Origin of the sequence: Streptomyces sp. NPDC058872 (assembly GCF_042743065.1) — a bacterium.
In the GTDB taxonomy this organism is placed as follows: Bacteria; Actinomycetota; Actinomycetes; order Streptomycetales; family Streptomycetaceae; genus Streptomyces.
The window spans coordinates 1-56,898 of record NZ_JBHYMK010000007.1; the positions used below are offsets into that span (position 1 = coordinate 1).

General features: G+C 71.6%; 53 protein-coding genes (1 of these 53 only partly in view). 22 read left to right on the forward strand and 31 right to left on the reverse strand.

All coding sequences use genetic code 11. From position 1 onward, the window contains the following. Window positions 1-337 precede the first annotated feature (337 nt). The 5 genes from ACFW22_RS06000 to ACFW22_RS06020 all read right to left on the reverse strand — a co-directional run bounded on the left by ACFW22_RS06000 (window position 338) and on the right by ACFW22_RS06020 (window position 5,642). Window positions 338-1,126, reverse strand: a complete 789-nt coding sequence (locus ACFW22_RS06000; RefSeq protein WP_386399531.1) for an ABC transporter ATP-binding protein — start codon at window positions 1,124-1,126, stop codon at window positions 338-340. Next, window positions 1,119-2,114 (reverse strand): ABC transporter ATP-binding protein, encoded by a 996-nt coding sequence (locus ACFW22_RS06005; protein WP_386399535.1) that lies wholly within the window; start codon window positions 2,112-2,114, stop codon window positions 1,119-1,121. Before ACFW22_RS06005 ends, ACFW22_RS06000 begins: the two co-directional genes overlap by 8 nt. Beyond that, window positions 2,111-2,968, reverse strand: coding sequence for an ABC transporter permease (locus ACFW22_RS06010; protein ID WP_386399538.1), 858 nt, complete (start codon window positions 2,966-2,968; stop codon window positions 2,111-2,113). Before ACFW22_RS06010 ends, ACFW22_RS06005 begins: the two co-directional genes overlap by 4 nt. Further along, the gene (locus tag ACFW22_RS06015) at window positions 2,965-3,912 is read right to left on the reverse strand and encodes an ABC transporter permease (protein ID WP_386399541.1); all 948 of its coding nucleotides are present in this window, start codon (window positions 3,910-3,912) and stop codon (window positions 2,965-2,967) included. Before ACFW22_RS06015 ends, ACFW22_RS06010 begins: the two co-directional genes overlap by 4 nt. 116 nt (window positions 3,913-4,028) lie before the next feature. Next, the gene (locus ACFW22_RS06020; RefSeq protein WP_386399545.1) at window positions 4,029-5,642 is read right to left on the reverse strand and encodes a CocE/NonD family hydrolase; all 1,614 of its coding nucleotides are present in this window, start codon (window positions 5,640-5,642) and stop codon (window positions 4,029-4,031) included. Window positions 5,643-5,803: 161 nt separating this feature from the next. Here ACFW22_RS06020 and ACFW22_RS06025 point away from each other — a divergent pair, with 161 nt between their 5' ends. Together ACFW22_RS06025 and ACFW22_RS06030 are read left to right on the forward strand one after the other, a co-directional pair. Then, window positions 5,804-6,394 carry a TetR/AcrR family transcriptional regulator gene (locus tag ACFW22_RS06025; RefSeq protein ID WP_386399549.1) on the forward strand — a complete coding sequence of 197 codons (591 nt, stop codon included), beginning with the start codon at window positions 5,804-5,806 and terminating at the stop codon, window positions 6,392-6,394. A gap of 406 nt (window positions 6,395-6,800) precedes the next feature. Further along, entirely contained in the window at window positions 6,801-8,267 is a 1,467-nt protein-coding gene (locus ACFW22_RS06030; protein ID WP_386399554.1) for an amidase, read from the forward strand. 379 nt (window positions 8,268-8,646) lie between these two features. Here the strand turns inward: ACFW22_RS06030 and ACFW22_RS06035 are convergent, their stop codons facing one another. Next, on the reverse strand, window positions 8,647-9,054 hold the full coding sequence (locus ACFW22_RS06035) for a transposase family protein (protein ID WP_386399559.1): 408 nt from the start codon (window positions 9,052-9,054) through the stop codon (window positions 8,647-8,649). Further along, a complete protein-coding gene (locus tag ACFW22_RS06040) occupies window positions 9,036-9,380 on the reverse strand; it encodes a transposase family protein (RefSeq protein WP_386399562.1) in 345 nt (114 codons plus the stop codon). The genes ACFW22_RS06035 and ACFW22_RS06040 overlap by 19 nt, the downstream gene beginning before the upstream one ends. Window positions 9,381-9,611: 231 nt before the next feature. On the opposite strand from ACFW22_RS06040, the gene ACFW22_RS06045 reads away from it, so the two are divergent. After that, window positions 9,612-10,328: a hypothetical protein gene (locus tag ACFW22_RS06045; RefSeq protein ID WP_386399565.1), complete on the forward strand. Its 717-nt coding sequence runs from the start codon at window positions 9,612-9,614 to the stop codon at window positions 10,326-10,328. Between the two features lie 530 nt (window positions 10,329-10,858). Here ACFW22_RS06045 and ACFW22_RS06050 read toward each other — a convergent pair. From ACFW22_RS06050 to ACFW22_RS06060, 3 genes are all read right to left on the reverse strand, one after another. Further along, a complete protein-coding gene (locus ACFW22_RS06050) occupies window positions 10,859-12,025 on the reverse strand; it encodes a low temperature requirement protein A (protein ID WP_386399568.1) in 1,167 nt (388 codons plus the stop codon). 123 nt (window positions 12,026-12,148) lie between these two features. After that, window positions 12,149-12,385, reverse strand: a complete 237-nt coding sequence (locus tag ACFW22_RS06055; RefSeq protein ID WP_386399571.1) for a hypothetical protein — start codon at window positions 12,383-12,385, stop codon at window positions 12,149-12,151. 115 nt (window positions 12,386-12,500) lie between these two features. Beyond that, window positions 12,501-12,902, reverse strand: a complete 402-nt coding sequence (locus tag ACFW22_RS06060) for an alpha/beta hydrolase (protein WP_386399574.1) — start codon at window positions 12,900-12,902, stop codon at window positions 12,501-12,503. Between ACFW22_RS06060 and ACFW22_RS06065 the strand changes: the two genes are divergently transcribed. Further along, a complete protein-coding gene (locus ACFW22_RS06065) occupies window positions 12,855-13,607 on the forward strand; it encodes a helix-turn-helix domain-containing protein (RefSeq protein ID WP_386399962.1) in 753 nt (250 codons plus the stop codon). The genes ACFW22_RS06060 and ACFW22_RS06065 overlap by 48 nt on opposite strands. Before the next feature lie 882 nt (window positions 13,608-14,489). After that, complete coding sequence (locus ACFW22_RS06070; RefSeq protein WP_386399576.1) at window positions 14,490-15,305, forward strand: DUF6008 family protein; 816 nt, start codon at window positions 14,490-14,492, stop codon at window positions 15,303-15,305. A gap of 589 nt (window positions 15,306-15,894) precedes the next feature. Here ACFW22_RS06070 and ACFW22_RS06075 read toward each other — a convergent pair. Then, window positions 15,895-16,656 (reverse strand): hypothetical protein, encoded by a 762-nt coding sequence (locus ACFW22_RS06075; protein ID WP_386399578.1) that lies wholly within the window; start codon window positions 16,654-16,656, stop codon window positions 15,895-15,897. An 865-nt stretch (window positions 16,657-17,521) separates the two neighbouring features. On the opposite strand from ACFW22_RS06075, the gene ACFW22_RS06080 reads away from it, so the two are divergent. Next, on the forward strand, window positions 17,522-17,872 hold the full coding sequence (locus tag ACFW22_RS06080; RefSeq protein WP_386399581.1) for a carboxymuconolactone decarboxylase family protein: 351 nt from the start codon (window positions 17,522-17,524) through the stop codon (window positions 17,870-17,872). Window positions 17,873-18,009: 137 nt separating this feature from the next. Next, window positions 18,010-19,251, forward strand: coding sequence for a PP2C family protein-serine/threonine phosphatase (locus ACFW22_RS06085; RefSeq protein WP_386399584.1), 1,242 nt, complete (start codon window positions 18,010-18,012; stop codon window positions 19,249-19,251). 175 nt (window positions 19,252-19,426) lie between these two features. Here the strand turns inward: ACFW22_RS06085 and ACFW22_RS06090 are convergent, their stop codons facing one another. The 9 genes from ACFW22_RS06090 to ACFW22_RS06130 all read right to left on the reverse strand — a co-directional run bounded on the left by ACFW22_RS06090 (window position 19,427) and on the right by ACFW22_RS06130 (window position 26,685). Beyond that, a complete protein-coding gene (locus ACFW22_RS06090) occupies window positions 19,427-20,815 on the reverse strand; it encodes a Ni/Fe hydrogenase subunit alpha (RefSeq protein ID WP_386399588.1) in 1,389 nt (462 codons plus the stop codon). Further along, on the reverse strand, window positions 20,812-21,669 hold the full coding sequence (locus tag ACFW22_RS06095) for an oxidoreductase (RefSeq protein WP_386399591.1): 858 nt from the start codon (window positions 21,667-21,669) through the stop codon (window positions 20,812-20,814). Before ACFW22_RS06095 ends, ACFW22_RS06090 begins: the two co-directional genes overlap by 4 nt. Before the next feature lie 5 nt (window positions 21,670-21,674). After that, on the reverse strand, window positions 21,675-22,484 hold the full coding sequence (locus ACFW22_RS06100) for an FAD/NAD(P)-binding protein (RefSeq protein ID WP_386399594.1): 810 nt from the start codon (window positions 22,482-22,484) through the stop codon (window positions 21,675-21,677). Further along, entirely contained in the window at window positions 22,481-22,927 is a 447-nt protein-coding gene (locus ACFW22_RS06105) for a cyclic nucleotide-binding domain-containing protein (protein ID WP_386399965.1), read from the reverse strand. The genes ACFW22_RS06100 and ACFW22_RS06105 overlap by 4 nt, the downstream gene beginning before the upstream one ends. 5 nt (window positions 22,928-22,932) lie before the next feature. After that, on the reverse strand, window positions 22,933-24,108 hold the full coding sequence (locus tag ACFW22_RS06110; protein WP_386399597.1) for a 4Fe-4S dicluster domain-containing protein: 1,176 nt from the start codon (window positions 24,106-24,108) through the stop codon (window positions 22,933-22,935). After that, the gene (locus ACFW22_RS06115) at window positions 24,105-24,509 is read right to left on the reverse strand and encodes an acylphosphatase (RefSeq protein WP_386399600.1); all 405 of its coding nucleotides are present in this window, start codon (window positions 24,507-24,509) and stop codon (window positions 24,105-24,107) included. The genes ACFW22_RS06110 and ACFW22_RS06115 overlap by 4 nt, the downstream gene beginning before the upstream one ends. Then, window positions 24,506-25,012, reverse strand: a complete 507-nt coding sequence (locus ACFW22_RS06120) for a hydrogenase maturation protease (protein ID WP_386399603.1) — start codon at window positions 25,010-25,012, stop codon at window positions 24,506-24,508. The genes ACFW22_RS06115 and ACFW22_RS06120 overlap by 4 nt, the downstream gene beginning before the upstream one ends. A 475-nt stretch (window positions 25,013-25,487) precedes the next feature. After that, window positions 25,488-26,120 (reverse strand): hypothetical protein, encoded by a 633-nt coding sequence (locus ACFW22_RS06125; RefSeq protein ID WP_386399607.1) that lies wholly within the window; start codon window positions 26,118-26,120, stop codon window positions 25,488-25,490. Window positions 26,121-26,220: 100 nt separating this feature from the next. Beyond that, complete coding sequence (locus ACFW22_RS06130) at window positions 26,221-26,685, reverse strand: Hsp20/alpha crystallin family protein (RefSeq protein ID WP_386399610.1); 465 nt, start codon at window positions 26,683-26,685, stop codon at window positions 26,221-26,223. A 306-nt stretch (window positions 26,686-26,991) separates the two neighbouring features. On the opposite strand from ACFW22_RS06130, the gene ACFW22_RS06135 reads away from it, so the two are divergent. The 5 genes from ACFW22_RS06135 (at window position 26,992) to ACFW22_RS06155 (ending at window position 31,657) form a co-directional block, all read left to right on the forward strand. After that, entirely contained in the window at window positions 26,992-27,858 is an 867-nt protein-coding gene (locus tag ACFW22_RS06135; protein WP_386399613.1) for a universal stress protein, read from the forward strand. Window positions 27,859-27,961: 103 nt separating this feature from the next. After that, a complete protein-coding gene (locus tag ACFW22_RS06140) occupies window positions 27,962-29,434 on the forward strand; it encodes an AAA family ATPase (protein ID WP_386399968.1) in 1,473 nt (490 codons plus the stop codon). 122 nt (window positions 29,435-29,556) lie between these two features. After that, window positions 29,557-29,751, forward strand: coding sequence for a hypothetical protein (locus tag ACFW22_RS06145; protein WP_386399616.1), 195 nt, complete (start codon window positions 29,557-29,559; stop codon window positions 29,749-29,751). Between the two features lie 10 nt (window positions 29,752-29,761). Next, window positions 29,762-30,220: a cyclic nucleotide-binding/CBS domain-containing protein gene (locus tag ACFW22_RS06150; protein ID WP_386399618.1), complete on the forward strand. Its 459-nt coding sequence runs from the start codon at window positions 29,762-29,764 to the stop codon at window positions 30,218-30,220. Window positions 30,221-30,607: 387 nt separating this feature from the next. After that, complete coding sequence (locus tag ACFW22_RS06155; protein WP_386399621.1) at window positions 30,608-31,657, forward strand: 1-phosphofructokinase family hexose kinase; 1,050 nt, start codon at window positions 30,608-30,610, stop codon at window positions 31,655-31,657. 349 nt (window positions 31,658-32,006) lie between these two features. Here ACFW22_RS06155 and ACFW22_RS06160 read toward each other — a convergent pair whose 3' ends face one another. From ACFW22_RS06160 to eccCa, 11 genes are all read right to left on the reverse strand, one after another. Beyond that, window positions 32,007-32,372: a hypothetical protein gene (locus ACFW22_RS06160; RefSeq protein ID WP_386399625.1), complete on the reverse strand. Its 366-nt coding sequence runs from the start codon at window positions 32,370-32,372 to the stop codon at window positions 32,007-32,009. Next, window positions 32,369-32,632, reverse strand: coding sequence for a hypothetical protein (locus tag ACFW22_RS06165; RefSeq protein ID WP_386399628.1), 264 nt, complete (start codon window positions 32,630-32,632; stop codon window positions 32,369-32,371). Before ACFW22_RS06165 ends, ACFW22_RS06160 begins: the two co-directional genes overlap by 4 nt. Window positions 32,633-32,749: 117 nt before the next feature. Then, a complete protein-coding gene (locus tag ACFW22_RS06170; protein ID WP_386399630.1) occupies window positions 32,750-32,974 on the reverse strand; it encodes a hypothetical protein in 225 nt (74 codons plus the stop codon). Between the two features lie 554 nt (window positions 32,975-33,528). Continuing rightward, window positions 33,529-34,134 (reverse strand): GPP34 family phosphoprotein, encoded by a 606-nt coding sequence (locus ACFW22_RS06175; protein WP_386399633.1) that lies wholly within the window; start codon window positions 34,132-34,134, stop codon window positions 33,529-33,531. A 1,378-nt stretch (window positions 34,135-35,512) separates the two neighbouring features. Continuing rightward, on the reverse strand, window positions 35,513-35,926 hold the full coding sequence (locus tag ACFW22_RS06180) for a hypothetical protein (protein WP_386399636.1): 414 nt from the start codon (window positions 35,924-35,926) through the stop codon (window positions 35,513-35,515). Window positions 35,927-36,022: 96 nt separating this feature from the next. Next, a complete protein-coding gene (locus ACFW22_RS06185; protein WP_386399639.1) occupies window positions 36,023-36,409 on the reverse strand; it encodes a hypothetical protein in 387 nt (128 codons plus the stop codon). A gap of 739 nt (window positions 36,410-37,148) precedes the next feature. Further along, window positions 37,149-37,520 (reverse strand): hypothetical protein, encoded by a 372-nt coding sequence (locus ACFW22_RS06190; protein ID WP_386399641.1) that lies wholly within the window; start codon window positions 37,518-37,520, stop codon window positions 37,149-37,151. A gap of 766 nt (window positions 37,521-38,286) precedes the next feature. Beyond that, window positions 38,287-38,880: a hypothetical protein gene (locus ACFW22_RS06195; protein WP_386399644.1), complete on the reverse strand. Its 594-nt coding sequence runs from the start codon at window positions 38,878-38,880 to the stop codon at window positions 38,287-38,289. A gap of 76 nt (window positions 38,881-38,956) precedes the next feature. After that, window positions 38,957-39,094 carry a hypothetical protein gene (locus tag ACFW22_RS06200; RefSeq protein WP_386399647.1) on the reverse strand — a complete coding sequence of 46 codons (138 nt, stop codon included), beginning with the start codon at window positions 39,092-39,094 and terminating at the stop codon, window positions 38,957-38,959. Window positions 39,095-39,235: 141 nt separating this feature from the next. Continuing rightward, window positions 39,236-41,554: a hypothetical protein gene (locus ACFW22_RS06205; RefSeq protein ID WP_386399650.1), complete on the reverse strand. Its 2,319-nt coding sequence runs from the start codon at window positions 41,552-41,554 to the stop codon at window positions 39,236-39,238. Beyond that, window positions 41,551-45,606, reverse strand: coding sequence for a type VII secretion protein EccCa (eccCa, locus tag ACFW22_RS06210; RefSeq protein WP_386399653.1), 4,056 nt, complete (start codon window positions 45,604-45,606; stop codon window positions 41,551-41,553). The genes ACFW22_RS06205 and eccCa overlap by 4 nt, the downstream gene beginning before the upstream one ends. Before the next feature lie 309 nt (window positions 45,607-45,915). Here eccCa and ACFW22_RS06215 point away from each other — a divergent pair, with 309 nt between their 5' ends. The 10 genes from ACFW22_RS06215 to ACFW22_RS06260 all read left to right on the forward strand — a co-directional run. Continuing rightward, entirely contained in the window at window positions 45,916-46,326 is a 411-nt protein-coding gene (locus ACFW22_RS06215) for a hypothetical protein (RefSeq protein WP_386399656.1), read from the forward strand. 135 nt (window positions 46,327-46,461) lie between these two features. After that, entirely contained in the window at window positions 46,462-47,841 is a 1,380-nt protein-coding gene (gene eccD, locus ACFW22_RS06220; RefSeq protein ID WP_386399659.1) for a type VII secretion integral membrane protein EccD, read from the forward strand. Window positions 47,842-47,898: 57 nt separating this feature from the next. Continuing rightward, window positions 47,899-49,440 (forward strand): type VII secretion protein EccB, encoded by a 1,542-nt coding sequence (eccB, locus tag ACFW22_RS06225; RefSeq protein ID WP_386399662.1) that lies wholly within the window; start codon window positions 47,899-47,901, stop codon window positions 49,438-49,440. Between the two features lie 121 nt (window positions 49,441-49,561). Continuing rightward, a complete protein-coding gene (locus tag ACFW22_RS06230) occupies window positions 49,562-49,900 on the forward strand; it encodes a hypothetical protein (RefSeq protein WP_386399667.1) in 339 nt (112 codons plus the stop codon). A 78-nt stretch (window positions 49,901-49,978) separates the two neighbouring features. Then, window positions 49,979-50,266, forward strand: coding sequence for a WXG100 family type VII secretion target (locus ACFW22_RS06235; RefSeq protein ID WP_386399670.1), 288 nt, complete (start codon window positions 49,979-49,981; stop codon window positions 50,264-50,266). 163 nt (window positions 50,267-50,429) lie between these two features. Then, on the forward strand, window positions 50,430-50,849 hold the full coding sequence (locus tag ACFW22_RS06240) for a hypothetical protein (protein ID WP_386399672.1): 420 nt from the start codon (window positions 50,430-50,432) through the stop codon (window positions 50,847-50,849). A 40-nt stretch (window positions 50,850-50,889) separates the two neighbouring features. Next, entirely contained in the window at window positions 50,890-53,190 is a 2,301-nt protein-coding gene (locus ACFW22_RS06245) for a hypothetical protein (RefSeq protein ID WP_386399674.1), read from the forward strand. A gap of 69 nt (window positions 53,191-53,259) precedes the next feature. Continuing rightward, entirely contained in the window at window positions 53,260-53,820 is a 561-nt protein-coding gene (locus ACFW22_RS06250) for a YbaB/EbfC family nucleoid-associated protein (protein ID WP_386399678.1), read from the forward strand. Beyond that, the gene (locus ACFW22_RS06255; RefSeq protein ID WP_386399682.1) at window positions 53,813-54,121 is read left to right on the forward strand and encodes a hypothetical protein; all 309 of its coding nucleotides are present in this window, start codon (window positions 53,813-53,815) and stop codon (window positions 54,119-54,121) included. Before ACFW22_RS06250 ends, ACFW22_RS06255 begins: the two co-directional genes overlap by 8 nt. An 82-nt stretch (window positions 54,122-54,203) precedes the next feature. Beyond that, window positions 54,204-56,898 carry the 5' portion of a hypothetical protein gene (locus tag ACFW22_RS06260; protein ID WP_386399685.1) on the forward strand. The gene runs 14,684 nt beyond the window's last position, so 2,695 of the gene's 17,379 nt are visible here — the first part of the coding sequence; its start codon is at window positions 54,204-54,206; its stop codon lies off the right edge, out of view.

Genomic DNA, 56,898 nt, shown 5'->3' on the forward strand with positions numbered 1-56,898 from the left:
GGCCTTCTCCAGCGCCGCGGTCGTGGACACCACGACCGGGCCGGCGGTCGCCGCGTCCGCGCCGTCGTGCACGGAGGCCAGATAGGTGCCCGCACCCCCGGCAGCCAGGGCGACGGCCAGTCCGGCCGGAAGCGCGCGGGTCCTGCGGTGGCGTCCTGTGGTCGTACGCACGTCGTGTAGCCCTTCGTGGTTCCTTGGCCGAGAGGTACGGCCTGTCCTGGCCTCCCCGTACTCCGTCGCCGAAGAAGAAGAAGAAGAAGACGGCTGTCCCGTTCCCTCGCCGGGACAACCGTCTTCGTTCGGTGGTTCGCCTGGTGTGCGGGGTGGCTTGAGGCCGTCAGTCGGTGGCTCTGTCCGCCCTTCTGCGCGGTTTCCAACCCGGCTTCGGGATGGAGGCGATGAGGCACTGGGTGTAGGAATCCTGGGAATCTCCGAGGACGGTGGTGACGGGTCCGTGCTCGACGACCCTTCCCTCCCGCATCACCAGGACGTCGTCGCTGATGTGCCGGACCGCGCCGAGGTCGTGTGTGATGAACAGCAGGGCGGTGCCGGTGTCCTTTCGGATGCGGGCGAGCAGGGCAAGGATCTGTGCCTGGATGGACACGTCCAGGGCCGCGATGGCCTCGTCCAGGATCAGTACCCTGGGTTCGGCGGCCAGGGCGCGGGCGATGGCGACGCGCTGTCGTTGCCCGCCGGACAGCGCCTTCGGCAGGGAGCGTGCCTGCCGGTCGTCCAGGCCGACCATGTCCAGCAGTTCGGCCACGCGGTCGCGGAGCCGATCTGCGGGCAGGTGCTGGTGCAGCACGACCGCCTCGGCGACGGCGTCACCGATCCGCTGGCGCCGGTCGAGGGACGCATAGGGGTCCTGGAAGACCATCTGGATCTGTCTGCCGCGGGCACGGCGTTCGCGTGACGACAGGCGGCCGGGTTTGCGCTCGTCGCCTGCGACGACGACGTGGCCGCCGCTGGGCGTCTCCAGACCGGCGATCATGCGGGCGGTGGTCGTCTTGCCCGATCCCGACTCCCCGACCACGGCCAAGGACCCCTGCTCCGGGAGTGAGAACGTCACGTCGTCCACGGCGACGAAGTCACCGAACTCCTTGCGGAGGTTGCGTACCTCAAGCATGGCGGGCGGGCTCCTCGGGAGTGAACGTGTGGGGGAAGTGGCAGGCCGCCGAGGCGTCCCCGACGGAGCTCGGTTGTGGCCGGTCACTTCGGCACAGGTCCTGGACATGGGAACATCGGTCGCTGAAGGCGCATCCGTCGGGTGCTTCGAAGCCGGGCAGGGGCCTTCCGGGGATCGAGCGAAGCTCCGCGCCGGAGTCGGAGACCGAAGGCCGCGACGCGAGGAGGGCACGTGTATAGGGATGGGCCGCCCGCCCGCGCAGGCGGTCGGCGGGCAGTTCTTCCACGGTCGTGCCCGCGTACATCACCACGACCCGGTCGCACACGGCGGCTGCGAGCTCCAGGTCATGCGTAATGAACAGCATGGCGAGTCCACGGGCTTCGCGGGCTTCTCCGATGATGGCCATCACCTCCTCCTGGGTGGTCACGTCGAGGGCGGTGGTCGGCTCGTCCGCGAGAAGCAGACGTGGTTCGGCGGCCAGCGCCGCGGCGATCATGACTCGCTGGAGCAAGCCCCCCGACAGTTCGTGGGGCCGCTGACGCATGCGCCGCTCGGCGTCGGCGATCCCGACCTCCTGGAGGATGCCCGTGACCTTCCTGACCGCCTCGGCAGTCCGGACACCACGTGTGGTGGTCAGTCCTTCGATCAGGAAGTCGCCGATGCTGCGGGCGGGGTTGATGTGAGCGCGAGGGTCCTGGAACACCATGGCGACTTCGGACGCGCGGAACGCTCGCAGGCGTTCGGGCTTCATCCGCGGGACCGACTCGCCGGCGAACAGCACCTCTCCGTGGATGTGGGCGTTCCGGGGCAGCAACCCCATGACGGAGCGGGCGGTCAGGGACTTGCCGGATCCGGATTCGCCGACCAGGGCGACGGCCGTGCCTTCGGGGATGGTGACGTCGGCGCGGTGGACGACGGTGCGCGGCGTTCCGTCGAGGGGCAGGTCGACGCCGAGGGCGTTGATCTGGAGCAGGGGCGGTGTGCTCATGCGTTCTCTCCGAGCAGACGTCGAGACAGTCCCGTCCCCAGCAGGTTGAACGCGACGACCACGATGAGGATGGCGATGCCCGCGTAGAGCGACTGCTCCGGCTGGCCGGCGAGGATGGAGGGGGCGCCGTTGGACACCATCAGCCCCCACTCCGGGTCCGGCGGCTGGCTGCCGAGCCCGAGGAAGGAGATCGCGGCCACGTCGAGCAGGGCGTATCCGAAACCGATGGTGGCCTGCACGAGGACGAGCGGCAGCAGGTTCGGCAGCAGGTGCCGCAGCCAGACGCGGGCGGTGGGCGCGCCGAGGAGCTGGAGCGCCGACACGTACGGAAGGTTGCGTTCCTTGATCGCTGCCGATCGTACGACGCGGGTGATCAGGGGAAGGTAGGCGATCGACAGGGCGACGATCGGCGCGGTGAGCCCGGCGCCGAAGACCGCGGCGACGAGGACGGCCATGATGAGTCCCGGGAAGCCGAAGACGATGTCGAGGGCTCCGGAGACGAACCGGTCGGCCCATCCTCCGAACCAGGCTGCGGTCAGTGCGAGGAAGGTGCCGAGTGTGGTGCACACGGCGATGACGACGGCGGGGGCGGCGAGGCTGGCGCGGGTTCCGGCGATCAGCCGGGACAACAGGTCGCGTCCGGTGTCGTCCGTCCCGAGCAGGTGGGCGGCGGACGGTCCGGCGTTCACGTTCAGGGGGTCGACGGCGTTCGGATCGTGCGGAGCGAGCAGCGGCCCGAACACGGCGAGCAGGACGAACAGGGCGACGACGCACCCCGCGCCGAGCGTCAGGGGGTCGCGCGGGCGTCCGCTCCGTCCCTTCGGCGCGGTGCGGGTGGACAGGGCGGTGGTCATCGGACCCCCTTCTGCGCGCTACGGGGGTCGAGGGCGGCGCTGACCAGGTCGACGGTGGTGTTGAGAATGACGAAGACGACCACGAAGATCAGTGACACGGCCTGGACGACGGCCATGTCCTGCTTGGAGGCGGCCTCGATCATGAGTGCCCCGAGCCCTCCGGTGCCGAATGCCTGCTCGGCGACGGCCGCGGTGGCGATGAGTCCGGCGATGCCGACACCGGAGACGGCGAACACGGGGCCGGAGGCATTGTGCAGCACGTGCCGCCTGATCACCGTGCGCTCGGGGACGCCTCGGCTGCGGGCGGTCTCCACGTGCTCGGAGCGCATCTCCGCGCGGACGGCGGTCCGGGTCACCTGGGCGACGTAGCCGATCCAGGTCAGCGCAAGCGCGACGGCCGGAAGCGTCAGATGCGTCAGCGTGCCGGTGAAGCCCTCGCCGGAACCGTAGACGGGGAACCACGGGAGCTGGACGGCGAAGAGCCAGATGAGCAGGACCGCCATGACGAAGGTCGGTACCGCCATCGCGCCTGCCGTCAGGGTCGTCACCAGGGTTTCCGTACGCCCTCCGCGAAGGGCTGCGACGGTGCCGACCAGGATGCCGACGGCGAGGACAAGGACGGCGGCGTAGGCGACGAGGGCGAAAGTGTCACCGGCGCGAGCACCGATGAGTCCGGCGACGGAGTCGCGGTAGACGAGGGACGTGCCGAAGTCGCCCTGCAGGCAGTTGCTCAGCCAGTGCCAGTAGCCCTGGATGAACGGGTCGTCCAGGTGATATTCGCGATGGATCTGTGCCAGCACGGCGGGGTCGGGATTGCGGCTGCCGCCGACGAGCAGCGTGGCGGGGTCCCCGGGAGTGAGGAACATCGCGCCGTAGATGGCCAGGCTGGAGACGAGCACGGTCAGGACGAGCATGCCGAGGCGGGTGGCGACGAAGCGGCTCATTTCGTGCCGCCCCCTTCACCGCGCCGTTCGACGGCCGGGGGGCGCACTGCCGGGTGGGTCGGCAGCGTGCTGGGGAGGTGTCGCAGAGGGAGCATGAGCCCTCCAGGGTGCGGGGGCTATTCGCCGCTTTCGGGCAGGACGGTCAGACACAGGCGGGAGGGGTGGACGGAGCCGGTGTAGAGCTTCTGCAGGCTCGTCTTGGGGGTTGTCGTCAGCCACGGGCTCTCCGTGGAGCCGGAGTTGGGCAGGTGGTTGGGGAAGTCACTGCCAGCGATCATCAGTGCGAGGCGGTGTCCCGGACGCACCCGGTAACCGGTGTGTCCCAGAGCGATCTCCACCGCGCCCGGCCCGTCGGCCTGGGCGCAGCCGCGCACGATCAGGCGCGCCGTGCCGTCCGGAGCCAGGTCGAGGAGACGGACGAACACATCGAACGTGGGCGCCGTGCTCTCCGCGTGCAGCACCGCACGGACGGGGCCGGCGAGGTCGAGGGGACGGTCAGAGGCGGGACCGGTGAACACGAGGACGTCGTCCCGGTCGAGCGTGCGGCGCTCGTCGACGTGATCGCGCAGCTGGAGGAAGGTGTCGGCGGCGGCGGACGGCACAAGGTCGTCCGGGTCGTACCGCCACTCCGCCGTTTCGAGGGCGTCGGCGGGGCGCGGGGCCAGCTTCCCACCGGGAGTCGCACCGTTCGCCGTGGCCGGCTCCGCCAAGTACAGCTCGACGGCTACGGCTTCCGGCAGCGGCCACACGGCAGAGGTGCGCCAGCCCACGTGGCCGAGTTTCCAGCGCACCCGGGGCAACGAGTCGGGCTGCGCGGTGCCCTTCAGGAAGACGTCGAAGAACTCGATGGCGGGGCCGGTGTAGAAGTCCAGCATGCGTTCGAGGGCAGTGGGGTCGGCCAGGTGATCGGTCTCGGACGTGGCCGGAGCGTCTTCCAGGAAGTAGTTCTCGTGGTCGATCGTGTCGGCGATCAGGTACTGGACGGCCGCCCAGCCGGGGCGCGCAGCCAGCTCCGTGTAGTCGCGCATGTGGGCGATGCCGAGGTTGTCGAACCAACCGACGCAGTGCAACACAGGCACGGGGCGGGCGTCGTAGGGGTGCGGACCGTTGTACGGGGCGAGGGGGATGCCGCCGACGATGAGGTCGAAGCCGGCCGAGCGCTTCCCGATCGCGGTGAACGCCTCCTCGTAGGCGGCGGCGATCGGACGCCTGGTGAGATCGACGTCGAACTCGTAGGTGTCGTTGTCCACCCACACCTGCGCCTGGTAGGTGGCCCCCTCCAGCCACAGGGGCTGCCGGCCCGAACCGGAGTCGTAGGTGGCGATGCCGGGGGCGTTCGAGGTGGAGGTCACCCGGGGCACGATGGCGCGCAGCGCGGGGTGCTGACTGGAGACCGCGGACCACTGGGTGAACCCGTAGTAGGAGTCGCCGAACATGCCCACGGTCCCGTCGGACCAGGACTGGCGGGTGATCCACTCGAGGGTGTCGTCACCATCGTCGACCTCCCCGGTCCACCCCAGCGTCCGGCCCCCCGAGCGGAACTTGCCCCGAACGTCCTGGACCACCACGACGTAACCGCAGGCCGTGAACCTCTCCGCGATCTTGTCGAAGAAGACGTACCGGCTGTTCTTGTCGTAGGGGACACGGGCCAGCACGGTCGGCGCGGGTTGTCCCCGGACGGCACCGTACACATCGGTGGCCAGGAGCACCCCGTCGCGCATGCGCACCATGTGCTGCTGCGCATGCGGAGGAACGGGTTCTGGTGTGACGCGCTGAACGTCAGGGCTCACAGAAGCCTCCACGAAGGGAAATGTTCGAAAAAACATTGTGATATAACAGCGTTGCATTTACGCGTGTTCGACGTCAACCCCCTCTGCGTTAGGTTGCTGCCATGCCGATCGATGTCGACGAAGTCCAGCGCCGCCGGGCGATCGCCCAGGCGACCCTTGCCGTCGCGGCGCGCGACGGAGCACGCGCCATCACCATCCGCGCCGTGGCCAAGGAGTTGGGCGGATCCACAGCCATGGTCACGAACTACGTGCCCACCCGCACAGCCCTGATCATCAACGCCGTACGCGCCGCCGAATCCCGCTGGCGAACGGACCTGGAAGCACACCTGGAGGACTTGAGCGGGGCGGACCGATTGCGCGCCACGGTGGAATGGCACCTCAGCACCGATCCCGAGGACCGACTGCTGCGCACCCTCTGGGTCGAGATGCTTTCGTCAGCACACAGCGACCCCAACGGAATCGACCGCCGCGAACCGCTCGAAGCGCGCCAGGAGTTCCTCGAAGCGTCCATCACGGCAGGGGTGCCCGACGCCGGCCTCGCCGCGGACGTCCTGTCCCTGCTGACCCGCGGCTACTACGTCTCCACCCTGGAGGAGCCGACCTACTGGACGGCAGAGAGGGCCGCTCACGTCGCCAGAGCCGTGGTGGACGCCCTCATCGACACCGGAGAAGCACCCCCGGTCAAGGCTTAACCGGCAAACCGTTCAGCACCCCTCACGGCGGGCGGCTTCGTGCACCACGCGACGGGGCCGGGTTGCCATCGGGGAAACCGGCCCGCGCCGCGAGCACGACGCCCAACGGCGGCGACCATCCCCCTCACGACCCGACCCCCCTCGCGCGAGGCGCGCCACAATGGGGTCGCGCCGCCCCACGGGCGACTCCGAGGTCGCCTCACCCCACGACGCGCCGGTCAGGGGTTGACATCGCAAGCGACGGAAGCGCACTCTGACGCCGTGATAAAACACCGTTTCACAACGGTGCGGCGCACGGCGCCATCGCCGGTCGGGCTCAGCCCACCGACGCCGTCCGCCTCCTCCCCCTTCTCGTACCGCCCGCGCCGCGCAGCCGGTGAGCAGGCCCCTTCCGAAGAGGTGTTCCTTGGGTAAGCACGAACCGTCCGCAGCCCTGTGGCAGCGTTCCGCCACCGACCTGGCCGAGGCCATTCGGACCCGCGAGGTCTCCTCCGAGGAGCTCGTACGGTCCTGCCTGGACCGCATCGCCGAGACCAACCCCCGACTGAACGCATTGGTGGACGTCCGCCCGGAGGAGGCGCTCGCCGCAGCCCGGCGTGCCGACGCCGCGGTGGCCGCGGGCGACGAGCTGGGACCGCTGCACGGGATCCCCGTGTCCATCAAGATCAATACCGATCAGAAGGGATACGCCACGAGCAACGGAGTGGCCGCCCTGGCGGACAAGGAAGCGACCGACGACGCGGCGTGCGTCACCGCGCTGCGCGAAGCAGGCGCCGTTCCGGTCGGCCGTTCCAACTCGCCGGGCTTCTCGTTCCGCTGGTTCTCCACCAACGAGCTGTACGGCCGGACGCTCAACCCCTGGGACGCGGACCGCACGCCCGGTGGCTCCAGCGGTGGATCGGCCAGCAGCCTGGCCGCAGGCATGACGCCGATCGCCCAGGGCAACGACATCGGCGGCTCCATCCGCTTCCCCGCGGCCTGCTGCGGTGTCGTCGGTGTGCGACCCACGGTGGGCCGCGTCTCCGACTACGGGCCGCCGGCCTTCGCCGACACCCCCGGCGGACCGGTGGAACTGGATTTCCCGCCCACCGTTCACTACTGCGCCGTACAAGGCCCGCTGGCACGCACCGTGGCCGACGCCCGCCTGGCACTGCACGCGATGAGCACGCCCGACGTGCGGATGCCGCAGGGCGTCCCCGCGTTCCCCACCCCGACGCGGCCCGCCGGCCAGATCGCCGTCACCGTGGTCCGCGGCAACGCCGACGTCAAGAACCACCCGGCCGTCGACCGGGCCCTGGACGCGGCGGCGGCCCGCTTGATGGACGCCGGCTACGTCGTCGAGGAAGTCAATCAGCTGTCCCTGCTCACCGAAGCCTCACGGCTGTGGGCGCTGCTGATCACCGAGGACATCCGCCTCATCCTGCCGGTCGTACAGCAGTTGGGCGACGAGGCGATCCGCACCGCGCTGGAAGGCCACTTCGGGTACGCCGCCGAAGTGTGGGGCGAGCGCCCCTCCCTGGAGACCTACATCAACGGCTGGGCGCGACGCGCCACCCTGATCACCCGACTGCAGGAACTCCTCAGCAGGCAGCGGCTGCTGCTCACACCGGCCTGCGCCGAGCTCCCCTTCGAACAGGACGCGGACCAGGCGGGGCCCGGACGCACCCGCGAGCTCTTCTCCGCCATGTGGCCGATGACCGCGGTCCCGGTCCTCGGTTTCCCCGCCGTCACCCTGCCGGTCTCGCTGGAGGACGGCCTGCCGGTGGGAGTGCAGCTCATCGGCGGCCGGTTCGAGGAGGACCTCATCCTCGACGCAGCCCAGGCCATCGAGGATCGTACGACGGCGATCCGGACATGGGACCGGGAAGCCTGACACCAGCGGAAGTCGACACGCCCCGGGGGCCGACACGATGCCGCACTCGCGTGCCGACGCGCCGTCGGCCCACGGCGGCTGCCCCGCCGAAGCCCCGGCTGGGCAGCGGGGTGCGAGTGGGCCCGGGCGCCCTCCGGCCGGGCAAGGGCACCCCGACCGTCCCGTTGAGGGAGGAAGCGAATCCCGACAACGACATGACGACGCCATCCGCAGGCAGGGCGGAAACGAAGACTCGGCAATGCCGGAAGTCAGGAATCGTACAGCTCGTCGACGGGCGCGAAACCATCCGCCACCCAGGCCGGCTCGGCGCGGGCTCGGGCGACGAGGCCGTCGTAGGCGCACACCTTGCAGCGCACCGTGCGCTCAGCCTCGCGCTCGGTCAGTTCGGACAGCCGCGCCGCCAGGGTGGGGCGTCCTTCTCCGGCTTGAGCGGTGGGGCTTGGACCTGGTCGGGGGACTGCTTGGCCAGACCACGGTAGCCCGCGTCGACCTTCGCCCTCACCTGGGGGTACTGCTTGAACAGGTGGCCGATGCCCTCGGTCTTGAGCGCAGTTTGATCATGCATCCTGCCGGGCCGGATGGCCCCGGTCCACAGGGTGCGGCCCTTGCCATCGCTGATCACGGTGGTCTTCTTGGTGTTCTGCTTCATCTTGCCGGAGGCGAATGCCCGGCGACCGGACTTGTTCGCCCGGGGCCGACGCACCCTCACCTCGATGCGGTCGATGCGCAGTTCCACGTCCTGGGACGCCGCGTAGGCAAAGACGTCACTCAGGGTGCGAAGGCGCACGTGGGGTTGGCCGGAGGCGACGAAGCCGCGGGCCGCGAGCAGGGGCGGATCTCGTGCACGGCGCGAGTGATCGTGGAGCGGTCCACGCCGTAGAGCATGGCAAGGGCGGCGTGTGGGAGCTGGAAGCGCAGGACGACCGGGGTGGCGATCACCCGGTCAGCGAAGACCAGCTGGTGGTCCGGGCCCGCGCCGGCGACGCGCTGCCGTTCACGGCATCGGCGTTCGTGCAGGCGAAACTCCTCGCAGGTGATCCGAGGGTCGGAGAGCTCGGCGACCAGCTTGCCCGGTCGGCGGCGCGGGATGCCGGTGCAAATAGCATGACTCAAGGCCGCGCGGGCCCATCTTGACGTCACGATCACGATCGTTCCGCACGGCCGTTCGCACGTTCACGGCGGGGTACCAGCCATCGCGCACGTAAGCTCGGGCACCGGGAGGCCATCGTGCACGCACTGGAAGTCTTCGCAGGGGCACTGCGAGGGGACGAAGCGAGCCTGGGCATTCTACGGCGGGACGCTCAAGTACTTTGTGTGGCAGATGAGTTGTCGACCGTTCTGCATGTGGGTTCGGGAAGTGACGGCGGACAGGAAGCGGTCCTGGCCGTCGTCGGCTCGGCGGGCGGCGGCACCCTGTCCCTGGTGACGCTGCCGCGCTCGTTCCTGGTGGAGCACATCCGCCATGACGCGACGCACTTGACGCTCCGCGCCCATGACGGCCGCACCGTGCGTGCCACTCCCGGTCAGCTCACAGTGCACGTACGGCTCCTGCCGCCGGAACACAACCCTTTGTACGAGACCCAGTCGACGGAGGCGTTCCTCGCGACCCGGCTGCTGCCGGAGAGCAGCTGGCCCCCCGACCGGACTCCGCCGGTACGGGACGCCGTGCTCGGCACGATCGCCTTCGACGGGAAAGTCGCGAGCTACGAGACTGACGTCGTGTTCGGCGACGGGAGCGTGTGGGTGTCGTTCGACGGCTGCGGTGCCGCGCGGACGGCCGAACTGGTGCCGCACGTCAGGGGGCTCGTGGAGTCGTTCGCCGCGATCGAGGAGAGCGGCAGGGAGTTCCTGTGGGCGTCGGGGGCGGACGGCACCGAGTCCGCCGAGGAGAAGGACCGGCTCCTGGACGCGCTGGAGCCGCAGAGCCTGGTGGTCTACCGGTCGGGCGACTTCGAGGTGCACTACGACGACACGTCCGGCACCTTCTGCATGGAGGGCTACTGGCCGGTGGTGCAGTACCGGGCCGACCGGACACCGGTGTCGATGTTCGTGGATGCGTGAGGCACCACCCACGATCCACGCCCGTCGGCCGCGGATCGTTCGCGAGCCTGAGGCCTCGGCAGGGTGATCACCTGCCAGCCAATCCGCCAGGCCAGCACGTCCCCACCTCACTCGTGCACTGCGTCGTAGGCCTGCCGCTGCCGGAGGCGCTCACCCCCCGACGCGGGGTCGGCGAAGTCTAAGCAGTCCACTTTCAGGTACGCCGGGTCGCGCTGACGCTGCGGCGCCAGCGGTGGCCCCTTCCACCCACGGAAAGTCGGCGAGGCCGGCGCCGGTGACGTGGCACCCCTTTGCCGCCCCTCTTGCCCCAGGGCACCTCGACCGAGGCGAACAGCACCTCGCGCTCCATCCGGCGAGAGCCGTCCATGCCGGTGGGCGCGGGCTTCACGCCTTCGCTACATCTTCCCGATCTTCATTGCCCGTGCCCGCTCTCCGGTGTTCTCCGGGCGGATGCGCTCGGCCGGGAAGTGCCAGTTGGCCGGGGGCGCCATGCCGACCGTGCGGTATTCCGGGATCCGCGGTCGCGTTCTTCAGTGTGTGGGCGCGGTCTCCGGTGAGGTGGTCAGGCGTCGGTGGGCGCGGGTGAGGATGACTACGGTGGTGATGAGGATGACGTCGAGGAGGGCGAGGGAGGCGAGTGGGGGCAGCCAGATGGCGGCCACACCGGTGACGGCGAGGGCGGCGGCGGCGAGGAGGCGTTCTTTCCAGGCACCGCCGGCGGTGGTGCCGAAGAACCAGGCGGTGGTGGAGAGGTAGAGGGCGGGGCCGCCGAAGAGGAGGAGGGCGAGGGTGCTGGAGCCGTGGCCGGTGGGGTGGGCGATGACGAGTTCGCTGCCGACCGCGAGGGCGACCAGGGCCGCCAGGACGAGGTAGGCGCTGTTGACTCCGAGTCGGACGGAGCGCACGGGGTCGGTGGAGGTGGTGACGGCGGTGGTGATGGCGTCTTCGCCGCCGCCGAAGTAGGCGGCCCACAGGCACACCAGGGCCGTGAAGACACCGGCGGTGGCGAGCACGCTGGGGACGTCGACGGGGGCTTCGGTCATCGCACGGCCGGCGGTGAGGACGGTCTCGCCGAGCAGGATGATGAAGAACAGCCGGAGGCGTTCGAGCATGTGCTTGGCGTCGAAGGCGAGCTCGCGGCCGCTGAGGGTACGTCCTGGGAGCGGGTGGGCGAGCCAGGTGCCGGTGAGGTCGATCAGAGCGGCGGCGGCCCACCACCACAGGCGGGGGCCGGAGCCGACCGCGGCGCCAACGATCCACAGGGGGGCGGAGAGCACCATCCAGACCAGGGTGCGGCGGAAGTGCTCGCGCAGGGCGTCGGTGCGGCCGGCCAAGGCCGTGACCGCGCCCGCGAAGAAGAGGATCGCGAGGAACGGGATGACGAATGCCCAGGCCCGGTCGTCGAAGGCGCCGGGGATCGCGGCGTTCATGAACAGGCCGAGGCCCATGACGATGATGATCATCCACCGGGTGACGTTGCGGTGGACGTCGAGGAGGGTGGCCTCGTAGCTGGTGTAGGCCCAGGTGCCGAACACGGCAACGAGCAACACGGCGGTCTCCGCCGCGCCGCGCCAGGTGAGGTGTTCCAGGAGGTGGTGGGAGAGCTGGGAGACCGCAAAGACGAAGACCAGGTCGTAGAACAGCTCCAGCGGGGAGACCTCCCGTCGCAGTCTCAGCGACTTGGGCACGCTGCTCATGATCGGAAGCCTCCTGGGTGTGGGCGGCAGGTGGGGCGCTGCCCGGGGCGGGGACGGGTAGGGGCCGTGTGGCGGCGACCGGACATCAATGCCCGGCCGCCGCCCGCCCGTAACGCGGGGGGATCAGTACTGGTCGGCGGGCTTGGGCGCCAGGTGCTCGGTGTAGAACGGGACGGCCTCGGCGATCGCCTGGTCGACGTACTTGGGGACGTCGTAGAAGTCCATGTGCGTCCCGCCCTCGACGACCCGGAGCTTCTTGGTGGTACGGGCGCGGCCGTGGAGCTCGGTGGACATCCACAGCGATCCTGCTTCGCTGCCGGCGACGACGAGGAGGGGCTGGGTCAGGAGGTCTTCGACCATGTGGAAGGCGTCGAAGGTGAAGATCCGCGGGACGCTCTTGGTGAAGAGGAACTTGTTCTTGGCGTTGGGGTGCTGAGCACGGGGGGTGAGGTAGTACTCGCTTGCCTCGGCCAGGTCACGGGGGGGTGTTCTCGTCCGGCTCGGCCGGGACGTAGGGGAGGTGGGTGGGTTCGGCGCCCTGGGAGGCCTCGGCGGTGCGCTGTTGGGCGACGGCCTTGAGGGTGGGGACGGCGGCGGCGTCGGAGTCGGTGCCGTACCAGCCTCGGCGGAAGTTGGTGCCGATGTTGACGGCGCTGACGGTGGTGAGGGCCTTGATGCGGTAGTCGGTCATGGCGGCGTTGACGCTGTATCCGGCGCCGGCGCAGATGCCGAGGGTGCCGGTGCGCTCGGGGTCGACGAAGTCGAGGGTCTGCATGAAGTCGACGGCGGCGCGGACGTCGTCGACGCGGGCGTAGGGGTCCTCCAGGTGGTGCGGCTCGCCGCCATCAGCACCGACTACTACACCCGCATCGAGCAAGGCCGCATGCAGGCGTCCCTGCCCGTCTTGGAGACCATCGCCCGCGCCCTGCGCCTGAACGACGACCAGCGCGCCTACCTCTTCGAGGTCGCCGGCCGCACACCGGGCGGGCGGCCCGCGCCCTCGGGCCGGGAAGTCACCGAGCACTGCCGCCGACTCCTCGACCAGCTCACCGAGTCCCCCGCCATGGTCCTGTCCGACACCATGGACGTCCTGGCCTGGAATCGGCTCGCCGTCGCCCTCCTCACCGACTTCGGCCAGGTCCCCGAAGCGGACCGGAACTACGTATGGCTGCTCTTCAACGACCCTGTCTTGCGGGAGCTCTACGGTGGCTGGACCGCCGGAGCCCAGGCCTGCGTGGCCTACCTCCGCATGCACACCGCACGCCGCCCGGACGACCCCCGCCTGAAGCGCCTCCTGGCCCGGATGACACACCACGCCGACTTCCAGCACTGGTGGGGAACGCGGGAGGTCGCCGTCCAGGGCACCGGCAACAAGTCCTTCCACCACCTCGTCGCCGGAACCCTCACCCTCGACTGGGACACCCTCACCAGCTCGACCGCCCCCGACCAGCACGTCGTCGTCTGGACCGCCCAGCCCGGCAGCCCCTCCCAGAAGGGACTACGGATCCTGGCCACCACCCCTGCACGACAAACGGCCCCGGGGCCCGCGCTCAACGGCGGCTCCCGCGAAGGCCTCGCGTAGCGGTGCCAGGCCCGACCTGTAGGCGAAGTGCCAGCCGGAGCGGCAGGAGGGCAGGGCAGAGCCCCCTCCGCCTTCCCGGCCCTTCCTTCAGCCCGCTGTTCTCCGCAAGGCAGGACGAAGACCGGAACGAACGCTCCGGGCCTTGCGGGGCAGGGGGAGGCCACGACGGTCACCGGGCAGTCCTCGGCGAGCCCGACGAGGGCATCCCGCTCGGCCCCATCCGCGGCAAGGTCCCCGCGCAGCTTCGTGCCGGTCCGGGTCGCGGCGTAGGCGCAGTGGGGGGAGGCGTCCGAGGGCAACCAGTCGGCCGGGTCCTTGTCCGCCTTGCTGCGGTAGGAGGCCGCGGTGACCGCAATCAGGGTGCCGGGGCTGTCCTGGTCGTTCGCGTACGCCTCCTGCCGCCCCGGACTCCAGGCCGTCCGCTCGGAGTCGTAGACCTCGGCGGGCGGCACCAAGTCGTCGACGTCGAGACGGGCCGCGCCGGTCACCACGATGTTGTCGTACGTGCCGACCTTGGATCCACCCGTGAGCACGCATCCGACCGCGACCCGGGGCGCCTCGACGGCTTCGGCGAAGATGACCTCCTTGCGGACGTTGCACCCGTCGGTCGCGTCCAGGCCCTTGTTCCAGTGCCGGCAGAGGGTTCTGCCGTGGCCCTAGCCTGTTGCGGGCCAATCTTCGGCTGCCTTCGCGGCTGCCTCGAACGCGGCGAACGACTCCCGCTCGGCATCGAACAGGGGGGCGCAGAGGGGACTTCGAGCGAATCGAGCGGTTCCTGACTCGGCATTTCAAGAGAAGCGGACGCGGAACGGGGCTCCCTACGCTGGCGGCGGTCCGGTGTGGGCCACTCCGTGGTGGAGAGGATTACGAGGAGGAGCACGGGTGAACCACGAATCAGGCATGCTCCAGATGCCCGGAATGGGACTGAATGTGTCGGCGGTCGACACCGCGGGTGCCGCTCTCTTCATCGCTTGGGCCCTCGCGATGTGGATCGCCGTCGCCGTACTGGCCTACGCGAACCGGGGGCCAGTGAAGCCGTGGCTGTACAAGACCGCGGTCGGGCTCATCGGCCTCGGGGTGATCGGGCAGTTCGGGCACTTCCAGGAGCACGTGGCACAGGCTGGCTACTGGATAGCCCACCCGAACTCGCCCGCCTGGATGACTCCGTGGGCCAACGGCCTCGCGCGGGGCATGGGTCAGGTGGACATGACCAAGCCCTCGCTCGGCATGGAGATCCTGCACCTGACGGGCAACTTCATCTTCCTCGCCGGACTGGTCGGCATCGTGCAGATCACCCGTAGGGTGAGCGGTCCTCTCGTGTCGCGCAAGTGGGCCAGAATGGGCGTGTGGATGCAGGGTCTCCACGGTCTGGAGCACGTGGTGTTGACGGTGTCCGTCGCGCTGGGCGCGAGCCGTGCGATCGGCCTGTCGACCTGGTTCGGCGCCATCGAGCCAGGTCCGGCCCTGGTCACGTACCGCGTCTGGTGGCACTTCGTCGCCAACCTCGTCGGCACCGCCATCCTGGCCGTTTCCGTCTATCACCTCTGGAAGGAAAGGCGCGCGGTCAAGGAAGCGTACGCGCTGCCCGGGACCGGGGCGGAGACCGGGGCCGGGGCCGATGGTGGCGCCGCGGCTTCGCCGCGCCCGTCCGGGGAGGACGCTCCTCCCCGCGAAAACCAACTCATGGACCGTTCATAGGGCGGAGGGGAGGCCCGTGGCGGCTGTCCATGGGGACGGCACCACCGCGCGTCGCTCCGCCCCTCCCGGTACGGGCACGCCCATGAGCCCGTACCGCTGCCGGAGCGTCGCACGGAGGTGTCCTGTACGGGACGCGAGCCCCGCGGACCGTCGCCGCTGCGCCGCCTCACCCGCCCCGCTCTCCTCTCTGCGGCGACCTCTCCGTGCTCGGCCCAGATGGCCCGCGAACCCCTCCGCCGCGTCGGGTGTCAGAGTGCACAGGACAACCACAGCCGTGATGATGACGTCGCACGACTCGGCCTCGTCGTCGAGATGGTCGGGCCCGCCGTGTGGGGGAACACCAGGTCCTGTCCGAGGTTGAGCAGACCACCGTTCAGCAGGCCGTTCACGCCGGTTCTTCCACCGCCGACGACGCCAGCCCCATCGTGCGCGGATAGTCCGGCGGCCCACACCTCCGCTACGCGCCCGACGCGTGCGCCCCGTGAGTTTCTGGTCAATGACTGGAAGTGACCAGGCAGGCGTCCGCCCCTTGCGGTGGCGGGGGTTGAGGGAAGCATCTGCCCGCACCCTTCGCGGACCTCCCGTGCGGTCAGTGTTCGCTGGTGGCGATGTAGGTGCCGTGCCAGGTGTGGTCCCATACGGCGCCGGTGGAGGCGTTGACGGACAGCATGCCGGTGATCTTCCCGGAGCGCAGGGTGTGCAGGGTGTAGTAGCCGGGGAACACGTCGGCCTCGCCGACGGTCAGGCCGGTCTCACGGTCGTTCAGCCACTGCTGGGCGCGGTTGCGGGCCTGGTCGGGGGAGATCCGGACCTGCTCCTTGCCCTGGTCGCGGTGGTGCATGCCGTAATCGGTGTTCCACATCATCGCCGGGCCGTACTCGATCCCGGTGTCACCGTCGGTCGGGTCGACGAGGATCTCGGTGGCCAATGCCCCGGACGGGGTCATCAGCTCGGCATAGAAGTTCTTCGAGAACTGCATGACCTCCCCGACGCGCAGCCCGAGCCGACCGGCGAAGGCGTCGGCCCGTGCCCGGGCCTGGTCCAGAGTCGTCACCGGGGTGCCGTCACCGCGCTGCCAGTACGGCCCGCCCATCATGCCGGGACCCCACGCACAGTCATCGTGGCCCCTCATGCCCGGCATCATGCCGGGCATCCACGCGTCCCAGTCGTCCCAGTCGTCGCCCGACGTGCCCGACCGCCAGCAGTCACCGCCGGAGGAGCTCGGCGCGGCGGCCGAATGCGGGGAGGCACCGCTGGAGGTGACGGCATCCGCCGCACATCCGCCGGCCAGCGTGCCGGCCAGTGCGAGGGCGGCCAGCGCGGCGGCGGTCCGCCTGCTCCTGCCGGGCATGGTCATCACCTTCCCGAGCCGTTCCCGTCACGACCGCACGGCCCCACGGCCCCACGGCCCCACGGCCGAGGATTCCGGCGAGTCCAGCCTCGCTCGGGTACGGGAAGCGTCCCAGAGGCCGTCCGGCCCTTTCTGAATCCGACCGGCCCCTCTCGTCGAGCACCAGCCTTCAGGGCCTTCTGCGCACCGGCTCCGGGGTCGGTGCGCCGGAAAGCCGTGCCGACGCTTCCGCACGGGCGGTAGGCCCGGAGCAGTGAGCTCAAAGCCGCTGGTGAGGGGGTGCTCGTGGGAACGTCAACGATCACGTGTGCCGGGCGGTACCCCTGGATCAGGGCCTGGAGTGCGAGAGTGGCAGCGGCTCGCTGGGTGACGTCGAAGTCGTGGTGAAGTCTGCTGCGGAGGGTGCCGGCGTCCGTGCGACGGTTTGTGACCATCAAGTCCTCCGATCTGCGTCATTCGTGCTTCCCGCCCGGTCACGCCGGGTGCGGCGGGTCGGACCAGCGGATCGGTCCGCCCCTGGAGCGATACTCCCCGTGCACGCGGGAACACCTGGAGAGGTACCTCGGGCCTCGCCCCACACCCGTCCCCGTGCGGAGGTGCGCAGACCGCACCGAGGTACGGCAGCGGTCCTCCGGCCCGGCCGCACCTGCATCCGCCAAGCGTGACCGGCGCGTGGTCGGTAGCGTTCGGACCATGGGGTGTCCCACCAGCGGAGACGCGCGGGCCCCATCGGCCTGTGGTCGGGACCGCCCGGCCGCATCCCGCCCCGGGCGGGGACGGCGGCGATGCGTTCTGCTCGGAGGAGCGGCATGCGGCGCACCCCGTCTCGCCCCACGCCGACGGCAGCACGGGAGAGGAGACGGACATGAGCTACGGAGAGCACGTCCGGGAGGAGCTTCGGGAGCCCAGCCGTGAACTGCGGCGTGCCCTTCCCCGGGTGTACGAGGGCTACAAGCAACTCCACGAAGCCGCGCTCGCCCCCGGTGCCCTGGACGTCAGGACCAAGGAGCTCATCGCGCTGGCCATCGCCGTCAGCAAGGAGTGCGACGGCTGCATCGCAGCCCATGCCCACGGGGCCGCCCGGCAGGGCGCGAGCCAGGAGGAGGTCGCCGAGGCCATCGGCGTCGCGATCCTCCTGAACGGCGGCCCGGCCACGGTCTACGGCCCGCGCGCCTTCGCCGCGTTCCGCGAGTTCCACGCGAAGGCGAACCGCTGACCCCCTCCGCCGCGCACGTCGGCCCGGCTTCGCGGAATGGTGCCGGACGCCATGCGGAAAAGGGAAAGGGAAGTGGCGCGACCAGGTGATGAGCCAGTGAGACCATGACATGGCGGGGCGGGCAGAAGGGGTCGGTCATGGCGGACCTGGACTACGCGGCACTGTTCGCGGCGACACCGAGCCCGTATCTGGTGCTGGGCTCGGACCTGGTGATCGCGGAGGTGAACCGGGCCTATCTGGAGGCAACCGGTCGGACCCGGGAGGAGCTGCTGGGGCGGTACCTCTTCGACGCCTTCCCGGACAACCCGGCCGATCCCGATGCCGACGGAGTCCGCAACCTGAACGCCTCCCTTCACCGTGTCCTCCTCTCGCGCGAGCCGGACACGATGGCTCTGCAGAAGTACGACATCCCCGTCACCAACCGGCCCGGCACCTTCGAGGAGCGCTGGTGGTCGCCGATCAACACCCCGATCCTCGCGCTGGACGGCAGCGTGGAGTGGATCATCCACCGGGTCGAGGACGTGACCGCCTTCGTCCGGTCGCGGGGCTCCGGCCATCGGACCTCGCCCACCCGGCAGCTGACCGAGCGGGAGGCCCTGGAGGCCGAGCTGTACGCGCGGGCCCGCGAGCTGCAGCGCCTCAACGAGGAGCTGCGCCAGTCCCACGCACGCGAGCGTGAGATCGCCGTCACCCTGCAGGAGGCCATGCTGCAGGTACCCGACCTGGCCCGCCACGACGACGTCGCGGTGCGCTATCTGCCGGCCATCGGGTCCCTGAACGTGGGCGGGGACTGGTACGACATGGTGGATCTGCCGGACGGCCGCTTCGCGGTCGCAGTGGGTGACGTCGTCGGCCACGGCCTGGAGGCCGCCGCCGTCATGGGCATGCTGCGCAGTGCGCTGAGCGCGGCCATCCGTGCCCTGGAGCGGCCCGCCCAGGCACTGGAGGTCCTGGGCCTGTACGCCCGCTCGGTCGAGGGGGCGCTGAACACGACCGCCGCAAAGGCGATGGTGGACCCCCGCAGCCGTCTGATCATCTACAGCAACGCGGGGCACCCTCCCCCGGCCCTGGCGCACGCGGACGGCAGCTGCGAGCTGCTGGACCAGGCCGTCGACCCGCCCCTGGGCGCCCGGCCCCAGCATGTTCCCCGCCCCCAGGCAGTACGGCCCTATCTCCCCGGCGACACCCTCGTGCTCTACACCGACGGGCTGATCGAACGCCGCGGCGAGGACATCGACGTGGGCCTGACCCGCCTGGCCGAGTCCCTGGGACGGTACAGCTCCCACAGCCCGCAGCGCCTGGCCGACGCCCTGTTGGCCGACCTCGGCGTGGCAAGCGGCGCACGGGACGACATCGCCCTGGTCGTCGTCCGGCTGTGAACCGCCGAGGGGCACGAGGGACGGTCACGAGCGAGGCGTCGAGACCATCGGGAAGCGTGCCACGGGCCGCTTCACCGCGCGGCCGGCCCGGTCGCACGTCTCGTCACCGGGTGCCGGTGGAGGCGACCTGCCGAGTGCTCGAGCCGGCCCGCCCGCCCTCCTGCCGGTGGACGGATCAACGGTCCCGGTGGCGTTCGACCGTGAGGTCGAGGAAGTGGGCGGAGCAGGAGATGCACGGGTCGTGGTTGCGGATGGCGCGTTCGCAGAGCAGGCGCAGCTCGTCGTCGTCGAGGCCGTCGAGCCCGGTGTGGGTGTCGAGGCGGTCCTGCACGACGGAACGGAGGTGGTCTTCGATCGCGTCCTGGTTCTGGGCGGTGGGCGGGATGAGGGAGGCGCTGGTGATGGTGCCGTCGGCGGTCAGGCCGTAGCGGTGGTAGAGCAGGCCTCGCGGGGCTTCGGTGACGCCTCGGCCGATCCCGGCGCGGGGTGGCACGGGCACGGCCGGGGCGGGTGGCGGCTCGTAGGCGTCGATCAGGCGCAGCGCCTCGTCCAGTGCGTAGACCACCTCCACGGCGCGCACGAGGATGCTGCGGAAGGGGTTGCGGCAGACGACGCCCGCGCGGGGGTCGCCCAGCCCGGCGGTGTGCGCCGCCTGGAGGGCGAGGGGAGACAACCAGCGCCCGCTGACGGCGTACCGGGCCAAGCAGCCGGTCAGGTGCAGATGACCGTCGAGGGAGGAGTACAGAGCGGTGGAGTGCGGAAGCCGTCGTTCGACGACGTGGTGTTCGAAGTCGCGGAGGAGGAAGGTCCGGGTGGGCAAGGCGCGGGTGCTGTCCGGGGCGAGGCCTGCGGAGCCCGGGGCGGTCATGACCGTGGGTGTCCCGCCGTCGATGGCGTAGCGGCCGGGCTCGGCCAGCGCCAACAGCTGCGCGTCGCAGCCGGCGTCGGGGAAGTCGAAACCGGCCACCCACTCCACGGTGCGCAGGGCGTCCTCCCGTGCCCGGCGCAGGCGCTCGGCCAGCGGCGCGAGGTCGGCCCGGGCAGGGGTGCGGTGGAAGCCACCGAGGCGGACGTTGATCGGGTGGATGGCGCGCCCACCGAGCAGTTCGACGATGGAGTTGCCCGCCTGCTTGATCCGGAGGCCGCGCTCGACGTCGGCGCGGTGGCGGCGGGCCATGGTGATGGCATCGGGGTAGCCGAGGAAGTCGGGGGCGTGGAGGAGGTAGATGTGCAGCGTCTGGCTCTCGATCCACTCCCCGCAGTACAGCAGCCGACGCAACCCGGCGAGCGGTCCGGTGACCGTCACCCCGCAGGCGTCCTCCACGGCTTTGCATGCGCTCATCTGGTAGGCCACCGGGCAGATGCCGCACACACGGGCGGTGATGTCCGGCGGTTCGGTATGGGCACGACCGCGCAGGAACGCCTCGAAGAAACGCGGGGGTTCATAGATCTGCAGCCGCGCGGCGGTGATGCGTCCTTGGTCCACGCGGAGGTGGAGCGCGCCCTCGCCCTCGACGCGGGAGAGCCCGCCGACATGGACGACTCTGGAGCCTCGGTGCGTCACCGCTCCTCCTGGGGCCGCTCGGCGGCGTCCCGGCCGGTGTGTTCCAACGCGGTGGAAGCTTCGGCGAACTCGGGCGCTGCGGCGTTGAAGGTCCGCAGCACCCGCACCACATCGGTGTCCGTCATGCCGTCCCGGCGCAGCAGCGGGATGAAGGCGGGGAGGTTGGTGGAACCGGAGGGGCCGAAGCAGCCGTAGCAGCCGCGCCCGTAGGACGGGCACAGGGCGCCGCACCCGTCGTGGGTGACCGGCCCCAGACACGGTACGCCTTTCGCGACGGTCAGACAGACCGTGCCGCGACGCTTGCAGGAGAAGCACACGGAGTGGTCGGGGATGTCGGGACGGCGGCCGGTCAGGAAGGCGGTGATGACCTCCAGCAGCTGGCCGCGGTCGATGGGGCAGCCGCGCAGTTCGAAGTCGACCGGCACGTTGAGGGAGATGGCGGTGGACTCGTCGAGGGTGTCGATGTAGTCGGGGCTGGCGTAGACGGTCGCACGGAACTCGGCGACGTCGGCGAAGTTCCGCAGCGCCTGGATCCCCCCGGCGGTCGCACAGGCGCCGATGGTGACCAGGTGGCGGGAGACGGCCCTGATGTGCTGGATGCGTGCGGCGTCCGCCGGGGTGGTGACGGAGCCTTCGACCAGGGAGAGGTCGTACGGTCCCGGGCCGGCGCTGCTGGTGGCTTCCGGGAAGTAGGAGATCTCCAGCTGCTCGGAGAGCGGCAGCAGCTCGTCCTCACAGTCCAGGAGGGTCAGCTGGCAGCCGTCGCAGGAGGCGAACTTCCATACGGCCAGGGTCGGTCCGCGGTCGGCCCGGCGCTGGGTTCGGGGGTGGGGGTCGCGGTTGTCGGTGGTCACGGCTCTCACAGCTCCCGGACGGCGAGAAGGGGTTCGGCCTGGTCCCAGGTGGTGGTGGGGCCGTCCCGGCACAGCAGCAGCGGGCCGAGCTGGCACTGGCCGCAGTGTCCGGTGCCGCAGCGCATGGTGCGTTCCAGGGAGAGGAAGGTGTGCGCGGCGGGAACGCCGCGATGGGCGAGGTCCCGGGCGGTGACGCGCATCATCACCTCAGGGCCGCACAGATAGGCGGTGGTGCGCTCGGGGTGGAACGGCACGCGGTCCAGGAGCGTGGTGACGACCCCCACCTCCCCGGTCCAGTGCTCGTCCGGGCGGTCCACGGTGACGGCCACCCGGGCGTGCTCGCTCCAGAGCTGGTACTGGTGGCGGTAGATCAGGTCGGCGGGGGTGCGGGCGCCGATGAGGAGCGTGATGCCGGTGTGGCGGCGCCGGTCGGCGAGTGCCGCCTGCAGCAGTGGGCGCAGCGGGGCCAGTCCGAGGCCGCCCGCGATCAGCAGCAGGTCCCGTCCGTGGGCCGCTGCCAGGTCCCAGGGGATTCCGAACGGGCCGCGCACTCCGACCTGTTGTCCGGGCCGCAGGTCGTGCAGTGCCCGGGTGACCGGCCCGACGGCCCGGACGGTGTGCGTCAGGCCGGCCCCGGAGTGAGGCATGCCGGCCAGGGAGAGGGGGACCTCGCCGCGGGGGAAGGCGTAGACCATTGCGAACTGGCCGGGGAGGAAAGGCGGCAGCGCCGCCTCGATCGGCCTCAGGACGAGGGTCGCGGTGTCCGCCGTCTCCTGTTCGCGGTGCAGCACCTCGTGGATCCGCGGAAGGGTCACCGCCCACCTCCGTGGGGCGGTCCGTAGAGGTCGAGGAGCCGGACCCGGGTCGCCTTCAGACGCTGTCCCGTCACCGCGGCGACGGCGCGCGCCATGGCGTATCCGAAGCCGGTGTCCTGCTCGCAGGCGGCGCGCACGGCGGCCGCGTCGAACTCCTCTGCGGTCACGGAGGTGAGGGTGCGGGCGCCCAGGTGCCAGCGGTAGGGCTCGAAGAGCCAGGACCACCCCAGCAGGTCGCCCGGACCGAGCGTCTCGATGACGGGCACGGGAAGGCCGGGGGCCTGGATGTCGAGCGCCACCGAGCCTTGGGACAGGATCCAGAAGCGGTCCGCGTCTTCGCCCTCGTCGAAGACCCTGTGCCCGGGCGGGAACGACACGGGTCGGGCCAGGGCGTGGAGCCGCTCGCGTTGACCGGGGGTCAGGCCCGCCGTGAAGCCGGTCATGGTCGTCACGGATGCCCTTCCCCCTCTGACGTCTCCTCCCCGTCGGCCTCGACCTGCGGGCCCGCGGCGCGCTCGGCGTGCAGGGCGTGGGCCTCCTCGGTGATGTCGATGCCGACCGGGCACCACACGATGCACCGGCCGCAGCCCACACAGCCGGACGTGTCGAACTGGTCGTGCCAGGTGCCGATCTTGTGGGTGAGCCACTGCCGATAGCGGCTCCGCCCGCTCTGCCGGACGGACCCGCCGTGCAGATGGGTGAAGTCCAGGTCGTAGCACACGTCCCAGCGCCGCCAGCGCTCGGCGTGGTCGCCGGTGAGGTCGGTGACGTCCTCGGTGGTGGTGCAGTAGCACGTCGGGCAGACCATGGTGCAATTGCCGCAGGTCAGGCATCGGGCCGCGACGTCGTTCCAGCGCTCGGCCTCGCGCGTGTCGCGCATCAGGTCGTGCAGGTCCACTTCGGGCATGGTCCGCCCCATGCGCCCGGCGGCCCGGCTGACCGCGTCCCGGGCCGCGTCGGCCGTGGACGTGTCGGCGGGCAGGCGGGGCAGCTCCGCGAGCACCTCGGCGCCCGCCTCGCTGCCGGCGCGCGCCCAGAAGCGGTGCCCGCGCTCGTCGTGCACCTCCGTCAGCGCCAGGTCGTACGAGCCGTGCGCGGCCGGGCCGGTGCCCATGGAGACGCAGAAGCAGGTGGCGCCCGGCTCGACGCACTCGACCACGACCAGGAACGCTCCGGTGCGGCGGCGCCGGTAGACGTCATCGGTGTGCGGACCGCCCATCAGCACGCGGTCCTGAGTGGCGATGGCGGCCAGGTCGCAGGGGCGCACGCCCAGGAATGCGTAGGCCGGCGGCCGGTCCGCCTCCTCGGTCACCGTCACCGTGCCGTCCGGGCCGCGCTCGGCGCTCCACTGCCGCACTCGCTCCGGATGGAGGTAGTGCTTCCACGACTGCGGGCCAGCGCTGTGGGAGAAGGCCATCCGGTCGGCGCGGCGCCGCAGCCGGTAGCTGCCGGCCTCCAGCTCCACACCCCACCCGTAGGGCAGTTCGCGGGCGGAGGTGAGCTCGGACAGCACGATGGCGTCGTCGCGTACCGTGGGGCCCACGACGGTGCGCCCGCGCCGGATGAGCGCGGCCACCAGCCCTTCCAGACCTTCGGTGTCGATGACTGCGGCGTCAACCGTCATGGCAGGAGCTCCTCCGACTCGTCCTCCACGCCGCCCCTCGCGTCCAGCACCGCGAGGGTGCGTTGCGCCTCGACCTCGTGGACCTGCCGGATGTCCATCACGCGTCCCGGGATGCCGGGACACACGCCGCGGCCTCCTTTCCCCCTCGTCCCTGCGCGAGCCGGGCGGGCCATCGTGAGCGTGTCGACGATGGCCAGGGGCGGGACACAGTCCCGGCAGCGGGTCAGGAACGTCTCCGGTGCGTCCCGGGGCCCGGCCACCGCGATCACATGACCGTCGGCGTTGCAGACCCGGCCGTCCCGACCGAGCGCGTGGGCCGTGCAGTGGACGGAGGACCGGAAGCCCCCGCCCCGGACGGTGCGGGAGACCTCGACGCGCCACGCCCGCCTCGCCCCGCTCATGTCGACAGTCCCTTCAGGGCTCCGCGGTGGCGAAGGATCTCTCGCCGTACACGGTTGGCCACCGACGCGACAGCGGCCTGGACCGGCGCGGAGAGGCCACGGCCGACCGAGGCGTCCTCGCCTTCGACCGCGAAGACGACCAGCCGCTGGGGCAGCCACCCCAGGACGCGGGCCAGTTCCACGGCCTCGCCCAGGCCCATGCCGTGGGAACTGGCCGCTGCCGACGCGGCCAGTTCCCCTTGCTTCACCTCCAGCCGGTGCACCCGGCCGGGGCACCCGGGATGGGCGTGCGCGGCGTCGACGACGATGCCGAGCGCCGCCCCCTGCCACATCCCGATCAGCCGCCCCGGGTCACCGTCGGAGAAGGCGAGTTCCACTCCGGTCAGATCGGGTGCCCTGGGGTCCGGCTCGGCGAGGCGGTCCACCACGACCCACCCCACACCGTCGTCGCGGCGGAACTCGTTGCCCACGCCGATGACCACCGTCCGCCCTGCGCCGTCCATCCCGCCAGTCTTCCCGGGCACACCGCCCACGGCGGAGACGACGCGCCCCGCCACCACCCGTTCGGCCCCGGCTCCCGCCCCGCCTGCGCACAGCGGCGTGGCCGACCCCCGTCAGGACGGTGGCCGTCCCCTGCCGTGGCCGTCTCCTGCCGTGGCGGCGACCGGGCCTTCCTGTGTCCTTCCCCACGGCCTTCCGTGCGTGTCAGTGCTCGCTGGTGGCGATGTGGGGGCCGTGCCGGGTGTGGTCCCATGCGGCGCCGGTGGAGGCGTTGACCGACAGCGTGCCGGTGGCCTTTCCGGAGCGCAGGGCGTGCAAGGTGTGGTGGCCCGGGAACGCGTCGGTCTCGTGGCGGTCAGGCCACAGCCCGGTGGGGCTTGAGCCTGCTGGTCCCGCACCCGACGGCATGGCAGGACGTGCGGCCCAGGGTTGCCGACCACCGAGGACACCGCACGGTATTCACCGCTCCGGACCGGTTCAGGCGCCCCCGCGGTGGGTCCACAGCGGTTCGACGACGGCCCACTCGCCCTCCCATTCCTCCAGGGTGGCGGCCTCGGTGCGCCGCAGGCGCAGGCCGACCACGCCGGCGGCGGTCAGGGCGAGCGCCCCGGCGATGAACGTGCCTCCGACGGCGGCGGCGAGCTGTCCCTCGGCCGTGCTGCGCGGGGCACGGGTGACCGCCCCTGCGTCGTCGACCCAGATCGTCACCGTGGTGCCTTCGGCGGTACGCGGCTGGACGGCGACCTTGCCCGTGCGCGGTGTGCCGTCGGGGGCGTGCCACGCGGCGTCGACGAGCACAGGGGGTGTGCCGTCGCGAGCCGACGTCGCTGCGCTGGTGGCGCGGGCCAGGGTGGTCGCGGTGGTCTCGTGGCGGTGGGCGGCCTCGTCGTGGGCGGTTCGTGCCGCGTCGCTCCACATGCGGGCGCCCGCGATCACGCCGCAGATCAAGGCGATGAGCACTGCGAGGGCGAGGCCGACGTGCCAGCGGGTACGGGTCCGGTCGCAGGGGCGGCGCAGGGCATTGACGTCCGGATCGGCAGGGTCGCCGTTCCGACCGTCGTGCCGGGGCCGCTGTGGCTGCCCGGGAGGCGGTGTCGGTCGGTCGCGCATGGCGGGCCTCCAGGTGGGACGGCCCGCGCCGGGTCCGCACGGGCTCAGCGCGGTGTGAGGGTGTCGACCCCGCGGGGTGACTTCGGGATCCGGCAGGGGTTCACGCTGCGGATTCCGCCTCGCCCGATCCCCCTGCACGGGTCACGGGAACGGTGTGGGAGCGGCTCTCCCGGGGCTGGCGGATGGAGACGCTGACGGTGAGGATGCCGTCGGTGTACTCGGCCTTGACGTCTTCGGGGTCGATCGTCTCCGGCAGGCGCACCACGCGCTCGAAGGAGCCGTAGCGGAACTCGGAGTGGTCCTTCGTCTCGCTGCTCTCCTCGTGCTCGGCGCTGACCGTGAGCACGTCGCCGTCCACCGTGATGGTGATGTCCTTGTCGGGGTCCACGCCGGGCAGCTCCGCCTTCAGCACGTACCGTCCCTCCCCGCTCGTCACCTCGATCGGGATGGCGTGCCGGCCGAAGGCCGTGCGCCACATCGGGAAGCGGGGAAGGTCGCCGAACCAGTCCCTGACGTCGGGGAACTCGGGGAAGCGGCTGCGGCGGCGTTCCATGTCCGTTGACATGATCGTTCGCTCCTTGCATCGTGGCTCGGCCTGTCACCGTCACCCTGACACCCGCAGGCGTGCCGTCCGAGTGCCGGACGGGCCCGTAACAGGGCCGAAGGGGCACTGCTTCCAGGGACCCACCGGCCCTCCGGCGCACAGTTGCGATGCCCCGGGGCTCCCCAGCCGGGTCACGTCGCGGCCCGCATGCGCGGCCGGACGATCTGGGGTACTCCTCGAAAGAGAGGAAGGGGCGTCCTTCGGTGCTCAGAAGCCGACGCCCGTGTGCCTTCGCCTGCGGCGTCGTACGAGAGGGAGACACGTGCCATGGAGCCAGTCGTCACGGTCGGCCTCGACGGCTCGGCCGAGAGCATGGCCGCCGCCTACTGGGCCGCGGACGAGGCCGAGCGGCGCAAGCTGACGCTGCGCCTGGTGCACGCCTGGCCCGTGCTCGCGCCAGAGCCGGTCCGCGCCGCGTCGGAGATCGATCAGAACTACTGGGCGAAGCGCCTCGTGCACAAGGCACGGGCAGAACTCCAGGCCCGCCACCCGGGCCTCGTGATCGTCGGCGACCTGGTCGCCGACGACGCACAGGGCGCGCTGGTGCAGGCGGCATCGCAGGCCGAGCTGACCGTGCTGGGTTCGCGCGGCCTGACGTCCGCCGAGAGCTACTTCCTCGGCTCCGTCAGCATGGCCGTCGTGGCCCGGGCCACGCGGCCCGTGGTCCTGGTCCGTCCCGAACCCCGCGGAAGGGGCACGTCGCCCGCCCCCGGCGGCGTCGTGGTCGCGCTGAAGCTGCACGGCCCCTGCGACGACCTGCTCGCCTTCGCCTTCGAGGCCGCCGCGGCCCGCGGCGTGCCCCTTCAGGTCGTCCACGGCCGAAGCCTGCCGCTCCATGCGCACACTCCATGGGGCGCGGATCACGAGGTCACCAAGGAGATCACGGAGGAGACGCGAAAGCAGCTGGACCAGGTCCTGCATCCCTGGCACGAGAAGTTCCCCGGCGTGGAGCCGGTCAGCGCCGTCCGACTCGAGAGCCCGGCCGAGGCCGTCGTGCGCGCCGCAGAGGGTGTCGAACTCCTGGTCGTCGGACGGCGCAAGCACCGCCCTCCGCTCGCACCCCGCCTCGGTCCCGTGGCCCATGCCGCCCTGCACCACGCGCGCTGCCCTGTCGCCGTCGTCCCCCATGACTGAGCCGACCCCGTTGAACGAGCTGATCACGACGGCGCGCCAGGAGCACGCTGCCGGCCTCCGGCCCGACGCGGCCCTTGACACCGGCGCGCTCCCGCGGGCGGAGGTGCGCGAGACCCACACCGCGGTCGTGTTCTTCGTCGGCGATCGCGCCTACAAGCTGAAGAAGTCGATCGACCTGACGTTCCTGGACTACAGCACCGTGGAGGCACGGCGTGCCGCGTGCGAGCGGGAAGTCGCCCTCAACCGCCGCTTCGCCCCGGACGTCTACCTGGGCGTGGGCGAGCTCCGCGTCCCGGACGCAGGGGCGCCCGAGCCGCTGGTGGCGATGCGCCGCATGCCCGCCGAGCGACGCCTGTCCCGGCTCGTACGAGAAGGTGCGGTGGTCGACGGCGCTCTGCGGGCCGTCGCCCGGCTGCTCGCCACTCGCCACGCGAACGCGCCCCGCACGCCGGACGTGGACGCGCAGGGCACCCGGGACGCCCTGTCCGCGCGCTGGGAGGCGAGCTTCGCGCAGGTGCGCGAGATGGTCGGGGAAGGGCGCGTGCTGGAAGACGTGGCGGAGGTCGAGCGGCTGGTCCGCCGCTATCTCGCCGGTCGTGAGCCGTTGTTCGACGTGCGCATCGAGCAGGGCCGCATCGTCGACGGGCACGGCGACCTGCTCGCTGAGGACGTCTTCTGCCTCGATGACGGGCCCCGGGTGCTGGACTGCCTGGAGTTCGACGACCACCTGCGCTACGTCGACGGCCTGGACGACGCCGCCTTCCTCGCCATGGACCTGGAACAGCTCGACGCCCCGGATCTGGCGGCGTTCTTCCTCGCCCGTTACGGCGAGTACTCCGGCGATCCCGCGCCGCCGTCCCTGCGGCACCATTACGTCGCCTACCGCGCCTTCGTCCGCGCCAAGGTCTCCCTCATCCAAGCCCGCCAGGGCACGCCCGACGCCGACCTCACCGCACGACGACTGATCACCACGGCCTTGCGGCATCTGCGCACCTCCGCCGTCGGCCTCACCCTCGTGGGCGGACTTCCCGGCAGCGGAAAATCCACCCTCTCCGGCGCACTCGCCGACCGTTTGGGCGTCACGCTCCTCAGCAGCGACCGCCTCCGCAAGGAACTCGCCGGCATCCCGGCGGACCGGTCCGCTGCGGCCCCCTACGGCGAGGGCCTGTACACGCCCGAGTGGACCGCCACGACCTACGCCGCCCTGCTCAAGCGCGCATCCGCCCTGCTGTCCCGCGGCGAGTCCGTCGTCCTGGACGCCAGCTGGTCGAACACCGCACAGCGCGAAGCCGCCCGGCGCGTCGCCGAACGCACCAGCGCCGACCTCGTGGCCCTGCACTGCCGGGTGCCGGACGAGACGACCGCGGCCCGCCTGCAAGGCCGTCCCTCCGGGCCGTCCGATGCCGACCTCGACGTGGCCACCGTCATGGCGGCGAAGGAGCCGCCGTGGGCGGAAGCCGTCGCGATCGACACCAGCGGTCCCCTGGAGGCCTCGGTCTCCCGGGCCCTGGCAGCCGTACGCCCGCACGACACCGGCCGCCTGGTCTTCCGCCGCCCCTACATGGACCCGGACTAGCAGCAGAAGGCGCCGCCGCGGGCGACCCCGACCAGGCCCACACACGACCCACCCCACCGAACGGGCGAACCGCTCCCTCGGTGCCCCACCCCCAACCCCACCCCCTCACGAAAGGAGACGTGATGTCCGGGAACATCGCCCCGAACGAGCACGAGAGGCTGCGCGTCCTGGAGACCCAGGTGCAGGTCCTGGCACAGGCGGTCAAAGCGCTGGCCGAAGGACTGGAGGAGATCCCCTCGGAGGACGTCGAACGGGAGAAGCAGGCGGCACGCGGCGCCCGGTTGGCGCACGAGCTGCTACTGGCCCAGGGACTGTGAGGGCTCGTCGATGAGGGTGACCGAGGCGATGAGCCATCCGGCCGTGTCCGTGCCCGTGGGCACACCGCTGCGGCAAGTCGCCCGCGAGATGGCCGAGTACGGGGTCGGTTCCGTGATCGTCACCGAGGGCGACGCACTCCGCGGCATCGTCACCGACCGCGACCTCGCGCTGGCCGTTCTCGCCAGGGGCCTCGACACGAACGAGGTGATCGACTCGGTGATGACCTCACCCGTGATCACGGTGAACACCGCCGACGACGTCCACACGGCCTACCGGACCTTCCGCACGGGCGGTGTCCGACGCCTGCCCGTCCTTGAGGATCACCGAGTCGTTGGCGTCCTCACCGTGGACGACATGCTCATCGACGTCTTCCAGCGATTGGCCGACCTCCTGGGGCCGGTCGCCTGGAGCGTGCTCGAGGAACCACCCGGGCCGCCCGGTGCGAACGCCCGTTCGCGCGGGGCCTGACCGTACCCGGCTGCTTCCTCCCCTGACGCCCCGGGCGGTACGAAGCGGGCGACCAGCCGGGCGGGCCCCGGGTCCTCCGTGACCGCGGCCACGACGTCGACGTCCCTGTAGCAGGCGTAGCAGTCGGGGCCTTCTCGGCAAGCGCACGCCAGGACTGGGGGCATCCCCCTGGCAGCCGTGGACGGCAGCGCCGACCTGCTCCGGCGCTGCTCCTCCGGGCTCGAGACCGGTCGATCCGCCCCGGGCCGACATGCAGGTGGCCCGGCGCTGTCCGAGCATGGAGAACAGGTTCGTACCCCCGTCCACGAAGGTGAGTGCGATGACGCAAGGTCGCGTCCAGGAGGCGGTACACCGAACGCGGACGGGCACGACCGCCTGGGTACCGCGATGAACACGCTCGGGCCACCGGACCCCGCCGTGGGCAGGAGCGGCGAAAGTCCAAGGGGCTCGGAGGGTTCGGCAGGTTCGGAGGATGAGGCTGCTGGGCCGTCCGTCCTCACCCTGACGCTGAACCCCACCGTCGATCTCGCCTGGGAGGTCGAGCGGCTGACAGCCGTCGGCAAGAGCCGTGCCCGGGTGAGGTCGGTGGCCGCCGGGGGCGGGGGGATCAACGTCGCCCGTGGTGTCGTACGGCTCAGAGGACGGGCCACCGCCGTCCACACCGCCGGAGGCGAGGCCGGTCTGCGCCTGAACCGGCTGCTGAACGCAGAAGGCATCGACCACGTCGCCGTCGACATCGAGGACGAGACCCGCGAAGCACTCGTGCTGTTCGAGACCGAAAGGCGTCACAGCTACCACATCGTGCCGCCCGGCCCACGAGTGAACGCACACGAAGGGATGCGATGCCTGGACGTGCTGGAGCGAGCTGCCGGCGACCACCCGTACGTCGTGGCCAGCGGCAGCCTGCCCCACGGTCTGTCCCCCGACTTCTACGCGCTCGCCGCCCGCCGTATCAGGAAAGCCGGATCACGGCTGATCCTGGACACCTCCGGGCCGGCGCTCAGTGGAGCGCTCACGGAAGGCGTCTTCCTCCTCCGCTGCAACCGGACAGAGGCCACGAGTTTGACCGGCCGGGACATCCGCAGCCTCGACGACGCCCGGGCCGTCAACGAGCACCTGCTCACCACAGGAGCTGCCGAAGTCGCCGTCACCACGGTGGGAGCGCTGGGTGCGGTGTGCTCGACCGGTCACGGCCACACCGAACTGCACGCGCCACCGCTGCCCGGCGAGCCGTTGAGCGATGCCGGCGCGGGAGACGGCATGGTGGCCGCCATTGCCGCGCGGCTGACCGCAGGCGACGATCCCGTCAGCGCCACCACCCTGGGCGTGGCCGTGGCCGCCGCGGCAATGCTCACCCCCAGCACCGAGCCCTTCGACCCAGAAGTGGCCCGATCGCTCCGCCCCGAGGTGAGGGCCAGGTTTCACGCCCGCCCATGACCTTGCCGTGGCCGCCGCCCGCGTTTCCGTTGGGCCCCTCCGGAGCGTCCGGCTACGACCCGTCGGCCGGGGTCCGGGGAGGACACGGAATCACGCAGGGCTGTTCGCAGCGTCCCAAGCGCCGACAGCCCTTGCCCCCAGAACGCCAACGTCCCCGACAGAATCGCTCCGTGTTGCCACTTGGCCACGACCAAAGGGAGTGAGGGCCCCTACCACGGCCGAGGCACGCTCATGATCGAACACGGCCTCTCCCGGCAGTCCCACGGGGCTGTCACTCCCCGTGCCACCGGCAGCCGCCCCAGAGGTACTGGGCTTGGCCCGCAACCTTCTTCTTCGCCCCAAGCGAGGTTCAGCTCGTCCAGGTCTTGATCTGAGCTGCGACGTCACGCACCGGGAGACCTTCGCGGGCGGCGCGGGCCAGCGGAAGGACACTGTCCAGGCCAGGACTCACCGGCAGGCCGCACGCCGACAGGTACGCCGCGGTCACCGTGGCGGCGAACAGCAGGTTCCTCATCTCCAAGCTGGGGTTCCTCGCCAGCTCGCACAGCAGCGCCGCAGCCTTGTGATGGGGCTCGGGGTAGACCTGGTGGTCGAGGATCTCCGCCCGGTGACGCGCCTCCGCCGCGACAGGGACGCCGTAGTCGACAACCTCCGGGTCGCCCGGAATCTGCTGCGCCACCGCCAGGATCCAGGCCAGGTCGATGCGAAGATTCACGCGGCGTCCTGCGGCGCGCTCGGCTTCAGGCCTTCAGGGAGGCCGGGATACCGGTCTTCACCGACCTCAGCCTCGAACACGTCCGCGTACCCGGCCAGGAACGCCGCGGCGCCGGCCATGAAGGCGGCACGCGACTGGTTCACATCGGCCTCGATCAAGTCAGCCACGTATCCCTGAAGGCTCAGGCCGCGGCGTGCGGCCCGGTCCTCGGCAGCCGCCCTCACATCGTCGTTCAGCCGGATGTTCGTCTGCTTCGCCATGGCACACCACCATAGCTAGCACCTGATACCGCTGACTAGCGGACTCGTCCGGATTCGGGCACAGCGGAATCCGCGCCCGGGACCACCCCAGGTGGCCGGGTCGATGGTCGTGATGCGTCAGCCGGCCTTCAGACAGGGGCCCGCCGGCCCGGTGAGGCGGCGCCCACACTTGGTGTCGATGCGGTCCTGGGCCGGCTCCGGGCGCAGCCGGTTCGGCCGGGACGGGTCGAGGGAGACCTGGGTGACGGGCTCTTCACCGGCCGGGCGGAGGCTCTCGGCGACCGGGGTGATCCGGGCCCGCTGGAACGTGATGGCGTTCCAGCAGCCGGAACGCGGCGACACACAGGTCGTGCGTGTGCGGGGAGGACGCCGAGAGGGGGTTGGCCGGCTCAAGGCTGTAGGCGTCGGCTGACCGCGCGACCAGCGTCGCGCGACGGGCGCGGCCTGCTCGCGGCCGCGGAAATCGTCGCAGCCCTCGGCGGAGTCTTGCCCTCCATGCCCGCGCCGCCCCCACCCGAACCGAGGCCTGTGGCCGTTTCCCGTCCGTGGCGACGTCCTCCAGCTCGACCTGCTCGCCCGGGCCACGCTGGAGTGCCGGGACCACGACGAGGCCGGACGCCTGGTCGGGACGGCCCGTGACGCGGCACGACGACCCGGTCTGCCCGTCCAGCGGGCCTTCGCTCATCCTCCGAGGCCCGCCTCAAGGCGGCAGAACGGTCCCATGCGGCCTCCGCGGAGACGGGTCGCGGTGCGCGGATGCCCGTGCAGTACGCCCGGACACTCGTCAGTGGCGCGGGGGCACGAGGTGAAGGCCACGGGGCCGTGGCCGTTCCTGGTCGGCAGCCTGGTGGCCGCTCGCCTTCAGCGTGGTGCTGGCGAGGGGGCCGCGGGCCGGCTCACGGCCCGCGCCAGAGGTTGGCGAAGGCGGCGTTCTCGATGGTCCGTCGTTGGCGGACGGCCTCCAGTTCCATGATCGCGTCGTAAACGGCGGCGACCACGGCCGTGGCGGCCTCGTCGTCGAGGCCTGGCTCCGCATCGGACGGTACGGCGCCGATGCCGACGGCCGAGGCGAGCGCGACCAGGACGGGTTCCCTGCGTTCCCAGCGCTCGACCGCACCGTGGCGGGCCGCCGTGTCGACGGGTTCCACGCGTCGCGCGCCGAGTGCCAGGCGACCCCCTCGCTTCCGCGCGAGCTCCCCGTCCGCCTCCAGCGCGCTCTGGTACGTGGCCGAGAGGTCCCTGCCCCGGCGCCACAGCCAGTCCTCGATGCCCTCGTACGGCGCCGTCCGGACGATCCGGCTGAACGCCTCACCGAGGAGCCGGTCGTCAGGAGCCGACGCCCCTCCCGGTACCACCCGGTCGCCGTCCACGGTCACGTGTCCGGCACCGAGGAGGTCGATCAACTCGGCCCCCGCGAGGGCGAGCGACAGGTCCCCCTGGCCGACGGGTGGCTCGTGCCCGGTCCCCATCGCAATGACGAACAGGTCCTTCGCCGTGCTCATGTGACTCCCCTCGCAGACGTCGACATGCGCGCGCCCCGCCCCCGCCCGGTCGTGAAGCCGGCACGGCTGTGGCACGCCGCCCCTGCCAGTATGGTCCAGGCGGGAAGCCCGCGGCACAGCTCGGGGACGACGCGTGATCGATCCGGGACGGGAGTGCGTCGGCCACGAGCCGGTGCTCACCGCGGCGGCCGGCCACCACATTTCGACCCGGCCGACATGTCCGGATCGCCGTACATGAAGAACAGCACCAGCCCATCGTGCTGATCGCGGTCCACAAGGAAGAACCACGAGCATGTCGGCGGGAGTTCCGGAACCGAGGGGGCAGGGCAGCCACACCCACGGGAAAGCGCCTCTCGACTCGTGTTCGGGTCGTCAGTGGGAGTCGGACGACCCGTCCGCCGTCGCCGTCGGTCAGTTGCCAGGTTCCCGTACCGGAGAGGCGCCAGCCGTCCTCGAAGTCGAGGTCCTACCCGTCGAGCTTTTCGAGAAGGGCCGATCCGTCTTCACGAAGCGCCATGCGGGTCCCCTCGACGTTTTCCCAGCTCCCGGCGACTTCGGCCGCCGTGGCGTCGTGGATCCCCGTTCCCTCGTAGTACTGGTACGGGCCGGCACACGCCGCCAGAGCAGCCAAAACCGCCATCAAGACACCGAGGCCTTCCCGCCGCGCTGGAAGAACGGCCGTTACCGCTCCGCACCTGCGGGCGGATCTGGTCGACGAGGGGACGGGACGCCGCTACGGCCGTCCGGTCGGGTTGGGCAAGAACCCACCCGCCCCAAGGACGGGATCCTTGCCACAGGCAGTGACGCCGTCCGGTTGCTGGAGCACGTCGGGAAGCATGCGGCAGGCCACCTTTCCGGTCCCAGGTTCCAGCCCCTGCGGCAGGCCACGGTGCAGAACCACTGCCGCGACGGAGCCGGCCACCTGCACGGGCGCACCACCGAGGACGGCGGGCTGCCGCCCTCGGCCGTCGCGGTCGCTTCGCCCCACGACCAGACGGCCCGCCACGTGCCGCGGACGTGTCGCCCGCTGGAAGGGTTTCGTCGCCCATCTCACCGAGACCTGTGGCTCTGACGGGAGTGCAAGGAAAAAGAAGTGCTCGGGGTGCGGTCCTGAAGGAACCGCACCCCGAGCAGACGACAGCGGCACCTGTACGGTCCCCGGTCGTCCGCTCCACGCGGACCAGCAAGCCTCGCACGACCACTGGTCTGGATTCCCCCGGCCGGACTCCTTCCACCTGAGCCAGCCCTTCCCGCAGAAGGCTTGGAGAAGGCTCGGGCGCAGCAGCACGACAACGGGTGCCCCCGCCCCGTTCCGGTCCCGGACGTACGGCTTCCGGAGGGGGCGCGCGGCCGTCGGGAAGCCGTGTCACCGGTCTCCTCAGGGCACGAGGAGCCAGAAACCCTGGTCGGCGTACTGCCCGTCGATGCCGACCGTGACGGTGAGGGTGTCGTCGCGGTCGCCGCACTGAGGGGTCTTCGTGTAGGCCGGGTAGGCGTCGGTGCCGAACGGGACTCCGGCCACCGGCACGGTCTGGGGCGTGATGTTGTGGACCGTCAGCCGTGGGTCGACGAACCTGATGCAGTAGATGCCGGTGCCGGCCTTGGTGACTTCGGAGATGCCGGTGCCGCGGTCGACGTCGCCGTTGTACTTGATCAGTCCGGCGGCCTGCGTGTGGGGGGCTCTGACCGGGGTGCCGATCCCGGTGGCGAGCGCGATGCCGCCGGTCACGGTCGCTGCGGTGAGAGCGGACGCGGCCACCAGCGTCACGCGGGCCTTCTTCGTCTTGAACATGGGTACTGCCTCTCGGGGTACCCGGCACCGGTGCGGTGAGCCGGGCATGGGGGGGTGGGGGGCAAGCGACGGGTGCGCGGACGGGACGGGCCCCGGTCAGTGGACGGTGACGGTGAAGAGGCTGTCGATGGCGGCCCCGTTCAGGTTGCGCACGTAGACGAGGATCGTGTCGGTGGTGTTGCCGCAGGCCGCAGTGGGGGTTTCGTAGGCGTGGACGCTGCCACCGGCCGGGCCGCCGCTGACCTGGACGATGCTGCCGGAGAGGTCGACGGCGTCGGGCCCGACCTTTACGCAGTAGCCCCCCGTCTGGAACTTGGAGCTGGCCAGCACGTTCTTCTGCTTCAGCAGGGTGCCGTCGGCGGCGACCTTGGCGGCCGCCTGGGTGTAGGGCGCGAACACCGGGTCCGGGATCGCGTGAGCGGGGGCCGCGAGGGCGAGGGGGACGGCGAGTGCCCCGACACAGGGCAGGATGAGACGGCGCATGGAAACCTCGGGTTCTCGACAAGCGCGATGACGTGACCTACGCACCGCGTGATCACCAGTCATCAGATGGGCAGCGTTCGGGCCGCGCGACCGGCGGCGACGCCCCGTTCCGCTGTGGCGGTGACCGCGCAACCGCAATGGCCCCAGGGCGGCGCGGGAGCGGTCAGAAGCGAACGGGAATCGGCCGGGTCGGCCGGGCGCCCCCCGAACACCGCCGACACCCTGGAGACGATGCGCGATGAGCACCTCATGCGGGCTCACGCGATGCACTCCGCACCCGGTACGCACCGCTTACCGCACCAGCACGACCGGGCCGCTCCCCGGGACGCGGGACGGTGGGCTCCATGTGCGGCGGGCTCGTCGCTGACTCTCTCCTCCCACGGGCGGCGGTGAGGCGTGCGGGCACGGCGCTCCGGCACGGGTGCGAACCCCCGCCGGCCCCACGGGCCGGTCCCCGCGCCCCCCTCGTCCCAGGTCCGTCCGGCCTCAGCGGCGGCGAGGGCCGGGCCGGGGAAAGCTCCTCGGTCCCGCCCACTGCTGCGGTCACCCGTCGTGCGAGGGGTGCCTCGCCCGCGACGTCCCGACGGACGCAGGCGCGAGCCCCGGCCTGCCCGCGCCGGCGACGCGGCGGAGGCCGTGGCACCCTCCGTCCCGCCCGACCGTGGAGCGGCGGCCCCGCACGTGCCCCGGGGCCGCCCCCTTGCGGGTGGCCCCGGGGCGGCACCGGGGCGAAAGTCGCCTACACCTGCGCCCGGCCTGCCTTGCGGGCCCACAGGATGAGCGGGACCTGCAGCGGGAGGCGGGCGTAGGCGGCGGCCCGCGCGGGCGCCGGCCGGTCGCGCCAGTCGTAGGCCATCTTCACGTTGGCCGGGAAGACCGCCGCGAAGAAAAGCGCGGCAGCGCGGGCGCTCGTCCGGCGCGTCGCGGGCAGGGCGAGTCCCGCGGCGAGCGCGAGTTCCACCGCACCGCTCGCCGCGGTCCATGCCCGGGCGCTCCCGGGCAGGCTCTCCGGCACGATGGTGTCGAACTGCTTCGGCGCGACGAAGTGTGCCGCACCTGCAGTGGCGAGCAGTCCGGCCAGAAGCAGTGCGGGGCGGGCGGATGAGGCCATCGGGTTCCTCCGGGCGGATGAGGGGCGTCCTGGGACGAGCAATACATTACCGGCCGGTAGGTATGCGGTGGGAAGCCGCCCGCACCACCGGACGCGTCCCCTGCTCCTCGGATTTCTCACCACGGCTTCACGGCACCGCTCTCCGCACGGCGCGCCGCCGCCGCTGCCGGGCGGAACAGCGCCCCCGTCGCACATCCCCGGTGTGCACGCTTTCCGGGCACGTCGCCCGAAGACACCTCCGCGCAAGACCCGAGCACCGTCCACGGAGGGAGAGAGCGACATGCCCCCGCTTCCGTCGTTCCGCTGTCGCCGTGGCCGCCACCAGTCTGCCCTTCGCCCTCGCGGCATGCTCAGGCCCGGGCGCGCCGGTGTGGGCGATGAGCCCGTCGTGCTCGGCCAAGGCGGCACGGAGGGTCTTCATGCGTCTGCCCGTGAGCGTCCGGCAGTCGATGCAGACCCGGGATCCGTGGGGTGTTCCGTCTGACAGGACAGCGTCACAGCGTCCGCATCGAGGGACCCGTCGCGAGGCCATGTCTCCACCGTGCGCGCGGCAGTCGTCGGACCACACGAGGGTGTCAGCGGTCAGAGACGCGGGGATTGTCCATGGGTGCGTGTGACTGAGCGCGCTGCCGTCCCATGCGGCGAACTCGCCCGTGTCGAGAAGCGCCGCTCCCTCGGGTCCGGAAGCCCTGGTCTGACCTCCCGGCACCCCGGCGAGTGCTGCCCGGTCCGTCTTCGCCTTCCGCCTGCTGTCCCGCTGTCCCGCTCAGTGGTGGAAGTGGGGCTCAGGTCGGGTCCAGAGGGTGAGGTCGCTGCTGGTAGCGACCGCCAGGGTCAGGCCGGAGGGAGAGAACCCGGCTGCGCGGAGTTCTGAGTGCTCGGAGTGGAAGACGTGCCACCACGTGCCTCCCGCCGGACCCTTGTGGGAGCCGCCGTCGACGGAGAGGATGACGCGGTCGTGGGGCCACTCGGGGCTGACGACGTCCAGGGTCCAGCCGTCCGGTGTGGTGCGGTGCAGACCGCCACCGAAGAGCCCGGCGATTCGCACCGGCGTGCCCTCGGCCGGGCCGAGCCCGGGGCAGGTGAGATCCGGCGACGCGTCCGGAGTGCTGGTGTCCGGGTCCGGGTCCCGGTCGCGGGCGATCTTCTCGCCCGTGACCGCGTCGAAGAGTCCGTGGCCGTCGCCGGACACGACCATGACGAGGTCGTGCCCGCTGTCGGGATGGACGGCGAAGCCAATGCCGAGCAGACCCCCGATGGGGGTCCTGTGGTCCAGCACCGGCTGCCAGGGCTCCGGGGCCGGCATGACGGCGGCCCCGATGTAGCGCTCGCGCAACTTCTGCTGGTACTCCGTGATCAACTCGTCTCCTCGGGGCTGTCCGTGACGAAGGGCCGAGACCAAACCGAACTGGTCGCCGACACGCTGAGGGCCGCGTTCAGCACCCGCCGCCCACCGGTCCGGTGGTCTTCCACTCGGACCGCGGTTGCCAGCCCAGGTTCAACCGGTTGAAGCAGCGTTCCATCCTGCTGCGCTGCCGGTAGCGCTGCTTCCACACGATCCTGTTGGGCACCATGCGATCATCCAGCAGTTTCCCGCCCACAACGACCTGGGCAGCGGCCGCCGGACGAACTCCCACTCGGCATACGACAGTTCATGGCGGCGTGTCACTCGGACATGGTCCACCACTCGAGACCGTTTGAAGACGACCCCTGGTCTACCGAACCCGACTTCCCGGGCCGGCCCCGGGGGCCACGTGGAAGCGGGAGGCGTCCGGGAGGGAGCGGCGGTCGTGGGGTTCCAGCATGTCCCTGCGGTCGAACCATTCGGTCAGCCGGGTGCGGGCCTGTTCGTCGCGCCTGCGGAAGCGGTCGTCCGTGCGGTCGGTCTCCGCGAGGGAGACCTCTCGGAGCAGGACGCGGATCGGCGCCATGTCGTCCTCCGGCAGGTGAAGGGCCAGCACGGAGAAGGCGGTGCCCGGGGGGAACACCACCTCCGGTTCGTCGTCCGTACCGAGGAAGACGGACGTTCGGCGGCCGGTGGTGGACCAGACCCCGAACTCCACCGCGCCCTCCAGTTCCGCGTCGCACGCCGGAACGGCCGCCACCGCCGCAGGCTCGACGAGGACCGAGCCCTGCGCGTACCGGTCCAGCGGCACTCCCTCCGCCGGAGCCGCGAGCATGACGGCCCCGTAGTGCCCCGGCAGGCGGCGCAAACCCGAGTCCAGGCAGCGCAGCAGCGGGGTGAAGGGGCCTGGACCGGCCGCCCTCGCCGCATCGGCCAGCCCCGCGCGAGACCCCAGGCCGGGTGCGTCCGCCTGGTACAGGGCGATGGCCACCAGGTCCGGTTTGAGGCCGTCCTGTGCGAGGGAACGCAGTGACGGCAGCCGGGAAGCCAGCAACTCCGCCTTGCTGGCAAGGATGTGGTACTCCTCGCCCAGAAGCTCCCGGAGGGCCGCCCGGTCGTCTGGGCCGCTGCGGCCGCCCGGCAGGAGCGAGGTGGTGGTGGGTTCCGGTGTTGGGGCGAGCGGCTCCGGCTCCTGCTCGGGCTCCCGTTCTTGCCCTTGCTCCTGCTCCCGTTCTTGCCCTTGCTCCTGCTGAGGTGGGGTCAAGGAGGTGGAGCCCGACCAATGCAGGTCCAGTTCCCCCGCCCAGGAGCGTGTCAGCTGCTCGTCCGACGCGGTGCCGTGGAGCAGCAGGCCGTACGGTTCCGTCGCCCCCACGTCGGGAAGCGCGGCCAGGACGCCGGGCAGGGCGTGCAGGAGCTCGGGCGGCAACGGGTGCTCGCCGTCGCCCACGATCAGGGTCGGGCGGGCCGGGTCGGGGTGCCTCGTGCGCGGTGCGGCGTCCGGCTGCCGGTCCGCCGGACGCAGCCAGAGGCCCGCCGGGACGAGTTCGACGACCCAGTCCTGCAGGTCCGCGCACGCGTAGAGGGCCGGGGCCTTCGCCTCCGGTCCGGAAGGCCGCAGCCACGCGGACGGCGCCACTCGGCGGTGGGCCGGCGAGGCGGCGAGTTCGAGCAGGAGGGGCTGCCAGGTGGATGCGCCCCGTCCGTCGAGGAACGTGGTGGCGTGGTCGTCGGCCGTCCGTACGGGAAGGCCGATCGCGGCCCGTACCGTACGGTCGAGGCCGTCCGCGAGGGCCACCGCCATGGCGACGAGGTCGGACGGACCGGCCCACGGTGCTGCCAACAGGAGGTCCCGGGCGTCCGCTGCCGCCTGCGGCACCCGGGCCAGAAGGCCGGCGGCGGGCAGCGCGGGGCGGGCAGGTGATCCGATGCCCAGGAGGTAGGTGCCCGGGGCGACGCCGATCAGCGGCTCGACCGCCTCGGGCAGTGCCCCGAGCCAGATCCCGCCCGCGACGGCACGGGCGCCTTCTTCCGGTTCCTCCGGCGTCGCCGTGCCGAACCCGTGCCCGCCGCCCTGGGACTCCGCCACGACGGGGACGGGCGGGGCGGGAGGCGGGAGCAGTTCCTCCGCTTCCCCTGCGACCGCTGGTTCCTCTGCGACCGCTGCTTCCTCTGCGGCCTCCGGTTCTGTGGCTTCCACCGCCTCCGGGGGCCAGCCCGGGCCCAGTTCGCGGGGCTCCTCCCCCGGTTCCGCCAACCACCAGGTGCCCGGTTCCGCGAGGCGCAGCGTGCCGTCCGGTTCGACGCTCACCACACCGTCCGGGGCGATCACCGTGAAGTCCGCCGCCATGGCCACCGCGCGTACGGGGCGGGCGCCGCCGGCGCCCGGGGCGGCGAGGCCCGAGGCGGCGAGGAGGAGGCGGGTCGCGCCGCGTTCCCGGGCGAGGAGCACCAGGTCGGACAGGGCGCGGCGGAGGACCGGGGCCGCGTCCGGGGCGGCAGCCAGCACCAGGAGCGCGCCGGGCAGCGGGGGCAGTCCGTCCAGGACGGGGGCCAGGGCGGCGGCGGTCTCCGCGGAGGAGATCACCAGGTGCGGGCCGACGGGGCGGGTACCCGTCCCGGAGACGGAGACGGAGACGGAGACGGAGACCGGGGCGGGGGCGGGGGCGGCGGGGGCGGGACTGGTCATCCGAGGTGTCCGTTCTGCGGGGTCCGGCCGTCGGGGTCGAGCAGCGGGGTCTGGAGCTGGACCGTGCGGCGGCGGGTGATGTGCTGCGCGCGTCCGGTGGGCAGCACCTTCGGCTTCGTACCGCCGAAGAGGTAGCCCTCGGTGGGCGGGCAGGAGAGCAGGACGGCCGGGGTGTTGACGTCCTGGAGCTTGCGCAGGAGCGGATCGGACAGGCCGCGGGAGGCGCCGTTGGCGGAGCGGGCGACGATGAGGTGCAGGCCGATCTCTGCGCCCTGGGCGAGGTTGTCGAGGACGGCGGCGAAGGGGTGGGCCGACATCGAGCCGTTGACGAGGTCGTAGTCGTCGACGAGGACGAAGAGTTCGGGTCCGCTCCACCAGTCGCGCCGCCGCAGCCGGTCCGGGGTGATGTCGGCGGACGGAATCCGGTTGGCGATCGCCTTGCCCGCGCCGGTGATCATCTGGCGCAGGGGGTCGGCGGAGACGGCGTAGCCGAGGCGGTACTCCTCGGGCACGGTCTCGTACATCTCGCGGCGGAAGTCGGCCAGCATGAGGCGGCCCCGGTCGGGGGTGTAGGCCCGCATGACCTGGGTGGCGATGTGCTTGAGCAGGTTGGTCTTGCCGGTCTCGCTGTCGCCGACGACGATCAGGTGCGGGTCCTGGGAGAAGTCGTGCCACAGCGGCTGGACCTCGGTGTCCTCCAGGCCGAGCGGGATGCGCAGGGAGCCTTGGGGGGCGGGGAGGTCGGCGGCGTCGAGGACGAGCGGGAGCATCCGCACCTCGGGGGCGCGGGGGCCGGTCCAGTGGTCGGCGACGACGTCGACCAGGTCGGCGACGCCCTCGCCGAGGTCGTGGGCGGTGCCGATGCCGTCCATGCGGGGCAGCGCGCACAGGAAGTGCATCTGGTCGGCGGTGAGGCCGCGGCCGGGGATCTTGGGGACCTTGCCGGCGGCCCGCATGTTGACGACGGAGTCGACCGGGTCGCCCAGGCGCAGCTCGAAGCGGGTCTGGAGCTGGTCGCGCAGGGCGCCGGTGATCTCGCCCCAACGGGTGGTGCCGACGACGAGGTGGACACCGTAGTTGAGGCCGCGCTGGGAGATGAGGGTGAGGGGCTGGACCAGGTCCATGAACTCCTGGCGGAGGGTGTTCCAGCCGTCGATGACGAGGAACACGTCGCCGTGCGGGTCGTCGGGGAGCTCCCCGGCGGCCTTCTTGCGGCGGAAGGCGGCGACGGAGTCGATACCGAGCTCGGCGAAGTACTTCTCGCGGCGGGTGACGACGGCGTTGACCTCGGCGATGGTGCGCAGCACCCGGTCGGGGTCGTGCCGGCCAGTGACGCCGCCGACGTGCGGCAGGCCGCGCAGGCTCGACAGGGCGCCGCCGCCGAAGTCCAGGCAGTAGAACTGCACTTCGGTGGGGGTGTGGGTGAGGGCGAGCGAGGTCATCAGGGTGCGGATGAGGGTGGACTTGCCGGACTGCGGGGCGCCGGCGATGCCGATGTGGCCGTCGGCGCCGGCGAGGTCGGCGACGAGCAGGTCGCGGACCTGCTGGAAGGGCCTGTCGACGACGCCGACGGGAACCTTGAGGGTGCCGCGGACCTCGCCCTCGGCGGTGAAGCCGTGCTCGGGGTGGGGGCCGATGGGGGGCAGCAGTTCGTCCAGGGTGGGCGGCACGTCGAGCGGCGGCAGCCACACCTGGTAGGCGGGCGGACCTGCGTCGGTGAGGTGTTCGGCTGCGACGGCGAGGAGGGTGCCGGTCTCCTCGGGGCCCGTCTCCTCCTCCGGCTCGGGGATGGTGGGCAGCACGTGCGGGGCGACGTACTCGGTGCCGAGGGCGGCGACCTGGCTCTCGATGACCGAACGGCGGGCGTTCGGACGGCGCTTGGGCCGGTAGGTGCCGGAGACGTAGGCGGCCTTGAAGCGGCTGAGGGTGGAGATGTCGCTGCGCAGGTAGCCGTTTCCGGGCTGGGAGGGCAGCTGGTAGGCGTCGGGGACGCCGAGGACGCCCCGGGACTCCATGGCGGAGAAGGTGCGCAGGCCGATCCGGTACGACAGGTGGGACTCCAACTGGTGCACACGGCCCTCGTCGAGGCGCTGGGAAGCGAGCAGCAGGTGGACGCCGAGAGAGCGGCCGAGGCGGCCGATCATGACGAAGAGGTCCATGAAGTCGCGGTGGGCTGCGAGCAGTTCGGAGAACTCGTCGACGACGACGAAGAGGGTGGGCAGCGGGTCGAGCGGGGTGCCGGCGGCGCGGGCGGTCTCGTATTCCAGGAGGGAGGCGTAGTTGCCTGCGGCGCGCAGGAGTTCCTGGCGGCGGACCATCTCGCCGTGCAGGGCGTCGCGCATGCGGTCGACGAGGTCGGCCTCGTCGGCGAGGTTGGTGATGACGGCGGAGGTGTGGGGCAGGCCGTCCAGACCGAGGAAGGTGGCGCCGCCCTTGAAGTCGACGAGGACGAAGTTGAGGATCTCCGAGGAGTGGGTGAGGGCCAGGGCGAGGACGAGGGTGCGCAGCAGTTCGGACTTGCCGGAGCCGGTGGCACCGATGAGCATGCCGTGCGGGCCCATGCCTCCCTGGGCGGACTCCTTGATGTCGAGGTCGATGGGGGTGCCGTCGGGGCCAAGGCCGAGCGGGACGCGGAGCTTGTTGGACTGGTTGCGGCGCGCCCACTGCTCCTTGACGTCGAAGCGGTGCAGGTCGGGGATGCCGAGCAGGCCCGCCAGGTCGAAGTCGGTCTCCAGGGGTTCGCCCGCGTCGATGCTGTCGCCGAGGCGGTAGGGGGCCATGGCGGTGGCCAGCCGGGTGGCGGCGGCGGGGGTGAGGGCATCGGGGACGCCGAGCGGGGTGATCTGGTCCTTGCGGTTGCGGTCGGCACCGACCATCTCCAGGGCACCGGGGGCGTCGGGGTCGCCGGTGATCCGCAGCCGGAGGGTGAGGCGGCCGTGCTTCCACTCCAGGGTGGAGCCGACGTCGACGACGGTGGCGTTGCGGTAGCCGCCGAGCGCGACCCGGTGGGGGGCGGTGAGGACGGCGCCGTCGAGGACGAGGACGGTGTGGGGCTCGTCGCGGCTGGGGGTGGCGTCGGGCTCGTACGGGGGCCGGGCGCCGAACTCCTCGCCGAGGAGCTGCTCCAGCTCGCCGATGCTGCCGGCGACGAGCCGCAGCGGTCCGGCACCGTCGGTCTCGTGGGGGTGCAGGGCGTGCGGGAGCCACTTGGTCCACTCCCAGTGGGCCCGCCGGTCGGGGGCGGCGACGACGGCGACGCGCAGTTCGTCGGGGGCGTGGAAGGTGGCCATCTGGGCGAGGACGGCACGGACCAGGGCGCGGGCCCGGTCGTCATCGGGGCAGGTCTCCGCGCCGGCCTCCGCGGTGGTGTCCGTCCTGGTGGCGGGGTCGGTGTCCCCCGTGCGGATCAGGACGTGGGCGAAACCGCGCAGGTGGATGGCGACGGGCTGGTCGGCGATGGAGCCGTACGCGTGGATGAAGCGGCGCAGCGCGTGGGCGCTGAGCGGTTCGAGGTCGTCGACCGGTTTGGTGGCGAGCGGGGCGAGGCGGACGGCGAGCCGCTGGGAGCCCAGCGCGATCCGCACGTCGCTGAAGTCGGGGTGGGAGGAGCGGCGTTCCCACAGGCGCGAGGTCCTCACCAGGAAGGGGAGTTCGGCCGGGGCGGGGTGACGCCAGGCGAGGGCCTCCTGCTGGCGGAGGACCTCCTTGCGGACCTGTCGCCGCATCTGCGCGAGGTAGCGAAGGTAGTCGCGGCGTTCGCCGGTGAGTTCCTGTTTGCGGTCGGCGTTGCCGCGCATGATCTGGGTCACGATCATGCCGATGGCGGACACGGCCATGGTGCCCATGGCGATGTACGTCATCACGCCGCCGTTGGGACGCAGGAAGATGAAGACCATGGAGAGCGAGGACAGCGCCATCGGCACCATCGTGATGATGCTTCCCACGCCGCTCTGCTTCTCGGGCAGGCCGGGCGGCTCCTGGAGCTGGATCTCGCCGTCGGGCATCTCGGGTCCCGGCCGCCGCGGCGGGCGGTTGACTTGCACCACGCTCAACGAACAACGCTCCTCACGCCCGGTGCGCGCGGGCGGCCGACTTCGTGCGGTTTCCTCGTCAGTCGGGAACGGACGGGGGGTGCGGGACGGTTCACCCCGACCGTGCGGTTCCCTCGGGTGAGCGCCGGGTGAACCCCGACGGAGGGGAGGCGCGTTGATCCCTGCGGCAGGGAGGGACCCGAGATCGGGGGGAAGAGCGTGCGCGCGTACGGATGCCCGGCGGGCCGCCCGGGACGCCGTCCCGGGCGGTCGCCGGGGAGGCCGGGGCGGTGTACGTATGCTCGCCGGGACGGCGTGGGGAGGAGAGCGGTGAACGGGACCGGATCCGGCGGTGGCAGTGGTGACGGCCCTGGGGCCGGAAAGCTGTACGGGGCGGGGGTGCCGCCCCGTGCGTGGCTGCCGGACGTCGGCCCGGAGGACGAGGACCCGCTCGCCGGAACCGTGACCGGTCTTGACGTGCCGGAGGCCACCGCGGCCGAGGTGATCGGCGTGCTCGTCCGGATGCTCGGGACGACGGCCCCCGCCGGACTGCCGGATCCGGAGGCGGTGCTGATCGCGCGGGTGTTCGTGGTCGACGAGCATCCTTCGGCAGTTCGCTGGAGCGAGGACGAGCGGCGGTCGGTGGCCGAGCTGGCCGCCGCCCTGGTGGCCAGCCGCGGCGAGGAGGGCGTCGAGGCGCTCGTACGGGAACTGCGGGACGCGGCGCGCGGGAACGGCTGAGCGCCGTGCGGCGGCGGGATGCCCACGGACGGCGCGGCGGCCGGAGGGACTGAACCCGACGGCACCGTGCTTGCGTTCCCCATGTCCGCCGAGGGTTTCCCACCTCGGCTGGACAGCGGGAAGGACACGCGGGCAGTGAGCGGTAGCGCGGTGGCGGGGCTGTGCCGGTTGAGGTTCCACGGGCCGCACAAGGTGGTCGAGCTCTCCGTACCGGCCGACGTCCCCCTGGCGGACCTGTTGCCGACCATCGTCGGCTACTCCGGGGACGACCTGGACGAGAAGGCGGTCGAGGCCGGCGGCTGGGTGCTCCAGCGGCTCGGCGAGGAGCCGCTGGACGAGGAGCGGACGGCGGAGGCCCTGGGGCTGCACGACGGCGAGCGGATCTATCTGCGGATGCGCCGCGAGGCCCTGCCGGAGGTCCACTTCGACGACGTCGTCGACGGTGTCGCGGCGGGTCTGGAGCAGCGCGGCAACGGCTGGAGCCCCACCCTCACGCACCACCTGGCGCTCGGCGTCGCGCTGCTCGCGCTGGCGGGCGGCTTCGTGCTGCTGGCTCTGTCCGGCGGGCTCGGCCCGCTGCGGGTGGTGGCGGCGGCCGGCACCGGGGCCCTGCTGCTGCTCGGCGCGGGCAGCGCCGCGCGGGCGGTGGGCGACGCGGGGGCCGGTACGGCACTCGGCGCGGCGGCGGTGCCCTACCTGGCGCTGGCCGGGTCGCTGCTGCCGGCCGGGGAGAGCGACCTGACGGCGGCCCGGCTGCTGGCGGGCGGTTCGGCGGCGGCGGGCGCCTCGGTGCTGGCGCTGGCGTCAGTGGCCTGCTCGGCGCCGCTGTTCCTGGGACTGGTCGTCACCTCGGTCGCCGCGTCGGTGGCGGGGACCCTCTCCCTGGTGGGACTGTCGCCGTCGGAGACGGCGGGGGCGCTTGCGGTGCTCGTGGTGGCCCTCGGGACGTTCCTGCCCGGTTTCGCCTTCCGGCTGTCGGGGCTCAAGCTGCCCGCGCTGCCGCGCCGGGCGGAGGAGCTCCAGGAGGACATCGAGCCGTATCCGGCGCGGGAGGTCGTGGACCGCGCCGCCGTGGCCGACGGCTACCTGACCGCCTTCCACGGGGTGACCGGCGCCCTGTGCGCGGCCTGCCTCACGCTGATGGCGGGTGCGCCCGGCTGGGCGCCGACGGCGCTGGCGGCCGTGCTGTCGCTGCTGCTGGTCCTGCACGTCCGCGAGGTCGGTTCCCGGTGGCAGCGGCTGGCCCTGATCGTGCCGGGCGTGTACGGGCTGGCGCTGCTCGCGGCCGGGTGGGCGCTCTCGCTCGGCGCGACGGGCCGGCTCGGCCTGCTGGCCGGTCTCGTGGCGGTGGCCGCGGCGCTCGCGGTGTTCTCGTGGACCGTGCCGGGGCGGCGACTGCTGCCGTACTGGGGTCGGGCAGCCGACCTGCTGCACAGCGCGCTGGCGCTGAGCCTGATCCCGCTGGCGCTGACCGAGGCCGGGGTCTTCACCTGGGTGCGCGGGCTCACCGGCTGAGCGCCCCGCGCCGAGATCCCCCGACGCCCGACGTACCTTCCCCCTCCAGGAGTTGACATGCAGTCCAGGCGCGACCAGGTGCAGGCCCACCTGTTCGTGATGAGCAGGCTCGGGGCCGGGATGCTGCGGGGCGAGCCCGACGCGCTGGACCTCCCGACCCGGCGGACCGTCCGCGGGATGCGGACCGGGCTGTTCATCGCCGTGGTCATCGCCCTGGTGATGGGCCTGTACGGGGCGATCAAGCCGGGCGGCTCGACGGGCTGGGCCAAGCCGGGGACCCTGGTGGTGGTCAAGGAGACGGGCGCCCGGTACCTGTTCGTCGGCGGGGAGCTGCGGCCGGTCCTCAACCAGGCCAGTGCCCGGCTGGTCGCCGGGTCCAGGATGACCGTCACGCAGGTCGGCCAGGCATCGCTGGGGGCGGTGCCGCGCGGCGGCCCGCTGGGGATCGTGGGCGCGCCGGACGGACTGCCGGCCGCGTCCGCGCTGGCACGGGGCGACTGGCTGGCGTGCGGTCTGGTGGCGGCCGGCGCGTCGGGCCGGCCCGGCCCGGTGGTGTCGGTGGCCGTCGGCGCGGCGGACACCGGCCGGGTGCTCGGTCCGGACCAGGGGATCCTGGTGACGGCCTCGGACGGCACCGAGCACGTGCTGTGGCAGGGGCGGCGGCTGCGGCTCGGCGCGGGTGCGGCGACGGCGCTCGGCTACGGCACGGCCACCCCGTTCCCCGTGGCGGCGACCTACCTCAACTCCCTTCCGGCAGGACCCGACCTGGCGCTGCCGCGGATCGCGGGCCGGGGTGCGGCCGGTCCCGCCCTGGCCGGGCGGGAGACCCGGGTCGGGCAGCTCTTCACGGGTCCGGGCGGCGAGCCGTACGTGCTGACCCGCACGGGCCTGGCGTTGCTCGACCGCACCCGTTTCGAGCTGCTGCGGGGCGATCCGCGCACGCAGCGGGAGGCGTACGCGGGGGCGCCGGCGGTCGCCGTGGCGGTGGGCGCCGCCGACCTGGCCGCCCACTCGGCGCCGGGCGGGACCCTGCCGGCCGAGGGCCTTCCGGAGGCGCCGCCGGAGCTGGTGGAGCCGGGGTCCCGGCAGGGCGTCTGCACGGCGGTGCGGCCCGCGGTCGACGACGGGGTCTCCACCCTGGTGACCGTGGTCGACGCGGCGGCGGTCGCGGGCCGTCCGGTGACGCCCCAGCCGGGCGTGACGGCCGCGTGCGGCGCGGCGGACCTGGTCGCCGTGCGGCCCGGCGGTGGCGCGCTGGTGCGGGCGCTGTCCGGAGCGGGCGCGGCCGGGACGACGTACCTGGTCGCGGACAACGGCGTGAAGTACCCGCTGCCGACAGAGGACGCGGTGAAGGCCCTCGGTTATCCGGGCCCGGCGGACGTGGGCGTACCGGCGACGCTGCTGTCCCTGCTGCCGTCGGGCCCGGCCCTGGACCCGTCGGCGCTGGCGGCGGCGGGGCTCGTCGACGCGACGGCGGGCGTGCCGGCGCCGGTCTGTCCCGGGAAGGAGCCGGCGGGCGACAGGAGCGTGGAGGGCGTACGGGCCGTGGAGGGCGCGTCCACGGGGGCCGAGCGGGCGGTGGACCCGGCGGCGCCGTGAGGGCCGGGGACGGACCGGCGCCCCCGCGGTGGCGAACCCGGGACCGTCGTGAACCCCCGGCCGGGAAAGGCCCGTTCCTTCTTGAAGGGAACCCACCGACCGTACGATCGAAGGAGTTCAGGTGTCCGAGACGCCCCACGCCAACCTCAAGGTCTCGTCAGCGGTACTGACCCAGACCCTGAACGAGCTGGAGGACCACCTCCAGACGATGGAGCGGTCCTATACCCAGTCCGAGGACATCGCACGGCAGGTCGCGGGCAGCATGCAGTCCACCGCCGGCACCAAGTTCATCGCGAAGATCGAGAACTGGCAGCGCGGTTACCGCACGGTGATGGCCGAGTACAAGGACCTGGTGGACGCCGTCGGCATGACCAGCAAGGTCATGACGGACACCGCCGGCGAGGCGGACGCGAACATGGACATGTGGGACGGCGACGTCTACGACGTCCTCAGCAAGTGACCTGGGCGAAGCGCCCCCTTCGACCTTCTTCCCTTCTTCTCTTCCTCCCCTCTGCCGTAAGGAACGCGCATGGACTCCATGGACATGGAAATCAACCACGGCGCCCTTCAGGACGCCAATGACCAGATGAAGCAGGTCGCAGCCGCCATGAGCTCGGCCGTGAAAACCATCGTGCAGCGCCTCGTCGCCATCCAGTCCGAGTTCACCGGCGAGGCGGCCAAGGAGTTCGAGGAGTTCAAGCAGATCGTGAACGACCTGGACGCCACGCTGTCGCACCAGTTCGACAAGGGGGCGGACCTGCTGGCCGACGCCCACGGCATCATCCGCAACGGTGACCGCAAGAGCGCCTATCTGTTCCAGCGCTGATCCCCCGGGCCCGGCCCGCCGTCCTCGCGCCGGCGTGCCGGGTCCCGTCGCTCCCGGTCCCGGCCCGACGGTGCTGAACCCGGCGGTGCGGGGCGTGCGTTCTCCGTGCCGGACGGCCCGTCCGGCGTACACGCCCGACCGAGAATTCGGCAGGAGAACAGTCATGGGAAACCCGAGCGACGACGAGAACGACGGCCAGGTCACCTCGATCACCGGCGACGTGCTGTGGAACTACGCGTGGAAGTTCGACAGCCTGCTCCAGGACTTCAAGGACCCGGGCGTGGGGGCGCTGGAGTCATGGGGGCAGGGCACGGGCAGCGCCAAGATTCTGGCGGGCAGTGAGCAACTGCCGAGCGCCGTAACCGTGCAGAAGAACTTCCTGGGGCTGTGTGCCGCCCTGAAGACCTCTCTCGACGCGTTCCACACCATCGCCAATTACACCAATCTCGATCTGCAGGCCGTCAGGGAGAACTTCCAGAACAGCAGCGACGAATCCGTCGACGTCACCGAGATGTGGGAGATCCTCAACTCCATCCAGCAGGACTTCTCCCAGGGCGGCAAGTCGGGCACTCCCGAGAAGTAGCAGCACCCCCTCGTCTCCGGAAAGGACGTCCGCGCGCACCATGCCAATAGTTCTCCCCTGGGAACAGGCGGTTCTGGCCATCGGGGCCAAGACCGAGAACCTGACGGGCCGAAACGACGTGATGGGCGAGAGGTGGCTCGACCAGAAGAGGGTCGACGTCATGATCGTGCCCGGGAACGGCGAGACGCAGGCCGCGAGGTACGACATCTCCCACGTCATCCCCCTCAATGTGCCCGAACGCGCCCGTTACTCGCAGTACTCGTGCGTGGTCGGCTTCCAGGTCCCCTGGAAGAGGATGCTGAACAATCCCGATTCCAAGTTCAACCGGTTCCACAGCGACGGAATGCGGTCCCTCGGGGCCCTGGCGGTCACTCCGCACAATTCCGGGGTCGCCAGTTTCTCCTCGTTCACGGAAGCGGTGCAGGTGATCCACGATGTCAACGCCTGGCTGCAGAAGTGGTTGCCGATCCTCAAGTCCTGGGAGGAGGGCATCGATTCCGACGACAGCGAGTGGAAGGGCAGCGCGGCAGGGTCCTTCAAGAAGTTCCTCCATGTGATCTACATGGAGATGAGGAAGGTCCAGATCGACCTCGCGCAGATCCGGGGAAAGTCCGGGCAGGCACCGCCGAGCAAGCTCGACCTCTCCGGGGCGAGCGGCTACGAGGCGCTCCTCAGCAATGCCGAGACGCAACTCAGGGCCACCGCGTGGAACATGTACCGCGGGCTGCACCTCTGGCTGTGGCCGGAACACAGCAAGGTCATGAACCCGCAGGTCAGCCCGGTGAGCCTGATGCACGAAGTCTTCGCCGGATTGCTGAAGAAGGGCGACTGCCGGTTCGACTGGCAACTGGAGGACAACAACGACACCAACGAGAACGGCCACAACAGCAACACCACATACGACCCGGGAACCCCGTCGGTCTACGACGACAGCGGCTCCCTGATCACCAACGAGTTCTGGATCGACGGCATCGAGATCGTCGCCAAGCAGAAGTGGATCACGTATCTGCAGTCGAGTCTCGACGAGCTGGCGAAGACCGAGATCGGCCATCTGGACCTCGTCTACCTCGAACTCGGCTCCGCCCTGGGCGAAGGCATCTACACGCCCCGCTTCCAGATGCCCACGGGCGGCGCGGGCGCCGGGCCCGAAGCGCCCCCGGGAACCGGCGGGTCGGGCGCCGGCGGAGGCAGCTGGAGCGGTGGTCCCAGCGGCGGCCCCAGTGGCATCGACGACCTCCTCGGCGACAACAAGAACGGGGACGGGAGCAAGGACGGCAGCCCCGGGGGGAAGGACCCGGGCGACCCGAGGACCGGCCTGCCGGCCCCGCCGCCGCCCACCCTGCCCAGCACCCTGCCCGGCTCGGGGACCGGCGGCAAGACGAACCCGCTGCCGCCGGGCGCCCTCCCGCCCAGCACCCTGCCCGGCAGCGGCACCCCGGGCGGCAAGGTCCCGCTGCTCGACAAGAACGGCAAGCCGGTGACCGGCGCCGACGGCAAGCCGGTCATGGTGCCGCCCGGCTCCCGCATCGGCAAGGACGGCAAGGTCTACGACTCGGCGGGCAAGCCGGTCACGGGCTCGAACGGCAAGCAGCTCGTCGCCCCGCCCGGCGGCAAGGTCGGCCAGCCGCAGCCCGACACCACCGAGCAGCCCCACACGCTCCCGGGGAGCGGGTACAACCAGATCCGGCTGCCCGAGGGCGCGAAGATCCTGCCCGACGGCACCATCGTCGACGCCAAGGGCAAGCAGCTCCTCGACTCCAACGGCAACCCGTACGCACTGCCCAAGGGCGCCACGATCAAGGACGGCATCGTCGTCGGAGCCGACGGCAAGTCGATCAGCCGCACGTACCAGCTGCTGACCAACGCCGAGCACGCGCTCGCTTCCCGCCCCACGCCGAACGTGACGACCGGCGGCCCGGACGGGACCGGCGGACTGCCGGGACGCTCCGGCAGCGGCCTGGTCGGCGACCTCGGCCCCGGCGGGCTCCCCAAGAGCCTTGCCGGGACGAGCAGCAGCGGCGGCAGCACCCTGCTCGGCGACAGGGCGGCGCGCTCCCTCGGGCTCACCCCGTCGGGCACCGGCGTCACCGCCCCGGCGGGCGCGGGCGGCGTCGGCCCCGGGTCGACCTCCACCGGGGGCGGACCGGACACGGCCGGTGCCACGGGCACGGGCGGCACGCAGACGGGACAGCCCCCGATGATGCCGCCGATGAACCCGGGCGCGGCCGGGGCGGGCCAGCCCAACCAGGGCAAGGACCGGCAGCGTACGACCTGGCTCACCGAGGACGAGGAGACCTGGGGCACCGACACCGGCTCGGTCAGCGGTGTCATCGGCCGCTGACCGGCCCGCCCGCTCCCGCCCCCTCCCGTCTTCTCCCGTCTTCTCCGTTCTTCCTCCGAAAGGCGTTCCATGGCCCTGAACCTCGAAAGCATTGTGCAGGACGCGATGTCCGCCCTGCACGACCACCGGGACAAGATGCTCGCAGCCAAGCGCGAGCTGGACGCGGCGACCGCGTCCGCCACCTCCAAGGACCGCATGGTCTCGGCCACCGTCGGACCGCAGGGGCAGGTGGTCTCGATGACCTTCCACACCAAGGCGTACCAGTCGATGGCCCCGGCCGAGCTCGCCGCGGTCCTGGTCTCCGTCCTCAACGAGGCGCGGGCCGACATGGGCGGTCAGGTCATCGAACACATCAAGGGCTTCCAGGACTTCGGCGGCCACCTGCGCAGCGTGGCCGGGCTCAGCGGGATGCCCGCCGACATGGACGCGCTGCTCGCGCCGCTGCGGGCCATGCGCCCCGCCTTCGACTCGGAGGAGGCGCAGGCGGCGGCGAAGGCGGCGAAGCAGGAAGAGTTCGCCGCCGAGGAGGAGACGCTCCCGGGCGTCGAACAGGGCGGCAAGCAGGAGGAGTTCGCCACCGAGGCGGAGACCCGCGTCTCCTCCGGGAAGCAGGAGGAGTTCCGTGGCTAAGGAACTGAAGGTCCTGGAGAACCTCAAGGACCACTTCGCCAACTACGACGCGTACGTCCGCTGCCTGAGCGATCTCGGCGTGACGATCGACAAGATCAACAAGTTCAACAAGGACTCCGCCGGAACGGACACCATCGGCGAGACCTACCACCAGCAGGTCGACGAGCCCACCGAGAACCTCACCGAGACCGTCAAGTACGTCAGGCAGCGGCTGGGGCTGGTGACGGACGCCGGAAAGGAGACCTCCGACGTGATGAACCAGGCGGACGAGGACGCGGGGTCCCAGGCCGACGGCTTCTGAGCCCTCCGGTCCTGAACCGGCCGGGCGACCGTGCCCGTTCACCTGGGCACAGCCGCCCGCCCGACCGGAGGACCTCCACGCCATGGCCATCAATCCGCCGGAAGGGATCGCCGACTTCCTCGCCTTCGTGTCGGGCATGGAATGGCCGGAGGCGAACGAGGACAGCATGCGGGAGGCGTCGGAGTACTACGCCACCGTCGCGGAGGACCTGGAGACGCTGTCCGGGTACGTCCTGGAACTCATCCCGATCGTCAAGACCGCCTTCGAGGGCGAGGCGGCCGACTCCTTCCTGGTGGTCATGAACGACCTGACGGGCCGGACCGTCGGGTCGAACCAGCTGGACCAGACGGCGGAGCTGTCCCGGCAGCTCTCCGACGTGGCCCTGAAGGTGGCCAACCAGATCGAGTACACGAAGATCATGGCCATCCTCCAGCTGGTGCAGCTGCTGGCCGAGATCCTCTTCGCCACCCTCTTCTCCGCCTTCACCTTCGGCTCGGTGTGGGGTCCCGTGTCGGCGCTGTTCGCGGCCACCCGCGAGGGTCTGCACCAGCTCTTCCGCTGGCTGCTCCAGACGATCCTCAGCCAGACCTTCATCGGCATCGCCGGCGGTGTCTTCCAGGACACGGTGATCCAGCTGTACCAGCTCGGCGCGGGCCACACGTCGAGCTGGAACACGGAGTCGCTGCTGGACTCCGTCAAGCAGGGTGCGCTGAGCGGCGTGATCGCCGGTCCGCTGGAGATCCTGTCCCACTACGGCGGCAAGATCCTCGGCCGGCTCCTCGGCGGCAAGCCGCCGGCCTCGATCATCAGCAAGCGCGTCGACGACGTCCTCAACAAGATCGACGACAAGCTGGACGACGTCACGCCCCACCCGAAGCCGGACCTGCCGCCGGGCGGGGCGGGCAAACCGGGCGGTCCGGAGGTGCCGAAGGCGAAGGAGGACCTGCCGTCGACTCCGCCCAATACGCCGCCGACGGACGTCACCCCGCCGCGGGTACCGCCGAAGAAGACCGAGGTGGCCCCGCCGTCGGTACCGCCCAAGACCGACGTGGCACCGCCGGTCCCGCCGAAGACCGTGGGCGACGGCCTCGTGACCCCGCCCGCCGCCGGCCGGCCGAAGGCGGACGCGCCGGGCGGCGCCGCCGCCAAGGACAAGCCGACCGCTCCCGGAACGGGGAAGACGGGCACCCCGGCCGCCGGCAAGGGCGACGCGCCGACCGCCCCGCCCAAGGCGGACGTGCCGACCACGGGCAAGGGCGACGTCCCGACGACCGGCAAGGGCGACATCCCGACCACGGGCAAGGGCGACGCGCCGGGGGCGGAGAAGCCCGAGGTGCCGAACGCGCACAAGACGGAGGGCGGCGACACGGCCGGTACGGGCGCGGGCGCCGGCGCGGCGAAGGCCGGCTCCGGGGACGTGTCGACGGTGGGCGCGGCTTCCAAGGTGCCCGACGCGTCGGACGCGTCGGGGTCCGTCGGCCGCGCCGCGGACGGCGTGGAGAACCCGCTGGACGGCCTTCTGTCCACCCCGGAGGCCCGCTCGGCCTTCGCCAAGGACATCGGCGAGCTCTTCGGCGGGGTCACCCGCAACCTGGAGACCGGGTTCATGCGGCAGGGCGCCGGCAGCATCGCGGACTCGTTCGCCGAGAAGATGGGCGAGGTGTTCAAGAAGCACCTCAAGCACGACGGCGCCGAGCAGGCCGGCCAGGACTTCGGCAAGATGCTGACCCAGAAGTGGGGACGGGTCGGGGCAGACCACGCCGACCTGCCCAAGCTGCTCACCGGGGCGATGGGGGATCTGGGCAACCTGGCGCCGCTCAAGAACCTCGCCGACTCGATGCCGACCCTGTTCGCACGCTCCGAGCACAGCAACGCCCTCGCCCGCATCTTCAAGCAGGAGAACCCGCTCCAGGGCAATCCGATGTACCAGCTCGGCGGGGCCGTCGCCTCCCTCCTCAACGAGGGAACGAACGAGATGCTCAGCGAGGGCTTCTACAACATGATCTTCGGGGACGGCACGTTCTCGGTCAGCGGCGGCCCGTTCGCCTCCGGCGTGGCCATGGGCGCGCTGAGCGCCGGTCTGCACCGGGCCTTCGAGCCGGTCATGGTGAAGTACCAGAACTGGGTCCTCAGTCACCAGCACGCCGACAACCCCACCGACAGCAAGTACTTCGGGCTGCTGCACCCCATCAACATCGCCTCGTTCGTGTCGAACATGACGGGCAACCCGGCCCCGTGGCCGGTCCCCCGCCCCACCACGGGCACCGAGGAGACCAGCTTCAAGCAGGACATGAAGGACATGGTGAAGTGGGTCTTCTCCCACCCCATCAGCGGCACCCCCTTCTTCTCCGACCTGCCCCAGCGGCCCGACGACACGGCCGACGGCGACGGCGACGCCTTCACACCGCTCGACCTGGACCTCGGGCCGTCGTTCGGCGACGAGATCGCCAAGGACCCGCTGTTCCGCACCGAGTCGGACGGTGACCTGACCTCGGACGGGAAGAGCGACGGCGTCCTGACCGCGGAGGAGGACGCCGGCGACACCGCCGTCACCGCGCCGCCCCGGGCCACCGTCTCCTCGGACCTCTCCTCCCTGCTGGGCGACGACACGGAGGTCCCGGCCCCCGCACCGGAGAGCAGGCCCGCCACCCTGAGCAGCGGCGACCGGTTCAGCGCCGCCCTGTCCCAGGACAGCGACGTCCCGGCCCCGGCCCAGTCGCAGTCGCAGTCGCAGTCGCAGTCACAGTCACAGTCACAGTCACAGTCACAGGTGACGC

Coding starts and splice junctions, on each gene's coding strand:
- ACFW22_RS06130 (WP_386399610.1), bottom strand. CDS start 26,685: ATGTCAACGGACATGGAACGCCGCCGCAGCCGCTTCCCCGAGTTCCCC.
- ACFW22_RS06010 (WP_386399538.1), bottom strand. CDS start 2,968: ATGACCACCGCCCTGTCCACCCGCACCGCGCCGAAGGGACGGAGCGGA.
- ACFW22_RS06080 (WP_386399581.1), top strand. CDS start 17,522: ATGAGCTACGGAGAGCACGTCCGGGAGGAGCTTCGGGAGCCCAGCCGT.
- ACFW22_RS06175 (WP_386399633.1), bottom strand. CDS start 34,134: ATGAGCACGGCGAAGGACCTGTTCGTCATTGCGATGGGGACCGGGCAC.
- ACFW22_RS06015 (WP_386399541.1), bottom strand. CDS start 3,912: ATGAGCCGCTTCGTCGCCACCCGCCTCGGCATGCTCGTCCTGACCGTG.
- ACFW22_RS06235 (WP_386399670.1), top strand. CDS start 49,979: ATGGACATGGAAATCAACCACGGCGCCCTTCAGGACGCCAATGACCAG.
- ACFW22_RS06055 (WP_386399571.1), bottom strand. CDS start 12,385: ATGGTCGAAGACCTCCTGACCCAGCCCCTCCTCGTCGTCGCCGGCAGC.
- ACFW22_RS06135 (WP_386399613.1), top strand. CDS start 26,992: ATGGAGCCAGTCGTCACGGTCGGCCTCGACGGCTCGGCCGAGAGCATG.
- ACFW22_RS06115 (WP_386399600.1), bottom strand. CDS start 24,509: ATGAGCGGGGCGAGGCGGGCGTGGCGCGTCGAGGTCTCCCGCACCGTC.
- ACFW22_RS06005 (WP_386399535.1), bottom strand. CDS start 2,114: ATGAGCACACCGCCCCTGCTCCAGATCAACGCCCTCGGCGTCGACCTG.
- ACFW22_RS06205 (WP_386399650.1), bottom strand. CDS start 41,554: ATGACCAGTCCCGCCCCCGCCGCCCCCGCCCCCGCCCCGGTCTCCGTC.
- ACFW22_RS06155 (WP_386399621.1), top strand. CDS start 30,608: ATGAACACGCTCGGGCCACCGGACCCCGCCGTGGGCAGGAGCGGCGAA.
- ACFW22_RS06185 (WP_386399639.1), bottom strand. CDS start 36,409: ATGCGCCGTCTCATCCTGCCCTGTGTCGGGGCACTCGCCGTCCCCCTC.
- ACFW22_RS06240 (WP_386399672.1), top strand. CDS start 50,430: ATGGGAAACCCGAGCGACGACGAGAACGACGGCCAGGTCACCTCGATC.
- ACFW22_RS06025 (WP_386399549.1), top strand. CDS start 5,804: ATGCCGATCGATGTCGACGAAGTCCAGCGCCGCCGGGCGATCGCCCAG.
- ACFW22_RS06200 (WP_386399647.1), bottom strand. CDS start 39,094: ATGGTGCCCAACAGGATCGTGTGGAAGCAGCGCTACCGGCAGCGCAGC.
- ACFW22_RS06250 (WP_386399678.1), top strand. CDS start 53,260: ATGGCCCTGAACCTCGAAAGCATTGTGCAGGACGCGATGTCCGCCCTG.
- ACFW22_RS06245 (WP_386399674.1), top strand. CDS start 50,890: ATGCCAATAGTTCTCCCCTGGGAACAGGCGGTTCTGGCCATCGGGGCC.
- ACFW22_RS06000 (WP_386399531.1), bottom strand. CDS start 1,126: ATGCTTGAGGTACGCAACCTCCGCAAGGAGTTCGGTGACTTCGTCGCC.
- ACFW22_RS06180 (WP_386399636.1), bottom strand. CDS start 35,926: ATGTTCAAGACGAAGAAGGCCCGCGTGACGCTGGTGGCCGCGTCCGCT.
- ACFW22_RS06145 (WP_386399616.1), top strand. CDS start 29,557: ATGTCCGGGAACATCGCCCCGAACGAGCACGAGAGGCTGCGCGTCCTG.
- ACFW22_RS06050 (WP_386399568.1), bottom strand. CDS start 12,025: ATGAGCAGCGTGCCCAAGTCGCTGAGACTGCGACGGGAGGTCTCCCCG.
- ACFW22_RS06075 (WP_386399578.1), bottom strand. CDS start 16,656: ATGCCCGGCAGGAGCAGGCGGACCGCCGCCGCGCTGGCCGCCCTCGCA.
- ACFW22_RS06110 (WP_386399597.1), bottom strand. CDS start 24,108: ATGACGGTTGACGCCGCAGTCATCGACACCGAAGGTCTGGAAGGGCTG.
- ACFW22_RS06105 (WP_386399965.1), bottom strand. CDS start 22,927: ATGACCGGCTTCACGGCGGGCCTGACCCCCGGTCAACGCGAGCGGCTC.
- ACFW22_RS06150 (WP_386399618.1), top strand. CDS start 29,762: ATGAGGGTGACCGAGGCGATGAGCCATCCGGCCGTGTCCGTGCCCGTG.
- ACFW22_RS06120 (WP_386399603.1), bottom strand. CDS start 25,012: ATGGACGGCGCAGGGCGGACGGTGGTCATCGGCGTGGGCAACGAGTTC.
- ACFW22_RS06190 (WP_386399641.1), bottom strand. CDS start 37,520: ATGGCCTCATCCGCCCGCCCCGCACTGCTTCTGGCCGGACTGCTCGCC.
- ACFW22_RS06020 (WP_386399545.1), bottom strand. CDS start 5,642: ATGGTGCGCATGCGCGACGGGGTGCTCCTGGCCACCGATGTGTACGGT.
- eccB (WP_386399662.1), top strand. CDS start 47,899: ATGCAGTCCAGGCGCGACCAGGTGCAGGCCCACCTGTTCGTGATGAGC.
- ACFW22_RS06165 (WP_386399628.1), bottom strand. CDS start 32,632: ATGGCGAAGCAGACGAACATCCGGCTGAACGACGATGTGAGGGCGGCT.
- ACFW22_RS06085 (WP_386399584.1), top strand. CDS start 18,010: ATGGCGGACCTGGACTACGCGGCACTGTTCGCGGCGACACCGAGCCCG.
- ACFW22_RS06125 (WP_386399607.1), bottom strand. CDS start 26,120: ATGCGCGACCGACCGACACCGCCTCCCGGGCAGCCACAGCGGCCCCGG.